Source organism: Acetobacter malorum (assembly GCF_001580615.1).
Classification (GTDB): domain Bacteria; phylum Pseudomonadota; class Alphaproteobacteria; order Acetobacterales; family Acetobacteraceae; genus Acetobacter; species Acetobacter malorum.
Genome location: NZ_LHZC01000033.1, coordinates 1 through 52,473 on the forward strand (window position 1 = coordinate 1; position 52,473 = coordinate 52,473).

The 52,473-nt window shown below is 58.0% G+C and carries 42 protein-coding genes and 1 tRNA gene; 17 read left to right on the forward strand and 26 right to left on the reverse strand.

Features of this window, described 5'->3' with window-relative positions; translation table 11 throughout:
- The first annotated feature begins 193 nt into the window (after window positions 1-193).
- Window positions 194-640: an NUDIX hydrolase gene (locus AD930_RS01980; RefSeq protein WP_061504911.1), complete on the forward strand. Its 447-nt coding sequence runs from the start codon at window positions 194-196 to the stop codon at window positions 638-640.
- 8 nt (window positions 641-648) lie between these two features.
- On the opposite strand, the gene AD930_RS01985 is transcribed toward AD930_RS01980, so the two are convergent.
- Window positions 649-3,168 carry an excinuclease ABC subunit UvrA gene (locus AD930_RS01985; protein WP_061504912.1) on the reverse strand — a complete coding sequence of 840 codons (2,520 nt, stop codon included), beginning with the start codon at window positions 3,166-3,168 and terminating at the stop codon, window positions 649-651.
- A gap of 142 nt (window positions 3,169-3,310) precedes the next feature.
- Here AD930_RS01985 and mobB point away from each other — a divergent pair, with 142 nt between their 5' ends.
- Window positions 3,311-3,847, forward strand: a complete 537-nt coding sequence (gene mobB, locus AD930_RS01990; protein ID WP_061504932.1) for a molybdopterin-guanine dinucleotide biosynthesis protein B — start codon at window positions 3,311-3,313, stop codon at window positions 3,845-3,847.
- Here mobB and AD930_RS01995 read toward each other — a convergent pair.
- From AD930_RS01995 to fdnG, 5 genes are all read right to left on the reverse strand, one after another.
- Window positions 3,829-5,049: a molybdopterin molybdotransferase MoeA gene (locus AD930_RS01995; protein ID WP_061504913.1), complete on the reverse strand. Its 1,221-nt coding sequence runs from the start codon at window positions 5,047-5,049 to the stop codon at window positions 3,829-3,831. The two genes, mobB and AD930_RS01995, sit on opposite strands and share 19 nt — an antisense overlap.
- Before the next feature lie 62 nt (window positions 5,050-5,111).
- Window positions 5,112-6,092, reverse strand: a complete 981-nt coding sequence (fdhE, locus tag AD930_RS02000; protein ID WP_061504914.1) for a formate dehydrogenase accessory protein FdhE — start codon at window positions 6,090-6,092, stop codon at window positions 5,112-5,114.
- The gene (locus tag AD930_RS02005) at window positions 6,089-6,742 is read right to left on the reverse strand and encodes a formate dehydrogenase subunit gamma (RefSeq protein WP_061501187.1); all 654 of its coding nucleotides are present in this window, start codon (window positions 6,740-6,742) and stop codon (window positions 6,089-6,091) included. The genes fdhE and AD930_RS02005 overlap by 4 nt, the downstream gene beginning before the upstream one ends.
- Before the next feature lie 2 nt (window positions 6,743-6,744).
- Window positions 6,745-7,704, reverse strand: coding sequence for a formate dehydrogenase subunit beta (gene fdxH / locus AD930_RS02010; protein WP_061504933.1), 960 nt, complete (start codon window positions 7,702-7,704; stop codon window positions 6,745-6,747).
- Window positions 7,705-7,713: 9 nt separating this feature from the next.
- A complete protein-coding gene (fdnG, locus tag AD930_RS02015) occupies window positions 7,714-10,764 on the reverse strand; it encodes a formate dehydrogenase-N subunit alpha (RefSeq protein WP_082781609.1) in 3,051 nt (1,016 codons plus the stop codon).
- 582 nt (window positions 10,765-11,346) lie between these two features.
- On the opposite strand from fdnG, the gene AD930_RS02020 reads away from it, so the two are divergent.
- Both AD930_RS02020 and hpxZ read left to right on the forward strand, forming a co-directional pair.
- Window positions 11,347-13,755, forward strand: coding sequence for a TonB-dependent receptor (locus tag AD930_RS02020; RefSeq protein ID WP_061504915.1), 2,409 nt, complete (start codon window positions 11,347-11,349; stop codon window positions 13,753-13,755).
- 115 nt (window positions 13,756-13,870) lie between these two features.
- Window positions 13,871-14,272 carry an oxalurate catabolism protein HpxZ gene (gene hpxZ, locus AD930_RS02025; RefSeq protein ID WP_061501182.1) on the forward strand — a complete coding sequence of 134 codons (402 nt, stop codon included), beginning with the start codon at window positions 13,871-13,873 and terminating at the stop codon, window positions 14,270-14,272.
- A 23-nt stretch (window positions 14,273-14,295) separates the two neighbouring features.
- Here the strand turns inward: hpxZ and xdhC are convergent, their stop codons facing one another.
- From xdhC to xdhA, 3 genes are read right to left on the reverse strand one after another with little or no spacing between them, the layout of a single operon-like run.
- Entirely contained in the window at window positions 14,296-15,117 is an 822-nt protein-coding gene (gene xdhC / locus AD930_RS02030; protein ID WP_061504916.1) for a xanthine dehydrogenase accessory protein XdhC, read from the reverse strand.
- Window positions 15,118-15,130: 13 nt separating this feature from the next.
- Window positions 15,131-17,473, reverse strand: coding sequence for a xanthine dehydrogenase molybdopterin binding subunit (gene xdhB / locus AD930_RS02035; RefSeq protein WP_156476802.1), 2,343 nt, complete (start codon window positions 17,471-17,473; stop codon window positions 15,131-15,133).
- Complete coding sequence (xdhA, locus tag AD930_RS02040) at window positions 17,466-18,941, reverse strand: xanthine dehydrogenase small subunit (protein WP_061504917.1); 1,476 nt, start codon at window positions 18,939-18,941, stop codon at window positions 17,466-17,468. The genes xdhB and xdhA overlap by 8 nt, the downstream gene beginning before the upstream one ends.
- Window positions 18,942-19,144: 203 nt before the next feature.
- Between xdhA and AD930_RS02045 the strand changes: the two genes are divergently transcribed.
- On the forward strand, window positions 19,145-20,089 hold the full coding sequence (locus AD930_RS02045) for a LysR family transcriptional regulator (RefSeq protein WP_061504918.1): 945 nt from the start codon (window positions 19,145-19,147) through the stop codon (window positions 20,087-20,089).
- Between the two features lie 14 nt (window positions 20,090-20,103).
- Here the strand turns inward: AD930_RS02045 and AD930_RS02050 are convergent, their stop codons facing one another.
- From AD930_RS02050 to AD930_RS02070, 5 genes are read right to left on the reverse strand one after another with little or no spacing between them, the layout of a single operon-like run.
- On the reverse strand, window positions 20,104-21,543 hold the full coding sequence (locus AD930_RS02050) for a nucleobase:cation symporter-2 family protein (RefSeq protein ID WP_244150460.1): 1,440 nt from the start codon (window positions 21,541-21,543) through the stop codon (window positions 20,104-20,106).
- Window positions 21,544-21,547: 4 nt separating this feature from the next.
- Complete coding sequence (gene uraH, locus AD930_RS02055; RefSeq protein WP_061504920.1) at window positions 21,548-21,880, reverse strand: hydroxyisourate hydrolase; 333 nt, start codon at window positions 21,878-21,880, stop codon at window positions 21,548-21,550.
- The gene (uraD, locus tag AD930_RS02060; protein ID WP_061501170.1) at window positions 21,877-22,383 is read right to left on the reverse strand and encodes a 2-oxo-4-hydroxy-4-carboxy-5-ureidoimidazoline decarboxylase; all 507 of its coding nucleotides are present in this window, start codon (window positions 22,381-22,383) and stop codon (window positions 21,877-21,879) included. Before uraD ends, uraH begins: the two co-directional genes overlap by 4 nt.
- On the reverse strand, window positions 22,380-23,273 hold the full coding sequence (gene puuE, locus AD930_RS02065; protein ID WP_061504921.1) for an allantoinase PuuE: 894 nt from the start codon (window positions 23,271-23,273) through the stop codon (window positions 22,380-22,382). The genes uraD and puuE overlap by 4 nt, the downstream gene beginning before the upstream one ends.
- Before the next feature lie 33 nt (window positions 23,274-23,306).
- Window positions 23,307-24,719 (reverse strand): NAD(P)-binding domain-containing protein, encoded by a 1,413-nt coding sequence (locus AD930_RS02070; RefSeq protein WP_208598545.1) that lies wholly within the window; start codon window positions 24,717-24,719, stop codon window positions 23,307-23,309.
- A gap of 147 nt (window positions 24,720-24,866) precedes the next feature.
- On the opposite strand from AD930_RS02070, the gene AD930_RS02075 reads away from it, so the two are divergent.
- Window positions 24,867-25,769 (forward strand): LysR family transcriptional regulator, encoded by a 903-nt coding sequence (locus AD930_RS02075; protein ID WP_061501164.1) that lies wholly within the window; start codon window positions 24,867-24,869, stop codon window positions 25,767-25,769.
- A 29-nt stretch (window positions 25,770-25,798) separates the two neighbouring features.
- A complete protein-coding gene (gene guaD / locus AD930_RS02080; protein WP_061504923.1) occupies window positions 25,799-27,130 on the forward strand; it encodes a guanine deaminase in 1,332 nt (443 codons plus the stop codon).
- A gap of 123 nt (window positions 27,131-27,253) precedes the next feature.
- Here guaD and AD930_RS02085 read toward each other — a convergent pair whose 3' ends face one another.
- The 6 genes from AD930_RS02085 to AD930_RS02110 form a co-directional block, all read right to left on the reverse strand.
- A complete protein-coding gene (locus AD930_RS02085; RefSeq protein WP_061504924.1) occupies window positions 27,254-28,861 on the reverse strand; it encodes a gamma-glutamyltransferase family protein in 1,608 nt (535 codons plus the stop codon).
- 4 nt (window positions 28,862-28,865) lie between these two features.
- On the reverse strand, window positions 28,866-30,230 hold the full coding sequence (locus AD930_RS02090; protein ID WP_061504925.1) for an AtzE family amidohydrolase: 1,365 nt from the start codon (window positions 30,228-30,230) through the stop codon (window positions 28,866-28,868).
- On the reverse strand, window positions 30,230-30,415 hold the full coding sequence (locus tag AD930_RS02095) for a DUF4089 domain-containing protein (protein ID WP_061504926.1): 186 nt from the start codon (window positions 30,413-30,415) through the stop codon (window positions 30,230-30,232). Before AD930_RS02095 ends, AD930_RS02090 begins: the two co-directional genes overlap by 1 nt.
- 34 nt (window positions 30,416-30,449) lie before the next feature.
- A complete protein-coding gene (locus AD930_RS02100) occupies window positions 30,450-31,679 on the reverse strand; it encodes a pyridoxal-phosphate-dependent aminotransferase family protein (RefSeq protein WP_061504927.1) in 1,230 nt (409 codons plus the stop codon).
- A gap of 24 nt (window positions 31,680-31,703) precedes the next feature.
- Complete coding sequence (locus tag AD930_RS02105) at window positions 31,704-32,990, reverse strand: allantoate amidohydrolase (protein ID WP_082781616.1); 1,287 nt, start codon at window positions 32,988-32,990, stop codon at window positions 31,704-31,706.
- Between the two features lie 124 nt (window positions 32,991-33,114).
- The gene (locus tag AD930_RS02110; RefSeq protein WP_244150461.1) at window positions 33,115-33,828 is read right to left on the reverse strand and encodes a GntR family transcriptional regulator; all 714 of its coding nucleotides are present in this window, start codon (window positions 33,826-33,828) and stop codon (window positions 33,115-33,117) included.
- Between the two features lie 319 nt (window positions 33,829-34,147).
- On the opposite strand from AD930_RS02110, the gene pgm reads away from it, so the two are divergent.
- From pgm to AD930_RS02125, 3 genes are all read left to right on the forward strand, one after another.
- Window positions 34,148-35,794, forward strand: a complete 1,647-nt coding sequence (gene pgm / locus AD930_RS02115) for a phosphoglucomutase (alpha-D-glucose-1,6-bisphosphate-dependent) (RefSeq protein WP_061501152.1) — start codon at window positions 34,148-34,150, stop codon at window positions 35,792-35,794.
- Between the two features lie 256 nt (window positions 35,795-36,050).
- Window positions 36,051-37,403 carry an MFS transporter gene (tcuC, locus tag AD930_RS02120; protein ID WP_082781618.1) on the forward strand — a complete coding sequence of 451 codons (1,353 nt, stop codon included), beginning with the start codon at window positions 36,051-36,053 and terminating at the stop codon, window positions 37,401-37,403.
- Entirely contained in the window at window positions 37,400-39,076 is a 1,677-nt protein-coding gene (locus AD930_RS02125) for an OprO/OprP family phosphate-selective porin (RefSeq protein ID WP_082781620.1), read from the forward strand. The genes tcuC and AD930_RS02125 overlap by 4 nt, the downstream gene beginning before the upstream one ends.
- A 76-nt stretch (window positions 39,077-39,152) precedes the next feature.
- Here AD930_RS02125 and AD930_RS18155 read toward each other — a convergent pair whose 3' ends face one another.
- The 4 genes from AD930_RS18155 to AD930_RS02140 form a co-directional block, all read right to left on the reverse strand.
- The gene (locus AD930_RS18155; RefSeq protein WP_244150462.1) at window positions 39,153-41,351 is read right to left on the reverse strand and encodes an autotransporter family protein; all 2,199 of its coding nucleotides are present in this window, start codon (window positions 41,349-41,351) and stop codon (window positions 39,153-39,155) included.
- Complete coding sequence (locus tag AD930_RS18160) at window positions 41,348-42,475, reverse strand: hypothetical protein (protein WP_208598543.1); 1,128 nt, start codon at window positions 42,473-42,475, stop codon at window positions 41,348-41,350. The genes AD930_RS18155 and AD930_RS18160 overlap by 4 nt, the downstream gene beginning before the upstream one ends.
- A 191-nt stretch (window positions 42,476-42,666) precedes the next feature.
- A complete protein-coding gene (ypfJ, locus tag AD930_RS02135) occupies window positions 42,667-43,536 on the reverse strand; it encodes a KPN_02809 family neutral zinc metallopeptidase (protein ID WP_061491246.1) in 870 nt (289 codons plus the stop codon).
- 103 nt (window positions 43,537-43,639) lie between these two features.
- Window positions 43,640-44,425 carry an ImuA family protein gene (locus tag AD930_RS02140; protein ID WP_061504929.1) on the reverse strand — a complete coding sequence of 262 codons (786 nt, stop codon included), beginning with the start codon at window positions 44,423-44,425 and terminating at the stop codon, window positions 43,640-43,642.
- A gap of 309 nt (window positions 44,426-44,734) precedes the next feature.
- Between AD930_RS02140 and AD930_RS02145 the strand changes: the two genes are divergently transcribed.
- Entirely contained in the window at window positions 44,735-45,190 is a 456-nt protein-coding gene (locus AD930_RS02145; protein ID WP_244150463.1) for a DUF2946 domain-containing protein, read from the forward strand.
- 87 nt (window positions 45,191-45,277) lie between these two features.
- Window positions 45,278-47,461: a TonB-dependent receptor plug domain-containing protein gene (locus tag AD930_RS02150; protein WP_061504930.1), complete on the forward strand. Its 2,184-nt coding sequence runs from the start codon at window positions 45,278-45,280 to the stop codon at window positions 47,459-47,461.
- Window positions 47,462-47,601: 140 nt separating this feature from the next.
- Here the strand turns inward: AD930_RS02150 and AD930_RS02155 are convergent.
- Window positions 47,602-47,675 (reverse strand) — tRNA-Gln (locus AD930_RS02155).
- Between the two features lie 189 nt (window positions 47,676-47,864).
- On the opposite strand from AD930_RS02155, the gene AD930_RS02160 reads away from it, so the two are divergent.
- Both AD930_RS02160 and AD930_RS02165 read left to right on the forward strand, forming a co-directional pair.
- A complete protein-coding gene (locus AD930_RS02160) occupies window positions 47,865-48,995 on the forward strand; it encodes a Ppx/GppA phosphatase family protein (protein ID WP_082781622.1) in 1,131 nt (376 codons plus the stop codon).
- Window positions 48,992-49,792, forward strand: coding sequence for an RlmE family RNA methyltransferase (locus tag AD930_RS02165; RefSeq protein WP_061491249.1), 801 nt, complete (start codon window positions 48,992-48,994; stop codon window positions 49,790-49,792). Before AD930_RS02160 ends, AD930_RS02165 begins: the two co-directional genes overlap by 4 nt.
- A 43-nt stretch (window positions 49,793-49,835) precedes the next feature.
- Here the strand turns inward: AD930_RS02165 and AD930_RS02170 are convergent, their stop codons facing one another.
- Entirely contained in the window at window positions 49,836-50,732 is an 897-nt protein-coding gene (locus tag AD930_RS02170) for an ROK family protein (RefSeq protein WP_061504931.1), read from the reverse strand.
- 112 nt (window positions 50,733-50,844) lie between these two features.
- On the opposite strand from AD930_RS02170, the gene AD930_RS02175 reads away from it, so the two are divergent.
- The 3 genes from AD930_RS02175 to AD930_RS02185 all read left to right on the forward strand — a co-directional run bounded on the left by AD930_RS02175 (window position 50,845) and on the right by AD930_RS02185 (window position 52,366).
- Window positions 50,845-51,087, forward strand: a complete 243-nt coding sequence (locus AD930_RS02175; RefSeq protein WP_043549995.1) for a sulfurtransferase TusA family protein — start codon at window positions 50,845-50,847, stop codon at window positions 51,085-51,087.
- A 78-nt stretch (window positions 51,088-51,165) separates the two neighbouring features.
- Window positions 51,166-51,420: an exodeoxyribonuclease VII small subunit gene (locus tag AD930_RS02180; RefSeq protein WP_373320526.1), complete on the forward strand. Its 255-nt coding sequence runs from the start codon at window positions 51,166-51,168 to the stop codon at window positions 51,418-51,420.
- A 1-nt stretch (window position 51,421) separates the two neighbouring features.
- Window positions 51,422-52,366, forward strand: coding sequence for a polyprenyl synthetase family protein (locus AD930_RS02185; RefSeq protein WP_082781624.1), 945 nt, complete (start codon window positions 51,422-51,424; stop codon window positions 52,364-52,366).
- Window positions 52,367-52,473 lie beyond the last annotated feature (107 nt).

Genomic DNA, 52,473 nt, shown 5'->3' on the forward strand with positions numbered 1-52,473 from the left:
CCAATTTTCAAAGGGATAGCCGTAGGATTATCTTCTCTGCCTTCGCTCAATCCCTCGAAAACGCCCTCGTGAACCTGAGAAAGACAGCAGCAAAGGAAACCCGACAGTTCTCCCCTCCCCTTTCCAACGCTGGTGGAAGGCTTGGGGTTGCTGATATGTCGGACTATTCCTGCTTCTAAGAGTGGACTTCATTATGCCGTCACCCAGCCAGCCGCCCATTATCCATATTGCGACCGCCCTGATCTTTAACGACAAAGCTCAGACGCTTCTGGTCCGAAAGAAAGGCTCTCGCTTCTTCATGCAGGCAGGCGGCAAGATTGATGCGCAGGAAACTGCGGCTCAGGCTCTTGCCAGAGAACTGAAGGAAGAGCTGGGGATTACGGTCTCTCTGAACGAGAACGATTTTCTGGGTTCATTCACTGCGGAAGCCGCGAACGAACCCGGCCACCTTATTCAGGCGGAAGTGTTCCGGATGACCTTGTCCGCGCCTGTCACCGCACAGGCGGAAATTGCGGAAGTCATCTGGGTTGATCCGGCAACAGCCCCACAGGAGCAGTTAGCTCCCCTCACCCGTGACACGCTGATGCCTTTGGCAAGAAATATCCTGCACTCCGCCAACCCGGTCGGCGGAGAGGCTTAACTCTCTTCTTATATATAACGTGCCAGGAAGGGGGCTGTTTTGCTTTGAGGCTGAGCCGCGACATCCTTCGGGGTTCCTGCGGCGACAATATGCCCCCCATCCTCACCTGCACCCGGCCCCAGATCAATCACCCAGTCACTCGCTGCGGCGACCCGCATATCGTGTTCCGCCAGCACGACGCTGTTGTTCTGGTCCACCAGTGTCCGCAACTGGCGCATCAGACGATCCACATCTGAGGGGTGCAGACCGGTTGTGGGTTCATCCAGCACATACAAGACATGGCCTGACCGACGTTTCTGCAGTTCCGTGGCCAGCTTGATACGCTGCGCCTCCCCGCCAGAAAGCTCTGTTGCGGGCTGACCAAGCCTCAGATAACCCAGACCGCCCTGCTGCAACGTGTCAAACCCGTGTGCAATATTGGGTTCCGGCGCAAAAAAATCATGCGCCTCGTCCACACTCATCCCCAGCACGTCAGCAATGGTCTTGCCGCGCAAGGTGACTTCCAGCACTTCCGGCTTGTAGCGTGTGCCATGACATTCCGGGCACGGCGCATACACGCTCGGCAGGAAGAGCAGTTCCACCATCACGGAACCTACGCCCTCACATTTGGGGCAACGGCCCTTGGCGACATTGAACGAGAACCAGCCCGCGTCAAACCGTCTCTTCCGCGCTTCCGGCGTCGCAGCAAAAGCCTGACGGATCAGATCGAACAGCCCGGTATAAGTCGCCAGATTGGAACGGGGTGTGCGGCCAATGGGCTTCTGGTCAATTACCACCAGCCGTTTGATCTTGCTCAGACCGGAAACCACCTTGCCTACAGGCTGACCGGGTTCACTATCGAGAAGAGGCGCATCATCCCCTTCTTCCGTCGTCGTTTCCGTCTCAATCGGCTGGCCCAAAGCTTTCCCGACGACAGAGACCAGCGCCTGCCCCACAAGGCTGGATTTACCAGAACCAGACACACCCGTAACAGAAACCAGCACGCCCAGCGGCAGGGAAAGACTGACGTCGCTCAGGTTGTTCCAGCAGATGCCAGACAGCTCCAGCCAACCCGCCGGCTTACGAGGCGGCGTATCCCGATGCGCTGGCGGGTTAAACAGATAAGGCCGCGTGCGGGACTCTTTAACCGCCTTCAGGCCCTCCGGCGGCCCGCTATACAGAACGCGGCCGCCACGCTCACCGGCATCTGGCCCGACATCCACCAGCCATTGCGCCCGCCGGATAACATCCGGATTATGCTCAACCACCAGCAGGGAGTTGCCCGCTTCAAGCAGACCATCAAGGGCACGCAGCAAAGCCTGAGTATCCGCCGGATGCAGGCCGGAACTGGGTTCATCCAGCACATACACCACCCCGAACAGGTTGGAGCGGATCTGCGTGCCCAGCCGTAACCGCTGATACTCACCGGGGGAGAGCGTCTGAACCGGCCGACTGAGTTGCAGATAGCCCAGACCGAGGTCGAGCAGCACATCAATGCGCTCAATCAGCGCCTCAACAATGCCTTGGGCCGCGAGAGTTGTGGCGTCTTTCTGCGTCAGCCCAGCCAGAGCCGAGCGCAATGCGTTCTGAATATGTTTGAGGGGAAGCTCTGACAGGTCTGCGATATTGCGCCCGTCAAACGTGACCTTCAGCGCATCCGGGTTGAGGCGCTGCCCATGACAAACAGGGCACGGCGCGCTGACCATGAAGGACGCTGCCCGCGCCCGCATCTTGGCGCTCTGGGATTTTGTAAAGGTTTGCAGCACATACTGACGCGCACCGGTGAAGGTTCCGTTATAGCCCGGTGGGTCACCGCGTTTGATGGAAGCCAGCACTTCCTCATGCGTCAGACCGGAATAGACCGGCTCGGTCGGGGTTTCCTCCGTATAGAGGATCCAGTCCCGCGTTTTTTTGGGTAGGTCACGCCAGGGCGTATCAACATCCACGCCGCGCGTAATGAGGATATCCCGCAGGTTCTGCCCCTGCCATGCCGTGGGCCATGCTGCCACAGCCCGCTGGCGAATGGTCAGGCTATCATCCGGCACAAGTGTTTGCTCGGTCACATCATAAATACGGCCCATGCCGTGGCAGCGGGGACAGGCCCCCATCGGCGTATTGGGCGAGAAAGATTCTGCTTCCAGCCGGGATAACCCCGGCGGATACGTTCCTGCGCGGGAATAGAGCATGCGCAGGAGGTTGGAGAGCGTGGTGACACTCCCGACAGATGAGCGCCCGCTACTTCCGCCGCGTTGCTGCTGCAGAGCCACTGCGGGGGGCAGACCATCAATCGCATCCACCGCCGGAACCGGCATCTGGTTAAACAGGCGCCGCGCATAGGGTGAGACAGATTCCAGATAGCGCCGCTGCGCTTCTGCATAAATTGTGCCGAAGGCGAGCGAGGACTTGCCTGACCCGGACACCCCGGTGAACACCACAAGCTGGTCTCGCGGTAAGGCGACATCGACATTTTTGAGGTTATGTTCGCGCGCCCCACGGACGCGGATCATGGTGTGAGGGTCGATCGGGGTGGTTTTTGTCTGCTCGTCCATACCTCGCACTATACAGCTTCTGGCAGGCAGGGAACCGCTGCTCGCTCCCGCAATCTGTCAGACTTGCCATGCGTGACACGCTCCCCCTTCCCCACCCCGACACGTATGATAAAGCGAGGCGGACAAGACCGGAGACATGGCCATGACAAACCCTATCAGACATCAGGCCATTTTTGGCATCACGGGCCGGAGTGGGTCAGGGAAAACGCATCTGCTGGCCCGTCTGCTGCCCGCCCTTCGGGCGCGGGGTTTGCGCGTTTCCACCATCAAACACACGCACCACGCCATTGATATCGACAAGCCCGGCAAGGACTCCTTCGTGCATAGAGAAGCTGGTGCGTCAGAAGTGATGCTGGCCACACCGGACCGCTGGGTTTTGCAGCATACCCAACCTGACGCACCTTTTACGCTGCCGGACCTGCTGGCCCGCATGACGCCGGTGGATCTGATCCTGATTGAAGGGTTCCACACGACAGTGCCTGCCTGCCTTGAGATCTATCGCCCCAGTGTGGGCAAAGACCCTCTCTTTATGACGCAAAGCAATATTGTCGCGGTTGCGACTGATGCGACTGATGCGCCTGAGGCCGTCCCGGCACCGCTTGCTACGCTCGACCTGAACGATACGGAAGCGCTGGCCGCGTTTATTCTGGAGCGGGCTGTTCAGATCCCGGTAGGCTGAAGCGGCAGAACCCAACGAGTTTGCCCCGGTTCCACCGGCGCTTCAGGATCAACCCGCAGCAAGGCCGAAGCCCGGGAAAACACGATAATATCGGACGCTCCCACAGTGGGCAGCATAGACAAACGCCAGCCTTGAGGCTCGGGGTGGCAGGCCACCGGGATAAAATGCGTTGTGCCTGCAACGGGTGTAAACGCAAAATCCGCCACACCCGGGACCATGGGCGCAGACGCTGAGGCTCCCATTACAACCCGCAGGTAAGGCAGAAGAAACACCAGCGCACAGATGGCAGACGCGCCAGGATTGCCCGGCAGGCAAAAAGCCTTACGATTACCCTTTGTCATAACCGTCAGCGGTTTGCCGGGGCGGATTGTTACCCCTCGGAATACCGTCTGCGCGCCAAGGCTGCTGAGTGCATCCAGCACATTATCCGTCTGCCCGACAGAAATACCGCCGGTGGTGACCAGCACATCAGCTTCAGCCCATGCCTGCGCCAGTGTCTCGCTGAGTTTCTGCTCATTATCTGAGGGAACGGAATGCAGCGTCACCTCTGCCCCGGTCTCACGCAGCAAGGCGGCCAGCATGGGAGAATTTGAATCGGCACGGGCGTCTGATGCATCCGCAGCTAGTTCGGCCCCGTTTGAAACCACGGCAACGCGCACAGGGCGGACGACGGCGATATCCGTAATCCCCTGACACGCCAGAAGCGCCGTATGCCGCCAGTCCAGACGGGTGCCTCGTGTAAGAAGGATGTCGCCTTTGGAGAATTCCTCCCCTGCCCGCCGGATATTGGCACCTTGATCGGCAAGCATCTTGGCGGGCGTTACGCAACCGGCTTGGGTCAGGCGCATCCGTTCCTTAGCCATCACGCAATCCGCCCCCTGCGGGATGCGCGCGCCAGTCAGAATGCCGAGCGCCTGCCCCGCTGGGAGAGGCAGCGGCATGTCGCCCGCAGCCGTTTGCCCGGCAACGGGCAGACCGTCCGGAGCGGCCTGCATGGCAGCATGATCAAACGCATAGCCATCCATGGCGGAAATATCGGCTTCAGGCCGGGCTGTGACGGCGCGTACATCTTCAGCGGCAATACGCCCGGCAGCTTCAGCAAGCGGAACGCGCATACTTTGCAGAGGGGCGCTCTTCGCGCACTCGGCAATCAGCCGTAATGCGGTGTCACACGCCACCATGCTCGTAAAACTGTTCCGCATTGTCGGAAAAATCCTGTCCTGAAACATCCGGCTCCGGAAAGCCGCCCTGCTACGGCCAGCCTTTAGGCCGGAAGGGCGAACGGGTTCAGCGCCGCCCGGATGAAGCCCTGATCTTCAAGCGCTGCATCCAGCACGACAGTTGCCAGATCATCCGCGAGCACTTCCAGCGCGGGATCCCGGTCCAGCCGGAAGAGTTTCACGTAACTCTTACAATCCCCGCAGGTTTCCGCCTGTATGGGGGCGTTTGTGTTCTCGAAGGACCAGTAATCAATATGATCCGTCGCATCACACACGCTGCATGTGGCCCGCACTTTATGCCAGCGCGTTTCACACAGGCTGCACTGGAGATACCGCAGCCCTTCCCGATCCCCCGTCAGAACCAGCGCTCCAGAGGGCGGTGCACCACAACAGGGGCACGCGCCACCTTCTGACCGACGCTGTTTCAGCGCCTTGTCCTCATCTGCCAGCAAGGCAATGGCCTGCGCCCAGAAAACAGAGAGTGCCGCCCATAAAAAGACAGCCGCCCCGGCATCAACCTGATCATACTGTCCGGACAGCAGCGCATAGGCCTGCGTGGCCAGAACGTCCGGCTTTTCTGCAGCCAGAACTTTTAGAGCGTCCTGCGTTTCCGCCGGAAGCTGAGCGCCGGCATCCTCCACAAGCGCTGAGAAGGCTTTCTGCCAGTACAGACTTTTCTCCAGCATGTCCTGCGTGGGGATATCGGGAGAGGTATTTTTGCCGCGCAGCAGAACCCGAACGGACTCGGCGTCCGCAAGGCTCAGCGGGCTTCTCGCCAGCAGACGCCCCTGTGCCGCCACAAGGCCAGACAGAAAGCTGAAATACCCGGCGTTTATTTCCTCAGCCTCGGCAGAAGACGGCTCATTCTGAGCCGCCTCTTTCACCAGCTGAAAAGCCAGTTCTTCAAGCCGGGCCGAGCGGCGCGCATAGAGCGCCTCAAGCTTAGGGAAAATAACAGGCTCGATAGCGGGAACGCCGGGAATCCGCTTATCGAGTGAAGGAATATCTGAGTGGTCTGTGATCATGAATGATGCTTTGCCGGAGTATCCTTGGAGGGTGCAACCTCTTCCTCATACCACCGGTCATGATGCTGCTTGGCCCATGCGCGGGAGACGTAGCCCGTCAGCATGCCCGTTACAGACCCACGCACCCAGATACCCATATAGATATGGCCAATCACCAGCAGGATCAGGCCAAGGCCGGCCAGAGAGTGTGCCAGCAACGCCAGACGAATGGCCGGAATTGGGAAATACCCGGCAAAGTAAGGCCGCCATGCCACCACGCCGGTTGCAAACAGAGCGCTGATCAGCGCCATGATGCACCAGAACAGGATTTTCTGCCCGGCGTTATATTTGCCAATTTTCAGCGGCTTGGTGTGCTTGTTCATCAGAACATCCACAATGTTCCGAAACCACGTCACGTCCGTTCTGACCGGCATGTTGTGGTGCACAAAGCGGAAGAACATGCAGATCAACAGCACGAACACCACCGTGCCGAGGAACGGGTGCAGCATTCGCGCCAGCTGAGGCGTGCCCAGCACACCGTTCATCCAGCTCAGGCTGGGAAAAAACCATGACAGGCCAGACATGGCGACCAGAAAGAAGCAGGCCACCATCGTCCAGTGGCACATGCGGTCCACAAATTTGGTCCGCAGGATAAGTTTTTTGGTGTCCATGGTTATTCCCTCCCTGCGGGATGCTCATCCTGAGCCGTATCAGACGCTGCCACAGTCTCTTTTTCTTCCGGCTGCTTTGCGGGCTCAGCCTCAGGGTCCGGGATATCAACCGTGTTGGGGCCAACCCCGACATAGTGGGCAAATGCCCCGGCCAGTGTGGCGATAAAGCCCAGCGCGCCAACCGGTTTCAGCCACTCTTTCCAGCCCCGCACAAACGGGCTGATATGCGGGTCTTTCGGCAGACGGTGATACATTTCCGGCTTGTCGGCATGGGTCAGCACATACATCACATGCGTGCCGCCAACGCCCTGCGGGTCATACAGCCCGGCCCCGTCGTGCCCGCGGCTTTTCAGCTCTTCAATACGGGTGGCGGCAAGATCCTTCATTTCAGCCTTGGAGCCGAAGGAGATCGCACCCGTCGGGCAGGTTTTCACGCAGGCGGGTTCCTGCCCAACGCTCACACGGTCTGCACACAGGGTGCATTTGTAAGCCTTGTTATCTTTCTTGTTGATGCGCGGCACATCGAAGGGGCAGCCGGCAATGCAGTAGCCACACCCAATGCACTGGTCGGACTGGAAATCAACAATACCGTTCGCAAACTGCACAATCGCGCCGGGGCTTGGACAGGCTTTCAGGCAGCCCGGCTCCTCGCAATGCATGCAGCCTTCTTTACGCAGAAGCCATTCCAGAGTGCCGCTTTCATCTTCCACTTCATCAAAGCGAATGACTGTCCAGGTTTCCGCCGTCAGATCCGCCGGGTTGTCATACACCCCGACGTTATGACCAACGTCATCCCGCAGATCATTCCATTCTGAACACGCGACCTGACACCCCTTGCACCCTGTGCAAATGGAGACGTCAATCAGCTTGGCGACTTCCTGCTGATGATCACGCGCCTGCGGAGCAGGTGTGAGACCATTGGTTGCGGACCGCCTGATGATGTCCTGTGATTGCATTCCCATCATTCCACCTCAGGCTTTTTCAACGTTAACAAGGAAGGCCTTGAATTCCGGCGTCTGGGAGTTTGCATCCCCCACGGCCGGGCTCAGCGTATTGGCCAGAAAGCCTTTGCGCGTTGCCCCTTCAAAACCCCAGTGACAGGGGATGCCGATCTGGTCGAGCTCACGCCCCATCACATTCAGGGTACGGATGCGCTTGGTCACCACGGCCTTGGCTTCAATATACCCGCGCTGAGACGAAACTTTCACTTTATCCCCCGCCGCAATATTCAGGCGGCCAGCCAGCTTCTCACCAATCTCAATAAACTGTTCCGGCTGCGCGATGGCGTTCAGACGGGAATGCTTCGTCCAGTGCCGGAAAAGCTCGGTAATGGAATAGGTGGTCGCCACATAAGGAAAATTCTTATGCTCACCCATGCGGGCACGGTCATCCTTGAGCACACGGGCTGTCGGATTGTACGTAACCTTGGGGTGCAGCGGGTTGTTCGCCAGCGGTGTTTCTGTCGGTTCATACTGCTCCGGGAACGGGCCATCGACCATCCCACCGCAGGCAAACAGACGCCCCAGACCATCCGGCTGCATGATGAAGGGGCTGACCCCACTGCCGGGCGGTGACGTGGGCGGATAGTCCGGCACATCAGACCCACCCCAGCGCTTGCCATCCCATTCCAGAATCTGGCGTTTGGGGTCCCACGGACGACCATCCGGGTCCATGGAGGCACGGTTATACAGAATACGCCGGTTGGCAGGCCACGCCCACGCCCAGCCCGGCGTGCAGCCAAGGCCGGTATCCGTGTTGTCCCGCCGGGCCATCTGGTTGCCTGCTTGCGTCCAGGAGCCGGCGAACACCCAGCAGAAGCTGGCGGTTGTGCCATCATCCTTCAGCACAGAGAAATCGGGCAGCAGATGGCCTTTAGGCACCACAACATGGCCCTGCTCATCCGTGATATCGGCCAGTGCATAGCCGTTGCATTCGCGGGCTACTTCTTCCGGCGTCGGGTCTTCAGGGTCTTTATAGTTCCACTGCATGTTCAGCACAGGCTCGGGGCAGACACCGCCCTCTTTCCTGTAAAGCTCACGCATCTTGGTAAAGATCGTGCCGATGACCTTGCCATCCTGCCAGGCTTCTCCGGGCGGTGCGGCACCTGCAAAATGCCACTGCAACCAGCGCCCGGAATTGACGATGGAGCCGTTTTCTTCCGCAAAGCAGGTTGAGGGCAGACGGAAAACTTCTGTCTGGATCTCTTCCGTCTTCACATCATTGAACTGCCCCTCATTCTGCCAGAAAGAGGATGTTTCCGTGGTCAGCGGATCAATAGTGACAAGGAATTTCAGCTTGGACAGCGCCGCAATGGTCTTGTTTTTGTCCGGCATGGCGGCCAGCGGGTTAAAGCCCTGCGCGATGTAGCCGTTCACCTTGCCCTGATACATCATGTCAAAATAGGCCAGCATATCGTAGCTGCGGTCCCATTTTGGCAGCCAGTCATAGCCCCAGTTATTAGCGGCTGTGGCGTGCTCCCCCCACAGTGTCTTCATCATGCTGACAAAGAATTTCGGCGTATTGTGATAGTAGTTCACCTGTCCGGGCACATCCGCCACGGGCGTGGTGGCCTGCAGATAGGTGGCCATATCCTGCTGTTTATCAGACGGCAGGTTCAGATACCCGGGCAGACGCAGGGAAAGCAGGCCCAGATCCGTATAACCCTGAATGTTGGAATGGCCACGCAGGGCGTTCATGCCGCCACCGGCCATACCGATATTGCCCAGCAGCAACTGGACCATGGCAGCCGAGCGGATAACCTGAGAGCCACTGGTATGATGTGTCCAGCCAAGTGCGAACAGGAAGGTGGACGTCAGGTCCGGCACACTGGTGGAGGCCAGTGTTTCACACACATACAGGAAGTCTTTCACCGGCGTGCCGCACAGTTGCGTCACCATCTCCGGCGTGTAGCGCTCCACATGTTTGCGCAGAAGGTTGATGACGCAACGCGGGTTCTGGAGTGTGGGGTCCTGACGGGCAAAGCCCTTCTCGTCCCGCTCATACGTCCAGGAGGATTTATCGTAGGTGCGGTTTGCTGCGTCGTAACCGCTGAAAAGCCCTTCCTCAAACGCGTAGTCTTCCCGCACAATCAGGGCTGCGTTGGTATAGGCCTTAACGTATTCGTGCTGAATTTTGTCGTGGGACAGCAGATAGTTCGCCACCCCGAGCATGAATGCCGCATCGGACCCGGCGCGGATGGGCGTATAGAAATCCGCCACCGCAGCACTACGGTTAAAGCGCGGGTCCACGACCAGCACTTTTGCGCCGTTGCGGATCTTCGCTTCCATCACCCACTTAAAACCAACCGGATGCGCTTCCGCCGGGTTACCGCCCATAATGAGCACGACGTTGGCGTTCTTGATGTCCACCCAGTTGTTGGTCATCGCCCCGCGCCCGAAGGTGGGTGCGAGAGCGGACACGGTGGGGGCGTGGCAGAGACGGGCCTGACAATCGAGCCCCAGCATCCCCAGAGAACGGGCGAACTTGAAATCCAGCACACCGGTTTCATTACTGGCGGCGGAAGAGGCCAGCATGCCCGCACTCAACCAGCGGTTGACCAGCTCCCCTTTTTCATTCCGTTGGATGAAGTTTTTGTCACGATCGTCTTTCAGCAGGCGGGCAATACGGGTCGTCGCCTCGTCCCAACTGATCCGCTTCCACTCTTTGGAACCCGGAGCACGGTATTCCGGATACTGCAGACGGCCAGCACTGTGAATGAAATCAACCAGCCCGGCCCCTTTGGGGCAAAGGGAGCCACGGCTGACGGGGTGATCCGGATCCCCTTCAATATGGAAAATGCTCGGCTTGGCGTTTTTCGCGCCGTCGCCAAGGCTGTACATCAGAATGCCGCAGCCCACGGAACAGTATGTGCAGTTGTTCCGGGTCTCCTTAGCGCGCAGCAATTTATATTGCCGGGAATCCCCCGCGTAAGCCTTTGGCGGCGCAAAACCCAGAGCGAGAGCACTGGCCCCGGCAACGCATGTGCCACCAGCCTTTAGAAATTGCCGTCTTCCCAGAGTCATTGCACTAAGCCTTCAGTTACGCATCTAATAAACTGCATAAGCAATATTTAGATGATTTCATCACAATCTGAATTGATGCAGATCATTTAACCAAGGGCGTAGCAAATCACTTTTCTTTCAAAACAAAGACCTTATGGCAGTTTACTATATTCATTTGAATATAGAATAAGCAACTATTGGTTGAGATTTTTAATTTTCCTATTTGCGTTCCTGATAGAATTAGGTGTGCCTTCACGTCACCGGCGCAAATATAGCCCCGTCTGAACAGAAGCATACAGCCTTCCCTCCCCCCTTGCGGGATCGACCGATCTTTATTAAATGCCGGCCACCCGCCCTCATATTAGCAACGCTGAAGTGCTTTTTTTTATTTTGTGCGAACACTGTTCGTCTTTTATATAACGGTTACGGATCATTCCTTAAGATTATCGGATAGAGAAATGCGGCCTTTTCTCCCATCTCATGCGCCAGCCATGTATCGAGATCAGGTCTCTGCTTTTTCAAAAATCCAAATTTTTCCATAGCCTCATCAAATCATAGTTTCCCTTTCCCCCGCTGCTGTATCGCCTGACAGGAAAATCCCCCATGCCCACCAAATGCTTACATCCCCGCAGTTCCATTGCTTGTCTGGCGGCACGCCCGTCCCGCCTGTTCGTCACGAGCCTGACCGGAGCTGTAAGCCTGTGGGCCATGCTGGCTTATGCGCAGGCAGCAACAGGAACCTCTCACACCACCCGCTCCCATCACGGCGGCAAGGCCGTATCTCCTTCAAAAACGGTGCAGCCCCGCACCGTGGCCCGACGCCCGTCAGGCCCGGTGCTTGCCAGTGGGGAAGAAGAAATCTCCGTCGCCTCCCACCGTCAGGCGCTCAACGGCGGTGGCGGGATGATGCGGCAGGAAACGGCCCCGCATGCCGTGCAGACCGTCACAAAAGCCTACATCAACATGCGCAGCCCGACCTCCACCGCGCTTGATCTGGTGAAAAACCTGCCCAGCCTGAACATCATGACGCCGGATAGCGCCGGTATGCAGGGCGGACAGATCCAGTCTCGCGGTCTGACGGATCTGGATATGGCCCTGATGGTGGATGGGGCACCGGCGGCGTCGGCAAAATACCTGTCAGAAAATATTGATTCCGAAAACCTTGAGGAAGTCAGCGTCACACCCGGCAGCGCCGCGCGTGATCTGCCGGTGATGTCCGCCGCAGGTGGCGTGATGAATTCCCGCACCCATCTGGCCTCCCGCAAAGCAGGCGGCATGGTGGATTTCTCTTACGGCACCAACAACCTCTCCCGCGAGTTCATTCGTCTGGAATCTGGTGAGATTGGCAAAAGCGGCGTGCGCAGCTTCTTCTCCTTCTCCAACGCGCATGCGCGGAGCTGGATGGGCGCAGGCATCAACCAGCGTAAACATATTGATTTCGGGCTGCAGAAAGACTGGCAGAACGGCTCCAATGCCCGCCTGTTCCTTTCATGGAACTCGGCTGATTTTACGATCGACAATTACCCGACGGCTCAGGAATTTTTTGAATACAAACATACCGGTAATGGCTACGGGCGCTCTGCCGACCCGAAGAGCGTCAATTACTGGAAAAACAATAACGATCACTGGAACCAGATTTTCCTGACAGCGCCGATCCATATTGTTCTGCCCAAAAAATTCAACTTTGACCTCCAGCCTTACTTCAGCATGGGTCAGGGCTGGGATGCCGCTCCGGGCGGCGTCGCGACAGAAGGCCAATACACCCACAACAGCGGTGGCGCGGCAGTTCCGGCTGGCACCAACATGACCAGTTTCTTCCTTGAAAACGAGGCCCGGCAGGTCGGCGCTGTGGCCAAGCTGAGCTACGACATTGATAGCCACAACCATCTGACCCTTGGTTACTGGTATGAAAACAACCAGACCATTCAGGGCTACCCCACCAGCACAACCATGGCGAACGGGGCCGCAGCCAGCCCGAACTGGGCAAAATATGCCGTGGGCGGCGCAATGTATGGCCAGAATGCAGGATATGAACTGCATTCCCTGTTCATCCAGAACCAGTCCCGCTACCTGAACAACAAGCTGCTGATTAACGCTGGCTTCAAGTTCGTTATGTCCAACGCATGGAACCGTGGCTTTAGTGGTGCCAACAAAAACTGGATTTCAGGCGATCGCTCCGGCAGCAACACCACAGCTCCCCTACCCCAGCTGTCCATCAGCTATCAGATTGACCCGAACAGCCAGATTTATGTGAATGCGGAAGGCGATTACCGCCAGCCGAGTGCGACGGATATGGGCTGGCTCTCCGCCAGCGCGCCTATGCTGAAGAACCAGTATTCCATCAAGGAAGAACTGGGCTACCGCTACCACAACAAATACCTGCTGCTGGATTTGTCCTTCTTCAACTACAATGTCACAAACCGCATTGTGGACCAGTATGTGGGCATGAACAGCTTCAAGCCCTTTTCCATCGGCAGCCAGACCATGCGCGGGCTTGATTTCATGATTGCCGGCAGAGAGATCCACGGCTTCAGCCCCTATGCCTCCGTGGAGTATCTGCACGCCACTCAGGACAGCAATGTTTTTGACCCCATCCAGAACATCATGCTGCACTCCAAAGGCACGCAGGCCGTCATGGCGCCCCACGTTATCGCAAACTTCGGCCTGACCTATACCTACAAAGGCTTTTTTGCGAACGGGGCAGTTCATTACACCGGCCCGCAGTCCGTCTCCATCGCGAATGACCAGCGCATCCCCGGCTACGTGACGGACTCCCTCTCTCTGGGCTATCACTTCAAGCCTGTCGGGTTCTTGAAATCCCCCACGTTCAAGCTGAACTTTACCAACCTGACGGGCTCTATTGTCCGCTCTGGCGCGATGGGCGCTGTGTATAGCGCGCATGATACCAGCACGGTTTATAGCGGCAGCAAGGGGGCTTACACCGGGTATGGCAATGCCTTCATGCTGGAGCCGCGCTTTACCATGACAGGCACGATCTCCACGTCCTTCTGATCCGCCTCTTTACGGAACGCTGTTGCCGTCCTTCAATACGGTGTCGAATGTCTCATCCTGAGATGTCCGACACCGTTTTTTCGTGTTCTGCCGCATAGCCTGAAAGACCCCGGACATGTTCAATGCACCCGCTCTGGTGGCTGAAATCACAGCTCTTTCCGATGCTTATGAAAAAGCTCTTGGTGAGAATGACCTCGTTGCACTGGATGCCTTCTTTCACGAAGGGCCGGAGACCGTGCGCTACGGCGTAGGTGAAAATCTGTATGGCGCGGAAGAAATTGCAGCCTTCCGGCGCGCGCGCAGCGGAGGCTCTCCCCCGCGCAAGGTTCTGCGGCGGGCTATTACCACTCTGGGTGAGACGTCTGCCGTCGTCAGTCTGGAATTTCAGCGGGAAGGCTCCACCCGCATCGGGCGACAAATGCAGACGTGGGTGCTGACAGATAAAGGCTGGAAGATTATCGCCGCCCACGTCTCGCTTATGGCAGAACGCCCGGAAACCAGCCGCCCAGCTTCATAAATCCTGTCAGAAAGGATGGGGACTTATGCCGCCTGTGGCGGATGCGGCAGAAACCGCTCAATCAGTTCCGCCGCCACAAGGGCTGCAATAATTTCGGGCCGCTTGTCCCGCACGCCCCGGTCACCAATCGGGCAGATCAGCGAGGCAATTTGCTCCTCCGGCAGCCCGATTTCCCGGAAGCTGGCTTCAAACCGACGGCGCTTGGTGCGCGAGCCTATCAGCCCGACGTAAGAAAGATCCCCGCGCTCCAAAGCCGCGGCGACAATCAGGGCATCCAGTGAGTGATTGGGGGTCAACACCAGCACGCCGGAACCAGCCGGGATTTCGGCCAGAACATGCTCCCAGTCCGAAGTAATGCGTGCCTCCACGCCCTCCGGCACACTGCCAAATTCTTCCGCGCGTGGGTCCACCCAGATCAGACGCAGCGGGAGAGGTGCTAAAGCCCGCGCCAAAGCACGCCCGACATGCCCTGCCCCAAACAACACCAGCACCGGCCAGGCCTCTTCCTGCGCGGCAAGCTGCTGTTGCAGTCGGGCTGCCAAGGCGGCATCCATCCGCATGATCTGCACATCCACGCGACCACCGCAGCATTGCCCGGTTTCCGGCCCCAGCACAAAGCGATGAGACCATTCAGCCTCCCCTGTCTGCAACAGGGTTCTGGCCTGATGCGCACAGTCCCACTCTAGACAGCCGCCGCCAATAGTCCCGGCCTGCCAGCGCTCCCCAATCAGCATGAAAGCCCCGCTTTCTCGGGGCGTTGAACCGCGCACGTCCATGATCTGCACACACGCCACCGGCGGTGCATTGGGAGACCAGTCAGAGAGACGCGCGGCAAGTTCCTTCATAGCATTGCCGCGCTCAGTGGGATGCCTGCTGCCGCATCCGCTCAGCCGTGCGCAAAATCTGCTCCGGCGTGGCGGGGGCATCAAGCTGGGGGCAGGTCTGATAATCATTCAGGCTGGCAAGTGCATCGGAAATAGCCTGCAACACTGCCACACCGTGCACAAAGGGAGGTTCACCCACCGCCTTGGAGCGGAAAATGGTCGCTTCCTGATTAGGAGAATGCTCCAGCAAGGCCACGTTGAAAATGCGTGGCCGGTCTGAGCACGCCGGGATTTTATACGTGCTGGGCGCATGGGTGCGCAGGCGACCGGTGTCATCCCACACCAGTTCTTCCATGGTCAGCCACCCCGCACCCTGCACAAAGCCCCCCTCAATCTGTCCGATATCAATGGCCGGGTTCAGAGACTGCCCGGCATCATGCAGAATATCCACGCGCTCAATGCGGTTCTCGCCGGTCAGCAGATCGACAGCCACCTCCGCACAGGCCGCGCCATAGGCAAAATAGTAGAAAGGACGCCCCCGCCCGGTTGCCGCATTCCATGAAATTTTAGGCGTCTTGTAAAAGCCATTGGCTGAGAGCGAGACACGGGCAAAATAGGCCGCCTTGGTCAGTTCCGGGAAAGAGATAACCTGTTCCCCAACTTGCACGCCGTCTGGCAGAAACTGCACGCCCTCTTCCGGCACCTTCCAGTGTTCAGCCGCAAAGCTGACCAGCCGGGCCTTGATTTTATGCACCGCATCCAGCACGGCCATACCGTTCAGGTCTGCGCCGCTGGACGCCGCCGTGGCGGAGGTGTTGGGCACCTTGCCTGTGGTCGTTGCGGTAATGCGCACGCGGTCTTCCGTCAGGCCGAACTCCCTCATGGCAATCTGCACCATTTTGGTGTGCAGGCCCTGCCCCATTTCCGTGCCGCCATGGTTCACCTGCACGGAGCCATCCGTATAGACATGCACCAGCGCACCCGCCTGATTGTAATGGGTGGCGGTGAAGGAAATCCCGAATTTTACCGGCGTGAGGGCAATGCCGCGTTTGATGCACGGGCTGCTTTTATTGGCCTCCCGCAAAGCCTGCCGCCGCTGACGATAGTCACAGCGTTCGGCAAGCTGCGCCATGATCTCGGCCGCAATCGAATCTTCCACCGTCATATGATACGGCGTAATGTTGCGCGTGCCGGTGCCATACACATTGCGCACCCGCACATCCAACGGGTCCAGCCCGGTGGCAAAGGCAATTTCCTCAATCACCCGTTCCGCCGCCACAATACCCTGAGGGCCACCAAACCCACGGTAGGCCGTGTTGGACTGCGTGTTGGTTTTCAGCGGTTCTGATTTAAACCGCACATCCGGGTAGAAGTAGGCGTTGTCCGCATGGAACAACGCGCGGTCTACCACAGGCCCGGACAGATCCGCCGCCCAGCCACAACGGGCCGCCAGCACCATATCGACGGCCAGAATATTGCCCGCATCATCAAACCCAACCTCGTAATCAATCACGAAGTCATGGCGCTTACCGGTCATCATCATATCGTCATCACGGTCCAGCCGCATTTTTGCAGCACGACCGGTGGCATGGGCGGCAATCGCGGCAAGGCAGGCTGGCGTATTGGCCTGAGATTCCTTCCCGCCAAATGCGCCCCCCATACGACGGACTTCAACCGTAACCAGATTGCTGGGCACATGCAGGCAATGCGCCACCATGTGCTGTGTTTCTGTGGGGTGCTGGGTGGAAGACCACACCCGCATCTCGCCTTCTTCTCCGGGCTGCGCCAGTGCCGCCTGCCCTTCCAGATAGAAATGCTCCTGCCCGCCAACCGTCACCTGCCCAGACAACCGCCGGGGGGCAGCCGCCAGACCTGTCTCCACATCGCCCCGGCTCATGACGAGAGGACGCCACACCAGAACGCCCCCGGCCTCCCGCGCCTGCGCGATATTCAGCACAGCAGGGCGTTCTTCATACTCAATTTTCGCCAGTTTGGCCGCGCGACGCGCAACCCCGCGACTTTCCGCCACCACGACAAAAATCGGCTGGCCGTAAAAGCACACCTCGCCATCCGCCAGCAGAGGCTCATCCCCCTTACCAACAGCACTGACCTGATTGTCTCCGGGGATATCCGCAGCTGTCAGCACACAGACAACACCCGGCACAGCCCGCACAGCCTCCAGATCCATAGAGACAATCCGGGCATGCGCTTTGGTGCTTAAGCCCGGCACCACATGCAGCAGGCCCTGCGGTTCCGGCAGATCATCAATATAGGCCGCATTACCAGAAACGTGCATCCGGGCACTTTCATGCCGCAGGCTTTTGGAAGCCCCACCGGGCACAATCTGTGCTGTCTGTTTTGCCAGAGTTTCAGACATGAGCCTGCTCCTTCCACCCGGCCAGCCGGGTTTCTGTTCCCGCATGTTCAGGCGCTGTTTCCACAAACAGGCGCGTCAGCAAATTTACGGCCACGGTCTGACGATACCACGCACTGGACCTCATGTCGGAAATTGGCGCGAAATCTGTCTTCATGGCCTCCTGAGCGGCCTTCAGCGTAGCTTCCGTCCAGAACTGGCCTTGCAAGGCCGCTTCCGTCGCAGGAGCGCGCTTCGGTGTGGCTGCCATGCCGCCGAAAGCAATGCGCGCTGTGGCAATGCGCCCGGCCTCATCAAACACCAATGAGAACGCCCCCAGCACGGCAGAAATATCCTGATCAAACCGCTTGGAAATTTTATAGGCCCGGAAAACGGTGCCCGGCTGAGGCTGCGGGATCACCACAGCTTCAATAAACTCACCCGGCTGTCGGTCCTGTTTGCCATACGCCACAAAATACTCTTCAAGCGGCAGACTACGATGCACATCCCCGCAGCGAAGTTTCAGCTCAGCGCCTGCCGCAATGAGCAGAGGCGGTCCGTCCCCGATGGGCGAGCCATTGCCAATATTACCGCAGACTGTGCCCGCATTGCGCACCTGCGTGGACCCAATACGCCGGATCACCTCACCAGCATCGGGCAGCAGGGCTGCAATCGGCTCCTTGGCCTCCGTGTAGGTTACGGCAGCACCAATCCGCAGACCTTCCGGCGTGTGCTCAATTTTATGCAGATCCGGCACCAGCCCGACGCTGATCAGATGCGGCAAAGTGCGCAGCCCCTTGGTTACCCACAACCCGACATCCGTTGCCCCGGCGACTAAGGTTGCCTGCGGGTCAGCCTGATATGCTGCGGCCAAAGCGTCTGCACTGGCGGGAAGCGTAACACGGCCCTCCGGCCCCTTAATCTCCACGGTCTGCCCGTCAGCCAGAGCCTTCAGGCGGGTTTTGATCGCCTCTGTCTGTGTATCCAGCGCATCTCCCGGTGCCGTTAGCGCCTGCTTCATGGCCCTTACAATCGGGGCATAGCCGGTGCAGCGGCAGAGATTGCCTGCCAGAGCCGTGTTAATGGCGTCCTCTTCCATGGAGGCACCGGGCGTCTTGCAATACGCCACCATCGACATCACAAACCCGGGTGTGCAGAACCCGCACTGAGCACCGTGCAGGTCCACCATGGCCTGCTGCACCGGATGCAACGCGCCCTCCGGGCTGCGGAGGTCTTCCACCGTAAAAAGCTGCGCGCCGTCCAGCATCCACAGGAACTGGATACAGGCATTCACCGCCCGCCAGACCAGCGTCTCGCCTTCCAGCCGGACCACCAGAACCGTGCAGGCCCCGCAGTCGCCCTCATTACAGCCTTCCTTGGTGCCTGTGCGGCGGCGGTCTTCACGCAGCCAGTCCAGCACAGTCCGGGTTGGACTGAAATCAGAGACTTCGTGACGGACATTTCCAAGGTAAAACCGGATAGACTCCCGCATAAAATGCGCTCTCCTGCTGGAACATGCAGCCCGGCTGATGATGGGCAATCGGTGCCGGGTCATGATGGTATTGTTTCAGAATCATCTCATTTTCAGGTTTCGTCCAACATAAAGAATGCGACGCCCTGTTGCGTTTTTGTCGACACACCCCCAACAGTTTGTGACGATGCTTAACACCCTTCCCTTTTGCCTGGAGACGCGCCATGCGGAGCCCTAACCGCGTTTTTACGCTATCCCGGTTTTCCATTTATTTTGAAATGGTTGCACAGACTGGCTCCATCCGGCAGGCCGCAACCGCGCTGAATGTTTCACCCTCCGCAGTAAACCGACAAATTCTGGCCGTGGAAGAGGAAATGGAAACGCCTCTGTTCCATCGGCACAGTTCGGGCCTGACCCTGACGACGGCAGGGGAACTGCTGCTGGCCGCCATTATCTCCGGTAAGCGAGACTTTGAGCTGTTTCAGTCCCGGCTGGACAGGCTTTCAGGCCTGCACGGCGGGGCGGTGGAAATTGCCGCCATTGAAGCTGTGAGTGACAGGCTGATACCAGACATCCTCTCTGACGTGACCAAGCAGCATCCGCGCGTGGAATTCAAACTTCAGACACTGGACTTCAAAGCCATCTGGCAGGCTGTCAGCCGGAATGAAGTTGATTTCGGGATTTCTCTGGCTGGAAAATCTTCCCGGCAGGTGCGCATTGTCAGCACACTTCAGGCCGCCATTGGGTTTGTTGTCCGGCCCGACCATCCGCTGGCCCAGCGGGACCATGCCCGCCTGAACCATGTATTTGGCAGCAAGCTGATTTTACCGGACAGCACATTGGCCGTGGGTGCAGCCATTCAGGAAGGGCTGGCCCAGCATAATGTGAACCTGCATCCCACTTTTACCAGCAACCGCATTGCTAGCATCAAGGCCCTGATCCGCAGCGGTCTGGGTGTTGGGATGCTGACCCAGATGGATGTGATGAATGAGGTGAAAGCCGGAGAACTCTGTTTTGTGCCGCTGACAGAGTCCGGCATCAGGCCGCTCGGCTTTTGCCTGTTCTATAATACGCAACGGCGGCTTTCCGCCGCCGCTCAGACGACGCTTGATCTGATTACGGAGAACTTCCACGCACTGGCAGAGCAGAACGCGGAAGTGGCCTCCTGAACCGCAAGAGGTACTTAGCCTTTGCGCACAGTCTCCTCGTGTGACAGTGCAGCCTCCATGCCCTCTGCCGGGATGGTTTTAGAAGGCTGATCGCCTATCACCACCCCATGTTTATTGGCCGGCATAAAGTGGTTGAACACCAGATGCAGGCTCATCGCCGCCATGGAACCCAGTGTAATACCACTGCCGAAAATGATCTGCGCCCAGCTGGGGAAGTTATCGGCAATATGCGGTTGAGCCGTCGCCAGCATGCCAAGGCCGATACTGGTGCCAACAATGATCATGTTGTTCTGGTTATCAAAATCCACCTGCGCCAGCGTCTGGATACCCACCACGGCCACCGCCGCGAACATAGCCAGAGCAGCACCACCCAGAACAGGCAGAGGCACACTCGCCATAATGGCGGCCAGCTTGGGGATACACCCCAGCACCATCATGATGACCGCAGCAGACGCCACAACCCAACGGCTCTTAACCTGCGTCAGCCGCACCAGCCCGACGTTTTCCGCAAAGCAGGTGTAGGGAAAGGAATTGAAGACCCCACCAATAAACGTCGCTAGCCCATCCGCCCGGATGGCTGCTGCAATATCAGCAGAACCAATCGGCTTTTTGACAATCGCCCCCGTTGCAAACACATCGCCCGTTGTTTCCAGCATGGAAATGATCATGACGATAATCAGCGAGAGAATGGGCACGACATGGAAGGTCGGCATGCCGAAGTAGAACGGCTTGGAAATGGTGAGCAGCGGCGCTGTCCCGACATCGGCAAAATGCGCGTCCCCCAGCACCCAGGCGACCAGCGTCATGCACACCAGACCGATTAGCACCGCGATGGTGCCCAGAAACCCGCGACAGAATTTCTGAATGGCCAGAATAAAGAACAGCGTTCCCAGACCATAGGCCACATTGCGCAGTTCAACCGGATTTTGCATGGCGTTAGTGCCATGCCCGGCCACAATGTCATTCGCCGCAACAGGCAGCAGCGCCAGCCCGATGACGAGAATAACCGAGCCCGTCACCACCGGCGGGAAAAAGCGGATCAGCCGGGAAAAATAAGGCGCGACGATGTATGAAAAAATACCGGCGACAATGACGGAGCCAAAAATCTGACGCAGCCCTTCAACCCCGCCCCCAGCCGACACGCCAATGGCGATCATCGGCATAACGGCCACAAAGGTCACCCCTTGCAGGAGCGGTAACCGCACCCCGATTTTGCCAATCCCTACCGCCTGGATGAAGGAGGCAATGCCGCAGGTAAACAGATCTGCTTCAATCAGGTGTTCCAGCATCTCATGCGAAAGGCCAAGCGCGCTGGCCAGCAGAATGGGAACAATAACCGCAGCTGCATAAAATGTCAGAACATGCTGAAAGCCGTAAATAGCCAGCTCCCACAGGGGGAGGACTTCATCAACGGGGTGAACAGGTTCGGTCGTATTACGTTTGTCGAGGGTCACACACTCAACTCCCTCGGTAAGTCGAATATCCATATGGGGCGGCAAGCAGCGGCACGTGGGCATGCCCCTCCGCACTCAGCCCGAACACGAGGGGAACAACATCCAGAAATGGCGGGTCTGCCAGCTCATGCCCCTGTGCGCGGAAATAGGCTGCAATTTCAAACTCAAGCCGATACTGCCCGCCCTCAAGCGTCAGCTCCCGCAAAGCGGGGCAACGGCCATCGGCATCGGTCTGGCCTTCAAACAGCACGGACGCGCCTGAAAACAGACGCAACCGCACACCCGCAGCAGGGCGGCCGGAAACGGTATCCAGCACATGCGTTGATAAAGAACTCATGCCTTTACTTTATCCTGCAAGCGTAAAGAGGCAATAGCATCAATCTGCTTAAGCGCCTCGGCCAGTTCGGCCTCCGGCGTGCTAGCCAGACGGTGTGCCATAGCCTCCAGAATAACGGCTTTGCCCGCCTTGCGCACACAGATGACAAACGGCATACCAAACTTGTCCCGATACGCCGTATTCAGGCTTTGAAAGTGCTCGTATTCAGCAGGGGTAAGGCGATCGAGCCCGGCACTCCCCTGCTCCTGTGCAGAGGCCTCACTCAAAGCGGGATCAATCCCGGCGCGATGTCCAAGCTCCGGGTGCGCGCGGACCAGAGCAATCTGGCGGTCATGCCCGGCCTTCTGCACCACGTCAGAAAACGCCGTCAGCATGGCCTCCTTGCTGGCGAAGGGTCGCTGCGTTGCGGCCCCTTCGGCCACCCAGGGAGAATGTTCATACAAGCCGCCGAACTCAGCCACAAAGGCCGGAACCGGCAGAGCGTTCACATCATCAAGCGTCATGCCGGGTGCACCGCAAGCCAGTGACGCGCAATGTCCAGTCGGGTTGCAACCCAGACGTTCTCATGCGCCTGCACATGCTCCAGAAAGCGCGCCACAGCCAGCGCACGGGCTGGCTTGCCCGCCAGACGGCAATGCAGGCCCACGGACATCATGCGACCGCCTTCCCGATACAGCATGTCAAAGGTATCGCGCAGGTAGCGGAAGAACTGTTCGCCTTCCGTAAAACCGTTGAGCGCGGCAAATTTCATGTCATTGACGTCCAGCGTGTAAGGCACAATCATCTGAGGCCGCCCGTAACGCCGGTCATAATACGGCAGGTCGTCGGCATAGGAATCTGCGTCGTAAACAAAGCCGCCTTCTTCTACGACCAGACGCGCCGTATTCGGGCTTGTGCGGCCCTGATACCAGCCGAGCGGGCGGGAGCCGGTCACCTGCGTATGCAGCGCAATGGCCTCCCGGATATGCGCACGCTCAACGTCTTCCGGGATATCCTGATAATCAATCCAGCGCAGGCCGTGGGTGGCAATTTCCCAGTCACCCTCTTTCATGGCCGCAACTGCTTCCGGATTACGCGCCATGGCCAGAGCGACGCCAAACACCGTTGGCCGGATACCTGCAGACTGGAACAGCCGCTGCAAACGCCAGAACCCGGCGCGGCTGCCATATTCATACAGGCTTTCCATCTGCATGCAGCGTGCATCGGGGATGGAGCGCGTGCCCACCATTTCTGACAGGAATGCTTCCGAGCCTTTGTCCCCATGCAGGACGCAGTTTTCCGCGCCCTCCTCGTAATTGATGACAAACTGCACGGCAATGCGCGCACCACCCGGCCACTGCGGGTCAGGCGGTGTGGCGCCATATCCGGTCATATCCCGCGGATAATCAGTCATGCTTTCTCCGGCTCTGCTTGGTTCTGTCGTCTCTTACACAGGTGGGGCAAGGCTGACGAGTTCGTCGATGTCGTAATCCAGCAGGCTTTGCAGCTGTTTTTCTCCATCCTGCACAAAGAGTTCACGCCCAATGGACTGGGCCAGCCGCTCTACGCCAAACCGCATCCCGCTGATGGACGCACCAGACAGCCCCATGCTGGGGGTAGCCGCAAAGGTGAAGTTGTGAATAGCCGCCAGCATCGGAGCCATCGGGTCCGCCGCGTTGCGGGGCAGGAACTGGAAGTTGCCGCCCAGATAGGGGTGGCTGGACAGGACTTCGCTCTCTTCCCCTTTGGGAGCCGTAAAGCGATCCCGCCACAACGTGACATTCTCAGCAAAACGATGCATTTCCGGGCGGCGGGTCAGGTCAATCACAAAGCCGGTGCCGATAATCAGGAAATCAAACGTCATTTCGCCATGCGGTGTCGTGACTATCACGCCATCCGCTGTTTCCTTCACGGCCAGCCATGGGGTGCCGGTGTGGAAGGCAAAATTCTCATGCTTGCGGCAGCGCCAGAACGTATCCTGCGGCGGCGGCTGGTTCAGGTCATAAATCCGATGCATGAAGCGCCAGCGGGTCTGATCAGGCAGGTCAGCAAAATAGCCGAGAAAGCCAGCATTCTCCATCCAGCGATACGGGTTCACACTCGGAATTTTAGGCCGACGCAGGCACAGATCAACGCGCCCTGCCCCCAGTTCCAGCGCCGTCGCGGCATTATCAAACGCCGAAGCCCCGGCCCCCAGCACGCCAATGCGTTTGCCTTTCAGCGCTGCAAAATCAATCTGCTGGCTGGTGTGGGCATAACGAGAGGCCGGAAGAGCCTGCGCAATAAAGTCCGGCACATGCCAGGCCCCGCCACCTTCAATCCCGGTCGCCAGCACCATTTTGCGCGCCCAGACATGGGACTGTGCGCCACCAGCCTGCTGGAAGGTCAGACGGAGCAAGCCGTCCCGCCAGTCAATATCGATCAGTTTCCGGTCATTCTGCACGGGCAGAGCCAGCACATCACGCAGCCAGTCCAGATAAGCCTGCCAGTCCTGACGGGAAATTTTATGCAGCGCCTGCCAGGCTTCCACCCCATAACGGGCCTCAAACCAGGATTGCGGGGTCAGGCTGGGGATGCCCAGATCCGGCCCCGTCACATGCTTGGGCGTCCGCAGGGTGATCATGCGGGCAAATGTTACCCACGGGCCTTCTCCGCCCCGGGCTGCCTGATCAAAAATGCACGTATTGCTCAGACCACGCCGACGCAGGGCAAAACATGTGGCCAGACCACCCTGCCCGCCGCCGATAATGGCCACGTCCAGAACACGCTCTCCATCCCGCTCCAGCGGCTCACACCAGTCGCCTGTTGCGTAGCGGATCCTGGCCAGATCATCCCGAACACGACTTTCAAGCTGGTCCAACCCTGAAGAGGAAGAAACTTGTTCCATATGCACTTCAAACCTTATCTTTATCTGAACCTACTGCCATCTGAAACAATTTCACACCCGGACCATTCTTGTATATGACTTAATTCAGTCTAATCCGTTCGCAAAATGAGATCACCTCTTATGCCGGTTTTTTCTCGTTTCCTCCGTTACTTCATCGCCGTGGCGCAACAGGGGTCCATCCGGAAAGCCTCGGATGAACTGAACATTGCCGCTTCGGCCATCGACCGGCAGATCCTGCAAGGGGAAAAGCTGCTGGGAACTCAGCTTTTTGAGCGTCTGCCAACCGGATTACGACTGACCACAGCCGGGGAATTGCTGCTGTCCTCCGGCATCCGCTGGACTAGGGACCTCCGCGCCCTCACCACCCAGATTGATAACCTGAAAGGCCTGCGGCAGGGCTCGGCGGACATTCTGATCCCCGATGCGCTGACCAAAGGCTTTCTGCCCGCCGTACTGGGCCGCCTGCGGGAAACCCACCCCGGGATTGTGGTAAATGTGCATGTGCGTGCCAGCCGGGACATGGGCCAGATTCTGGTGGATGGGCAGGCTGACTTTGCACTGATGTTCAACCCCGGCCACATGCGGGAATTGTTTGTGCGGGCCCACAGGGAGATTCCGCTCGGCTTTATCTCCCAGCCAGACCACCCGGTTGGCGCGCTGGAAACAGCCCCATTCAGCCTGTGTGCGGAATATCCGGTTGTTATCCCTGCCCCGCCTCTGGCGTTATGGAGGCCGCTGGAACTTCTGGAAGCCGAAACCGGCATCAAGATTCAGGCGGTTGCCCGGGCGGATAACATCCAGATGATCAAATCTCTGGTCAGCGAAGGGGTGGGCATTGGCATCCTCAGCTATCTGGATGTGTATGATGAAGTGCAAAAAAATCAGCTTGCCTTCACGCCCATCCTCAATAAAAAGCTGTCTCCGCTCACGCTGGCGCTCTGTGTTGACAGGTCACGCCAGCTTTCCATGGCGGCAAGACTGATTATTTCTGAAATTGAACAGTTTTTTGCCGATCAGCTCTAAAGCCGGCCCACTCATTCTTGCGAGGTTTCATGCCCTCTTCCTCCCGCACTGCCGCTCTGAGAGGGCGTTTTGTGACCTTTACAGGCAATCCGTTCACCATGCCGCCGGAAGACGCGCTGCACGTGGAAGAAGACGGGCTGATCCTGATTGAAAACGGGAAAATCTCGCACTGCGGCGCGTATGATGCTCTGCGTGCGAAGGTGCCGGAGGGCGTAACCGTCACGCATTACCCGGACAGCCTGATCAGTGCGGGGTTTATTGATACGCATGTCCATTATCCGCAGCTTCCCGTCATTGCCTCCTGGGGGGAGCAATTACTGGAATGGCTGCAACAGTATGTGTTCCCGACCGAGGCAAAGTTCTCCAGCCCCGAATTCGCACAAGCCATTGCCCGCGCCTTTTTGCAGGAACTGCTGCGCAACGGCACCACGACCGCCGCGGTTTACTGCACCGTGCACCCTGAATCCGTCACAGCCTTCTTTCAGGAATCAGAAAAGCTCGGCACCCGGATGATTGCGGGTAAGGTTCTAATGGACCGCAATGCCCCGGACAATTTACGTGACACCGCTCAGCAGGGTTTTGATGAGTCTCAGAAGCTGATTGAGACATGGCATAATAAGGGGCGGCAGCTCTACGCCATTACCCCGCGCTTTGCGATTACCAGTACCCCGGAACAGCTGGAATGTGCAGGCGCTCTCTTCCACAGCCGCGATGATCTGTTCATGCAGACGCATCTTGCGGAAAACGAAGATGAGATCGCCTTCGTCAAAACCCTCTTCCCGGAACGTTCCTCCTATCTGGATGTGTATGACAAAGCCGGACTGGTCGGGCCGCGCGCCATTTTCGGCCATGCCATTCACATGCATGAACACGATTTTCAGCAGTGCCATGACACACACTGCACGCTGGCCCACTGCCCAACGTCCAACCTGTTTCTGGGCAGCGGCGCGTTTCGGTTATTTGATGCTGTCGACCCGCGTCGTCCGGTCAATGTGGGTCTGGGCACGGATATTGGGGCGGGCACCAGCTTTTCTCTGCTCAGCACCATGGGAGAAGCCTATAAGGTCTCTCTAATGGCCGGAAAACAGCGGCTGCATGCCATTCAGGCCTTCTGGCTGGCCACGGCGGGAGCCGCACAGGCCCTGCATCTGGATGACAAAATCGGCACCATCGCCCCCGGCATGGAAGCCGATCTGTGCGTGCTGGACCCGGCTGCAACGTCTCTTCTTGCCCTGCGCACCAAAGAGTGCGCCAGCATGGCCGACCTCCTCTTCGTGCTGATGACGCTGGGAGATGACCGCAGCGTTAAAGCCACGTGGGTCGATGGCCGGCCGGTTTATGTTCGGCCCGAAGCCGTCTGAAACGGAACAAAAAAAGCCGGTCTGGTTTCCCTGACAGGCTTTTTTACGTCTAACGGTCCGGGCTGCTTAAAACCACTATCTCAGCCTCAAAAAACGCGGCGCCAGTCACAACATGCCGCCTTTTTACCAGGCGGCAACAACACCATCACTACGGGGGTCGGTCGCCCCTTCCAGTATGCCGTTCTGGTGCCGGACAAGGGCACCGGCATGGCCCATCATTGACGTAAAGGGCGCGACCCGTTCCATCTGATGTCCAGCCGCTGACATCTGCGCGACGACCTCGGGCGCAAAACGGTCTTCATATTTGAGGGTAACACTCTCATCCCCCCATGTGCGCCCCAGCAACCAGCGCGGGGCCGTGACGGCTTGCTGCAAGCCCATGCCATACTGCGCATAACGGGTGAACACGGCGGCTTGCGTCTGGGGCTGCCCCTCCCCGCCCATGGTGCCGTAAACCATCACCCGGCCATCATGGAACCGGGCTGCGGCAGGATTAAGGGTATGGAACGGCTTCCGACCGGGACGCAGGGCGTTCCACCCCTCCTCCGTCAGTCTGAAGCTGGAGCCGCGGTTCTGCCACACAATCCCGCTCTGCGGCAGCACCACACCTGAGCCAAATTCAAAATAGGTGCTCTGGATCATGCTGACAGCCACACCATCCGCATCAATCGCACCCATCCAGACTGTATCACCAGCTTGCGACGGATAGGGCCATGGGGCTGCCTTCTGCGGGTCGATGGCGGCGGCCATCTGGTCCAGCACGGCCGGGTCGCTCAGCGTATGCTGGGCTTCAACCGTCATATAGCCCGGGTCTCCCACGTGCGTGTCCCGATAGCGAAATGCCTGCTTGGTCGCTTCAACCAGTCCATGCCAATAGGCAAAGCTTTCCGGTTCCTGCGCCCGTAGCCGGTCATAAAGCGCCAGAATAAGAAGAGATGCGACACCCTGCGTCGGAGGCGCCATATTATAGAGCGTTGCCCCGGTAATCCCGACAGAAAGAGGCTCACGGATCATGGCAGCATGAGCGGCCAAATCAGCCGCAGAAAGCGGGCTGCCTGCTGCGGCAAGATCTGCTGCAACGCTCTGCGCCAGAGCGCCGGTATAAAAACTATCCGGCCCTTCTGCGGCCAGTGTCCGCAATGTCTGCCCCAATGCAGGGTTTTTCAGAATATCGCCATCCCGTAGAGGGCGGCCTTCCGGCTCGAACACCGCCGCATATCCTGACACAGAGCGCAATTCGGCCCCTTTTTGAACGGCCACCTCCGCGCCCCCTGCAGTCACCGGCACACCGGCTTCCGCGTACCAGATGGCATCACGCAAGAGCCGCTCCAGCGACAACGCCTGTGTCTGCTGCCGGGCGTGGTAGCTTTGAGAAAGTCGGTGCGCCTCACCCCAGCCGGAAATGGTTCCCGCTACGGTGTTGGCTGCCGCTCCGCCGCGCCATGGCACCATGGTGTGGCCTGCGTTGCGGTAGAACGCCAGATCAGCTTTGGCCGCCGCCGCTCCGCAGGCATCAATAGTTTCCGTGCGACCATCCGGCCACATAATCAGCCAGAAGGCATCACCCCCGATCGACGTCATATGCGGATAGACCACCGCCAGTGCGGCTGCTGTTGCAATCACAGCATCCAGCGCAGTGCCGCCATCCTTCAGCACATCCAGCCCGGCCTGACTGGCCAAATGATGCGGTGATGTGACCATCCCTCGGGTTGAGCGGGGCGTATGCAGCATGAGGTCAGGCCTGTTCGGTCAGGAGCGTATCAGCACACGGAAAGCCCAGCAAACCGGCTTTTTCCATCGCCTGCGCAAAAGCCAGAAGTGTTGCTTCCTTCCCCGGTGCGGCGATCAACTGCACACCCAGCGGCAACCCCGCAGCTTTTCCCGGAGCAGGCGCCAGCGGAGCCGCCACAACAGGCATGCCCGCCAGACTTAACGGCTGCGTAAACAGGCCAAGATTGGCCCGCGCTGAAACCTGTTTGCCACCAAGCGTGATAGTCGGCTGGTCCAGCCGGGGTGCCGCACCCGTTGTGGCCGGAGCCACCAGAATATCCACGTCCCGGAAGGCATCATGCAGCACATCCCGGAACCATGAGCGTATTCTCTGCGCATGCACAATCGGCATGGCGGGCAGCAACGCGCCAGCCATCAGCCTGTCACGCGTTGCCGGGTCATACGCCATAGCCTGCGTCCGCAGGCGACCAAGATGCAGCGCTCCGCCTTCCGCCGCCGTGATGACGAAGGACGCGGCCCGCGCCCGCGCCACCTCTGGCAGCGTCACCGTGCGCACATCGGCACACGCAGCCAGAAGCCGATCCATCCCAGCCACCAGTTCCGGGGCCAGATCCTGCGCAAACCAACCTTCCAGACGCCCGATTTTCAAACCGGAGACGTCCTGATCCGTGGCAACGGACTGGCCGCTCAGCGCCTCAAATGCACAGGCGAGATCGGCACTGGTGCTGGTAAACGGCCCGACCACATCCAGACTGGCGGCAAACGGATAGACCCCCTGCAATGGCAGAAGCCCCTGCGTGGGCCGCAGCCCCCAGACCCCACACAAAGAGGCCGGCACACGAATTGAGCCGTTGGTGTCAGACCCTAGTGTGAGCGGCAGCAAGCCCGCTGCGACGGCAGCAGTAGACCCACCGGATGATCCACCCGCCAGACGCGCCGTGTCATGCGGGTTTTTTGTCGTGCCGTAATGGGCGTTTTCGGTCGCAAACCCGTAGGCGAACTCATCCATATTGAGCGTTGCGACAGGAATAGCACCCGCCGCACACAGCCGGCGCACCACTTCTGCATCCTGCGTGGCCGGAGGCTGATTTTTCAGAACAACAGACCCGGCTGTTGTAACCAGCCCTTCCAGATCAAACAGATCCTTCACGCCAAACGGCACCCCGGCCAGCGGGCCGACCTGTTCACCTCGGGTGAGACGCGCATCAACCTCGGCGGCAGCCTTCAGAGCGCGCTCATCCAGCAAGCACGTCACAGCGTTATAGGCGCTATTTCGCTCCCGGATGGTCTGAAGCGTTTGCTGAATAACCTGAGCGGCAGAGACTTCACCCGCCCGGATACGATATGCAATGTCGATTAGGGACGTCATCAGGGGCGATACTCATAAGCAGGCGGACAGGTATCAGGCAGGGTCATGCCGCAAATCAGATCGACATAGCCCTGCAAGAGCTGTGTGTTGGCTACAACGCCCGGCAGGCAGGCTTCCGGAATTGTCAGATCAAGACAGGCAGCCGTCGCCTCCAGTCTGGCGCTTGTGTTGTCATTCTCGCTCATGTCGCCCTCCTGTCAGTCTGTTTCGATAGTGATATCAGTTCTGGCACGTTGCAAGAGCGGCATCCACACCTGCGCCACGTTTAACGGCATAGCCTTCCGCGGCCAGACAGGTTTCCAAAGCGCCCAGTGTCAGCAAGACATTGTGCTTTTTGGCATTGTAGCCCATGGCCCCAATGCGCCAGATCTTGCCCGCCAGCGGGCCAAATGCTGTACCAATTTCAATACCGAAATCATCACGCATGCGCTGGCGCACGCGCTCGCCTTCCACACCCTCCGGGATCCACACCCCGGTTACGTTGGTCATGCGATAGGCATCATTCCCGAACACTTTCAGCCCCATGGCCCGCAGACCGGCCACCATGGCGGCACCCGCAGCCTTATGGCGGGCAAAGCGCGCGTCCAGCCCTTCTTCCAGCATTACACGGGCCGCTTCCCGCGCGCCGTAGAGCATGGTGGTGGCTTCCGTGTGATGGTTCAGCCGTTTTTCCGACCAGTAATCCATCACCAGGGCCAGATCGAAATAGTTGGAGGGAATGCGCGCGCGGCTGCCGTTTGCCATATCCCCGCTCCGAATTCCGGCTTCCACATGCCTGCGCGCCATGATGTGCTCCGCCGCGCGGTCAGAAATGGTGATGGGTGCAGAACCCGGAGGCCCACCCATACATTTCTGCAGACCGCCGGAGACTACGTCCACGCCCCACGCATCGACCGCAACAGGCATACCGCCCAGCGTTGCCGTGGCATCGACGTAGGACAGCACATCATACTTACGGCACAGTGCGCCGACACCCTCAAGCGGCTGCGCCATGGTGGTGGAGGTATCACCGTGGATACACGCAAAGACCTGCGGGCGATGCGCGATTAACGCCTCTTCAATCTGCTCCAGTGTCGCTACTTCGCCCCAGGGCAGATCAATCGTGCAGATTTCCGCACCAATCCGCTCGGCAATTTCCGACAGAAGCAGACCAAAGCGTCCGGCCCGCACAATCAGAATTTTGCTGCCCGGTTCCACCAGAGAGACCAGAGCGGCCTCAATCCCCGCACGCGCCGTGCCGTCCACCAGAAAGGTCCAGCGGTTCTGCGTCATGAAAACCTGACGATACAGCGCCATGGTTTCATTCATGTAGGTGGTCATTTCCGGGTCAAACTGGCCCAGCATGTCCGCCGCCATGGCCCGCAGTACGCGCGGATGCACATTAACCGGTCCCGGTCCCATCAAAAGCCGCTGCGGCGGGTCAATCTGACCAAAAAAATCGTTTGCCATCACACAGGCCTTTCCTTGGTTACGTTACGGACGACGTCCGGCAAAATCTTCAATAAAACGGGTCATGACCTGAAAGGCCTGCTCCACATCCGACGGGTCCACAGCCTCTGCCGGGTTGTGGCTAATCCCGCCTTCACAGCGGATAAACAGCATGCAGACAGGGGCAAGTGCTGCGAGGATCATGGCATCATGCCCTGCCCCGCTGACCATTCTGCGCGGCACAGTGCCCGTTACTGCCTGCGCGGCTTCACTCAGCATATCGGTCAGCGCGGCATCGCACGGCGTTGCAGGCAGATCTTGCTGCAAGCTGATCTCCAGCGTCACCTTGCGCCGGGCTGCCAGAGCCTCCAGCGCTGTGCGGATTTCTACCGTGGCGGCATTGCGCACTGCGGCATCCCCTGCCCGCACATCAATGCTGAAAACCACTTCCCCCGGCACGACATTTGGCACACCCGGCACCACAGTCAGCTGGCCAACCGTGGCGACCAGATCAGACGGGCCAGACTGACCGATTTTTTCAATTGCCAGAACAGCCTCTGCGGCCGCAGTCAGAGCGTCCTGCCGCAAGCTCATCGGCATGGTTCCGGCGTGACCTGCCACACCCTTCATGCGCACGTGGAAGCGATATTGCGCTGCAATGGCCGTCACCACGCCAACAGCCCGGTTTTCTGCCTCCAGAACCGGACCCTGCTCAATATGTGCTTCCAGATAGGCAAGGATTTCGTCCGGCTTGCGGGCCGCCTCCGGCATACGCTCAAGCGCCAGACCGTCTTCGGCCAGAGCATCGTGCAGGGTGATCCCTGCCGGGTCCTGCATGTCGGCAGGTGCCTCTTTCAATAGCCCAGCCACAGCGCGAGACGTCAGCATGGCGGCAGGAAAGCGTGAGCCTTCCTCATCCCCAAACCCGATGACTTCCAGCGCAAACGGAAAGCGCCGCCCCTGCGCGGCATAATGCGCGACAAGTTCCACACCCATCAGCACACCCAGCATGCCGTCATAGCGGCCACCATCCCGCACACTATCAATGTGGGAGCCGATAAGCAGGGCGGGAGCGTCTGGTGTCAGCCCCTCGTATCGCCCGACGAGATTCCCGGCTGCATCAATGCGGGTTTTCATACCCGTAGATTGCATCCAGCCAGCAATACAGTCACATGTCGCCCGATAGGACGCGCTCAGATACGGGCGGAAAAGCTGGTCTTTTTCTTCAGAATAGGGTGCCACCCCCAGCGCATCACACCGCGCGACGGCACGGTGTCCTCCCGGAGGCAGCGCTGAAAAACTGGCAGTATCCGAACAGTCTGAAGGCATCATAAAGAGAGGCTCCTGCCTGCAATGGCACAAATCGTTGCAGTTCGCATACAATCTTGCATACAAGGAAAAGGTCTTGCAACCCCCTTCTGCACGTCAGGCGCCGGAGGCGTATTTTGATCAGCGTTTAATCAGGCCGACCCAGGGCGGATTTCAGGTTCTGCAGCCGGATGCGCACGTGCCGTTCGTTCAGTGCATTTTCCACATGCCGCAAATGCGCATCCATCAGGCGCGCCGCTTCCGGCACGTCGCCTGCTTCCAGCGCATCAATAATCTGCTCATGTTCCCCGCTGGATTCACACGCATCGTGAGAGGACTGATAGAGGGCGGCAATCAGCACGGTGCGTGTTGTCAGATCCTGCAACAAAGCTGCCAGCACCGGGCTGCCCAGCGTTTCCGCCAGACAGACGTGAAAATGCCCAAGCAGATAGCTGCGTGCGGCTCTGTCATCTTTCTCAATAGCGGCCTGTTCAGCCTGAACATGCTCCCGCAAGGCCTGAATGACGCGGGCGTCGCCCTTCCCCAGCGTGACCAGCATCCCCACTTCCAGCGCCCGGCGTGCATCCAGTGTATGGCGAGCTTCTTCCTCGGTAGGTTCAATCACAAACCACCCCCGACGAGAGGACACCTCCACAATGCCGCGGGCCTGCAAGCGCATCATGGCCTCACGCACCAGCGTGCGGGATACCCCGAAAATTTCCGCCAGATCCTTTTCCCCCAGTCGCTCGCCCGGTGCGATCTGGCCAGAGAGCGCGGCATAAACAATGCGGTCCTCAATCCGGCTGGAGGACGAACCCTCATCAGGAATGGCGCTCAGGGTCATGCGGTTGGTGTCCGTCATAGTCGTTAAGAGATCGTTCTGACTTACTAGAATTCTGCCCTTATACACAGCTCTAACGTCTTTAAAGCCTCATTCCGGCCAGACTCTGATGCTTGATAGCCCTTACTCTCGTTTGTCTGCCTTTTCCGGAGCTTCTTTTCAAAAGCGCATATTCGATAAAAAAAAGAAAACAATTACTGTCAGGACATTTTTTATCCGCCCAGACACGCGGAAACACCCTTTCCGCTCTGGACATCCCACCGGACACACGCTTTCCTCCTGACAGAAAGCGTATTGGCAGACCGTTGATACCCAAGGTTCTACAAGGATTTTTGAAGCGATGGCCTCACTCAGCCCGTTTGCTGGCAAGACACTTGATCCGTCCCAGCTTACCGACATCCCGGCTCTGATTGCAGCTTATTATGACCGCAAGCCTGATGTATCTATCCCGACCCAGCGCGTCTCCTTCGGCACCTCCGGGCATCGCGGCTCTTCCTTCCATACCAGCTTTAATGAAGGCCATATCCTGGCCATCTGCGAGGCTATCTGCCGCCATCGCAAGGCTGAGGGCATTGACGGCCCGCTATTTGTGGGCATGGACACGCATGCTTTGTCCGGCCCGGCTCAGCGCTCTGCTATTGAAGTATTTGCGGCACACGGGCTGGATGTACGCGTGGACCAGAATGATGGCTTCACCCCCACGCCCGTCATTTCTCACGCAATTCTGACCTATAACAAAGGCCGCACGACGGGTCTGGCGGATGGCGTCGTCATCACCCCGTCCCACAATCCGCCGTCCGATGGTGGCTTTAAATACAATCCGCCCAACGGTGGGCCGGCCGATACCGCCATTACAAAAGCCATTCAGGACATGGCCAACGGCTTTCTGGCGGAGGGCCTGAAGGATGTGAAGCGCCTGCCCTATGAGGAAGCCCGTAAGGCCGCCTGCATCAAAGGGTATGACTACGTCACCCCATATGTGGCCGATCTGGACTCCGTCATTGATATGAAGGCCATTCGGGATGCCGGCGTGAAAATCGGCATTGATCCGCTCGGTGGCGCTGCCGTGCATTACTGGAAACCGATTATCGAGCGCTACGGCCTGAACGCTACGATCGTCAATGAAACAGTAGACCCGCAGTTTGCCTTCATGACGGCTGACTGGGATGGCCAGATCCGTATGGACTGCTCCTCCCCTTATGCCATGAAGAGCCTGATTGGCATGGCCGACCAGTTTGACGTGGCCTTTGCGAACGACACCGATGCAGACCGCCACGGCATTGTGGCCAAACCGGATGGGCTGCTGAACCCCAACCATTACCTTGCCGTCGCCATTTCCTACCTGTTCCGCAACCGCCCGGACTGGAGCCCGGAACTGGGTGTTGGCAAAACTCTGGTCAGCAGCGGACTGATTGACCGGGTTGCGAAAGATCTGGGCCGCAAACTGGTGGAAGTCCCCGTCGGGCTGAAATGGTTTGTGCCGGGCCTGATAGACGGCTCACTGGGCTTTGGCGGTGAAGAAAGCGCGGGCGCAACCTTCCTGCGGCGCGATGGCACCGTCTGGACCACGGATAAGGACGGTCTCATCCTCGGCCTGCTGGCTGCTGAAATCACCGCAAAAACTGGTAAAAACCCGAGCGAGCAGTATCGCGAACTCAGCGCACGTCTGGGCACGCCGTTTTATGCGCGGATTGATGCCCCGGCCAATGCCGAACAGAAAGCCAAGCTGAGCAAACTTTCCCCGGAACAGTTCCCGCTGGAAACGCTGGCCGGTGACAAAATCATCAGCAAGCTCACGCGCGCTCCGGGCAATGACGCCCCAATCGGCGGCCTGAAAGTGGTGACGGAAAACGGCTGGTTTGCCGCCCGCCCCTCCGGTACGGAAGATGTCTACAAAATCTACGCCGAGAGCTTCAAAAGCGAAGAACACCTGCATGCTATCCAGACGGAAGCGCAGGAGGCTATTTCCAAGGTTTTTGAGGCCTGAGTCAGGCAAACAATTTTTTCTTACTAACCAAGTAAAAACGGCGCAGCGTTCCTTAAAGAACGCTGCGCCGTTCCGTTTCTTTTTAATTATCATTATTCTTATATAAAAATTCTCTGAAACCCTTAGTAACGCAAGCGTTATACAGAATGTGTAAAGAAAATATTTGCACATCTTCGAACGACACTTGTATGGTTTAAAGAAAAAGTAAACGCATCACGCATGCGGGTTCTCAATAAAATAATAAAAGAAATAAAATATGACCTGCACCAGCCAAGACTCTACATCCCCACCCTCTTACCCGACAGAAGGTTTGGCACCTGAAATCCTGGCAAACACAGACCGCACGCCCCAACGAAAGCTTCTTAAAGCTGTCATTCAGGTTGTTTGCGGCAACATGCTTGAAATGTACGATTTCATGGTGTTTGGCTTTTATGCTCTGGCTATAGGACAGACGTTTTTTCCTTCATCTGACCCAACGTCAAAACTCATGCTTGCCCTTGCGACTTTTGGAGCCGGCTTTCTTATGCGGCCGCTTGGTGCACTGCTGCTCGGTTCATACGTTGACCGTATTGGGCGTCGAAAAGGGCTCATCGTCACGCTGGGCCTGATGGCAACAGGGACTCTGATCCTGACAGTAACCCCCGGCTACGCCACGATTGGTCTTATGGCCCCCACTCTGGTTCTGGCTGGCCGCCTTCTGCAAGGTTTCTCAGCAGGCGTCGAACTCGGCTCCACCTCTGTCTATTTATCCGAAATTGCAGGCCCTCATAACAAAGGATTTATTGTTTCTTTCCAGTCAGCCTCACAGCAACTCGCCGTTATGACAGCAGCAGCGGTGGGTGTCATCATGACAACAGCATTGCCTCACGAAGAAATTATGGCATGGGGCTGGCGTATTCCATTCCTGATTGGCTGCCTCATTGTTCCAGCTCTCTTTTTTCTAAGGCGCAATCTGCAGGAAACGGAAGCTTTTACTTCGGCCCCTTCCCATCCTCATTTTTCAGAAATTCTGCAAACTCTACATCGTGAATGGCGCAGCATTGGTGTCGGACTTCTGATGGTCATTATGACGACAACATCTTTCTACGTCATTACCGCCTACACGCCATCGTTCGGTACTGCGGTGCTACATCTTTCTGCACATGACAGTCTTTTGGTGACATTGTGCGTTGGCATTACAAACCTGCTCTGCCTCCCTGTGTTTGGGGCCTTATCTGACCGCGTGGGTCGCAAACAACTTCTCATTGCCGCCACTGTACTGGCAATCCTGACGGCCTATCCGGCTATGTCATGGCTTGTCGCGGCGCCCTCGTTTCTTAAGTTACTGAGCGTCGAACTGTGGCTGGCTGTAATCTATAGTCTTTATAATGGCGCGGCAGTTGTCTATCTGACGGAAATCGTCCCGCCTCGCATTCGCACAACCGGCTTTTCACTCGCTTACAGTCTGGCAACATGTATCGGGGGTTTCACTCCTCTCATCTGCACCACGCTTATTCAAAAAACCGGAAACAGTGCTATGCCCGGAGCCTGGCTGGCGGTTGCGGCACTCTGCGGACTCTTTGCCACGCTCCTTGCACGCCCTTATGAGTCCAAGGCTGGTGCATTATGATCAGCACGCAGCTCATCGCAAAAATACTATCCTATTCCAGCTGTAAACGGTGCCAGACTATTGCAAGCATAGGAATAGTCGGACTTCTGGGCCAGACGCACTCTGCTCTGGCCGCGTCAGACAACCCTGATGTACATGAACTCATGCGGCTGGTCAGACTTCAGTCACAGCAAATTCATGAGCTGCAAACCCGCTTGTCTAAAGTAGAAAAGCAACCCAACATTCACCCCAACAAAACAAGTATGAAAGTGGCCAGCAAGGCGCCGGCACACCCATACCATCATACCCTGCAAGCAGGCCCGGTTGAGCCTGTAAAATTTTCTGGCGATGAGACAACGTCTTTTCAGAAAAACAATGTAACCTATCCGCTCAAACCGGCTCCCCCCGGCACGTACGCAGCGGTTTCCGATATTCCCAACAACGCATCCCCAGTCATGGGCGTTACTTCGCAAATCCCGTCCAATTCCAGCACAACCTCTATAGGAGGACTGGTTTTAAAATGGGGACAGGGTTTACCCACCTTTGCAACACCAGATGACGCCTACTCCTTCAAAGTGCGCGGACGAGTGCTCGCTGACTACGGCGCAACGTTTGGCAGCCGTTACCGTGACCTCAATGTTTCGCGCACAATCATGCGCGCGGCCCGTTTAGGTGTTGAAGGTCATGCCCGTCAGCTTTCCTGGGTTTTTGAAGCTGATTTTGCGGATAACAAACCTGAAGTCATGAGTGCTTTCATGATGTGGAGCCAGAAAGTTCAGAAAAAGACTTTAGATTTTGCACTCGGAAATATTTTTAATGAACGTGGATTTGACGGTAGCACAGGTTCTGCGCAAACGGTCTTTCTGGACCGGGATCTCGTTGCCAATACGATTTTGCCAGCCCGCGGATGGTACGGAGTGGGCGGAATGTTTAAGGCTGTTGGGAAGGACTGGCACGTCGCTGCTCAGATTTCTGGCGATAACGTCAACTCTGCCAATGCCACAACAAACGTGAGAGACAACCTGACCTATATGGCGCGGGCACACTACATTCCGTGGCGCGGCAAAAATTCGCTTATCCATCTGGGCCTCTGGGGTTTTTACGAAGACGTCAAACCCGCAGCTAATTTTTCTCAGAGGCTACGTCTGCTGGCGAGAACGAATGATGCCTTTTCCATGCAGCTTGGTCCGGTCGTTCCGATTTCCAACTCCCTTGCAGGAGGTGTAGAGCTTTTTGGCATATGGAAATCAAGCTGGATATTGTTTGAATACGGGGCAAGGCATCTCCAGTTTCGTGATACACTCCCGGTCACCTCGCAGGAGAACATATCAGACCTGGGAAAATCAGGCACTATTCAGGCTCTGAGCGCACAAGCCGGGCTGTTCCTGACGGGTGAAACACCAAATTATTTTGCTCGCACAGGTATGTGGTCTTCGCCACGGCTCTTACATCCCGTCATCGATGGTGGCTGGGGCGCATGGGAGCTTTCAGGCCGATGGGACTGGGCTAATTCTTCACGTATCCCAAGCGGTGCAGAAGCATGGACAGCAACTCTTGGCTTGAATTGGTACCTGCTGAGTTTTGCCCGTCTGACGCTGAATTACACCCGTGCACAAGTTACCAACAAATCGGGTAACTATATTGGGAACAATAGTGGCAACAGCATCGGACTGAGGTCTGGAATTACATTTTAAAAATACCATTCCATAAAAAAACACCCCCGAAACTCTTCAGGGGTGTTTTTATATTTCATGAATGAATGAGTAAGTTTTAGAAAATCCAGGAAATAGAGCCTTTCAGGCCGCTTTCTGAATAACGGACCCCATACTGCCCTGTGTAAGACACCCCTACGCGGATGCGGTGTGTTACCTGCGCTTGAAGCCCAACTTTTACGAGTGCTGCATCCTGCACCAGCGGCACCCCGCCAACTTCAAAGTCAGAGCTGCCAGAAATCAGCGCTTCACGCGTGGTGGGCGTAATCGCACCAAAGGCGTGACGATAACCAACGGTCATACCGGGGATCAGCACAGCTTTTCCAACCTTCACGCGGGAAGCCAGACGCGTGCCGAAGGTTGCATACGTCACACTCGTATCCTGCCCATGGCCATAGAGGCTGGCAGCCCCACCATGCTCACGGTAGGATTTCGTCTGCTGGTTGATGTAGGCCACATCCCCAAACGGTTCTGCCGTCACACGCCCAAGATCCAGCCGGTAGCCAAGGTCTCCAAACGCCTGCGCGGTGCCGCCATTATAGTCGCTGTTCTGCCGGTCATAAAAACCGGGGAACGCTACAGTGCGACGGGTGGACAGCATGTTCCACGTATAGGTCGCGCCCATCCGCAGGCCCAGACGGTTCCAGTGCGTGCTGGCATACCCGCCCAGTGTGACGTTATCACTCCGCCCGGAAGCCGCACGGCCTGACGTCGAGAAGCTGGAATGGCCATAACCAACCAGACCACCAATATGCCAGCCCTGAATGGCAGATGTATCAGCCCCCAGCACAAACCCGCCGGTGGAATTGCTCATCCCCGCCGCGTTGTCGGTACGGCCGTTCCGGCTCCAGCTCCCATAGGCCTGCATCCACAGCGTTTGCCCCGCATCGGCATGGCACTGCATCCCCTCCTGCACACGGCCATGGACGGCAGTTTTAGCCGTGCCGCTCTGCGCACCCGGCAGGCAGTCCGCTGCCCGCATGCGGTCAATGGCCACGTCGCGGATTTCATAGGCATCCTGAATCAACGCCGTGCGGGCTGAGGCATGAATTTCGCCGGAAAGCGCATTAAACGCCCCCCGCGCCCGGGAAAAATCCAGAGATGTAATCGGGCGACTGACGTCAGAGGTCGGGGCAATACCATCCAGTGCCGTCGCCACACTCTGCTCATTGCGCGTCTGGGCTGCATCCGCAAAGGCCGTGCTACTGCGAGCAATGTCCAGCGCCACCAGATTGGGCTGATAGGAGACACCCGTCGTCAGGAACGGATAGAGAGCGGCATCCCCACTCAGGTTGCTGACAACCTTGCCAAACTGCCCCTGAACACCGTCAGTCGCCGTCAGAATGGTATAATGCTGCCCCAGAGACGGCGCGGGCGTATCAGCAGTCGCCATCGCCATAACCGTCCCGCCCTGCAGAACAGCCTGACCATTGACCGTAATGGTGCTGGCCGTCGCATTCCCGACACGGGCAAGGTAGGTAGACGCTTTACCCAGTGTCAGCGAGCGGTCGACCGTCATGGTGTCCGGCGTCACACTGTTGGCGTGACCGGGTGACACATACCCACTGTTGACGGACAAACCACCGGCAAAATGGCCAGTGCCGGTAACAAGACCCGTGGATTCAACAGCACCAGTCGTTACACCGTTATTTTCAAAATGACCGGCATTTTCAACCTGCGTTTTTTCCAGACGCCCCGTCAGGATGAGTTCGCCCGCCTGACCAATGCCGGTCTTGCCGGTGTATTCACTGGTCCCGGTCAGCGTTTCCTGCCCGGATGCAATAATCAGCCCACCATGGGGCTTACTGACCTGCTCCGGAGGAATATGTGTCGTATACAAAACCAGAAATGGAGACGGCACGGCGTCCGGGAGCTGTGTCCCTTCTGCATAAAAATTCTGAAGAGAACCGCTAAAGGTGCCAGACGCCTGAGACAGCACCAGCGTATTGTCACCCAGCACAACCTGCCCGCTCCCCGTCAGAGAGCGAATGCTCTGCCCGCTGGTGGAGCGCACGATATCCAGTATGCCATCCACCCGCACGTTGGAGGACTGTGCAATACTGCCCGGACCGCCAATCCCCATCCAGCCTTTCTGGCTGATTGTGGTCGCTCCGGTATAGGTATTGGTGCCAGTCAGATAGGCTACGCCATTGGACGCAATATCAAGACCATTTGTGCCGGACAGAACGCCAGCCAGCCCCAGAGGCCCCATATCCTGCGTGACCGTCAGGCCATTCGAGAAGTTTGCCGCAGTCACATAAAAGGGCGTGTAGCCGGTAACAGCGCGTAGCCGTCATACGTGTAAGGGTTGCTCCCCACGGTCAGCTGATTGCTCTGGTCCCCACCATTGCCATCTCCCGTGGAAATGCTGACCGGCTGCCCGCCAAAGACCTGCCCTGTTACAGTAAGCGTCTGGCCGGGGTTAACGTCGGTATCATACCCATCGCTTCCGGTCAGACCCGCCGCACTTGCCTGCTGCTGCAAGCTGGGGCTGCCGAGAATAATGCTCGGTGTGCCAGAATCCAGCAAGGTTGGCATCGGCCCCGTGCTGAGGCTGTGGTTCAGGGTATAATTAAACAGCACATCAAACTGATGCCCGGCATTCGCACCGGACAGAGGGAAGCTGCCAACCACACCGCGCCAGGGCACCTGTGTGAAAAACTGAGCCCGCAACGCCGGTGTAAGATCCATAATCAGGCAGGCTGACCCACAGTCACCGGGCGTGGTTGCTGTGCCATTGGCTTCAACAATATAGCCTGTCTGGGTCAACTGCCCCGGCACACCGCCATTGTCGCCCGGATAAACAAAATCCCCGGCTCCGACAATTCCGTAAAAATGCCCTTCGTCCGGTGCTTTACCCTGATCCAGAGCCTGCTGCCATGACAAATCCTGATAATAGGTCTGGTCAGGCAAGAGGCCGGGCGTATCGCCGGGAATGACCTGACCGGGACTGCCGCTCAGGCTCTCCGGGGTGGCGATAGACGCCTGAATGACAGCAACACCCAGCCCGGCGGATGTATCGTAATTCGCAACGTTCTTCCCCGTTGTGCTGTTGTAAAACTGCACGCTGGAAACCGTCGTATCGGATTGCAGATACCCGTAAGTCCCGTCCCCATACATGTAACCGTAGGGGGAGCTTACTGCTGTGCCAGCCTGTGTGGGGAACCAAGCAGGCCCGTTCTGGTTGCTGTTCATCCCCACAGCAATATTGAAAGAGTCTGAACCGGTATCGAACAGATATTCTTCCGGCTGGGCGTTATTCACCCCGACTTTGATCCCAAGCCGGCCGAAAGAATATCCGCTGTCATTTTCCGTAATAACATCCAGCGGAATTTCTGCTGCGCGGGCCTGTTGTTCGTAACAGGCGAAGACACAACTCATCAAAAACAACCGGCACGATACCGCACGAAATGACGTCATCAGAACTCTCAGAAATAAGGTTTTCTTAAAACATTACCTCCTCGTTATAATGTGTCCGGATTGACAAGAAACTCTTTTCTAAACGTATCGTTATGAAATCGTTATAGTGTGACCAGAAAGCCTCACCTCCGGATATCCCACTCCAATCTGCTTTAGAGAGCTGGTGCGCTGAACGTATCGCACTGCCGGATATCGCCAGTTTGCAGCCCCCGGCTGAACCAGTTGACGCGCTGGGCGGATGTGCCATGCGTAAAGCTATCCGGCACAACATAGCCCTGCCCCTGCCGCTCCAGACGATCATCCCCCACAGCGGACGCCGCATTCAGCCCCTGCTGCACATCGCCCGATTGCAGGATGCTCTTTGCGTCATTCGCCCGCTTGGCCCAGACCCCGGCAAAACAATCCGCCTGCAGCTCCGTCCGAACAGAAGCGCCCGTTGCACCGCGCTCGCTCATGCCACCATTCTGCTTTTCAAGCTGCGCCATAATCCCCAGCTCGTTCTGGACATGGTGCCCAACCTCATGCGCCACCACATAAGCCCGCGCAAAGTCACCCCCAGCGCCAAGCCGGTTTTTTAATTCCTGAAAAAAGGCGAGATCCAGATACACCTTGTGGTCCGCCGGGCAGTAAAATGGTCCTACGGACGTTTGCGCATACCCGCAGGCAGACTGCGTGCCGCCGGAGAACAGAACCAGCCGGGGTTCATGATACGTGCGGCCCATCTGCTGAAAATAGGATGTCCAGACATCTTCAGTTGACCCCAGAATACGCGCAATAAACTGCTTCTGCGTATCCGGCCCCTGCGCAGACTGCTGCGGCGCGACAACAGCACTCTGCGTGCCGGACGACGCGCCCCCTTCCAGAAGACTGAAAACAATCCGGGGGTCGACCCCAAAATACAAAGCGCCGAGCGCCAGCAGAATACCGCCGATACCGATCTTTAGCGGGGCACGGCCACCGCCACCGCCGGAACCGCGCTGGTCATCAATATTCGTGCTTTCCCGCTCATCATCCAGACGCATGCTTTCTATCCTTCTGTGCCTGATAGTCCGATCATGCGCTGCTCTTTAGCATGGATCAGCCCCAAATACGGCAAGAAGAAAAGCACCCTTGCTTGCGAGACACTCAGGCGCGCAAGGCGCTCCGCCACCAAGACCGTCGAGCCCTATCGTCCCGGACGTGTTGCGACCTTTCTTCTGGCAAAACCGAGAAAGGGTGCGTCTCGTAGCAAGCCGGATCAATCACCCACCCGGCAGCCCCACCATGATGATGGCTCAGCATCTCAATCGACCACCGCTCTTCCGCCGCATAGGCACCCCCGACCGGGTTATCTCTAAGGCTAAACGAGGTGCTTGGTCCGATTTTCCAGCGTGTCGCACTCAGGCAGTGTGACGGGGAGCCAGCCAGAAAAGCTGAGCGATAGAGCAGAAAACCTGTCGCCCCGCGCTCATGCGCAGCCCGTTGCAGGCGGCGCGTTGTGCTCAGGTCAGGCGCGGTGCGGCTATCAACCACCACAGCGCCAACGCCCGGCTCCCGCAGCACGTCTTCACATAAATCCACAAAAGAGGCCTGCGTGGCTGTTACACAGATCAACCGCCCCGGATTAAGGCCGGCCTGCTCAACGCCCGCTACACACAGATCAAGCGTCTCCTCGCCAATCCAGATAACAGCACCTGTCGTGCGGGCCAGAACAGCCGCCACAAAGCGCGCCGGCTTGGCGGAAACCTGTCGGTCACTCCCGGCGCCGAAAAATTCGTGAACGGTCCCTTTTTCCAGACCGCCGCCCAGACGGGCATCAATTTCCGCAACGCCCGTGGAAAGCCTTTGCGTGATGGAACTGGCAGCGCCGACGGTCATCCGGACAATCCGGTCCCGCAGCAAATCCAGTGTATCCGAGTGTGATGACGCCATGAGTGCATCCCTCCTGTTCCGCTTTTTATAATGAGAACAAAACAGGAACTCAAGGAATTTCTACCTGCGTCACCCAGCCTCCACCATCCCTCCACCGCGCCTTCAAGCCCTTTGCATCTCTCAAACATGAGGTGAAACAGCATCAGTAAAAATGGAGAATACGCTCTTCCGCACCCTGAAACGCACAGTACTCAGGCTATACCCCTCCGGGGTTCTGGAGATAAAACGCATGATTATTATGCTCTTTACAACAGCCTCAGGGTGCTTTCTTAAGGGGATATTCCCGGAATAGAGGCGAACACTCTTCCCATGCGCCGTTCAGACTCAGCCCCCTTTGCACTGGCGACACTGTGTCGCTGGCTGATGGTGTGCTGCGTTCTGCTGGGGTTTTGTGGGCAGCTTTTTCTACAAAGCAACGCTCTGCCGGATGAAGCACCCCGTGTGACATTTGAGCGGCTGACCGGCCTGCAAATCGGCCCGGATCAGCCCTCTGCTGCACCCCATGTCATGCACATGGCTGGCGACCATATGCTGAAGATGGCACACGCCAAAGCGCCTCAGCATTCCGGCCATCATCATGATGGTGCGTGCCCACTCTGTCCGCTGCTGCACCTGCCTGTTGTTATTTTCAGTGTGGCGTTCCTTGCCGCCCTGATTCTGATCGCCTGGTCTCAGTCAGCCTACGGCACGCTTCTGCCGCGCGCGCCGCCGCTTCTCGCGCTTGCCCTCCGGCCACCGCCTACGGGGCCACCAGCCTTCCTCTGAAAACGATACGCGCTGACACGCAGGCCTTCAGGACACCTGAACGCCTGTGATGTCGGCTGTTTCCGTTTCAAGGAAAGTCTCAGCACAATGTCTTGTTTTTTTGTTCGGCATGCCGCGCGCACCAGCCTGCTTGCTGCCGGTTGCGCACTGGCCTGCACAGTCGCCCGCCCATCCGCTGCGGACGCTCAAAGCCGCCTGCCTGCAACGCCAGTTTCAACAAAAGCCTTAGCCTTACCCGCCACACCAGCCTCAGAAGAGGATGCCGCAAGTCCATCTACCGAGCAGGTCACGGTCAACGGAACCCGGCATCACATGTCGCCCAACCCGGATACGGCCAATCTATTTCGGCACAGTCTGGGATACAGCGCCTATTCGGCTGGCGGTGTGTCCTCTTTGCCTGTTCTGAACGGGATGGCGGATGAGCGTGTGGCGACCTTTGTCGATGGCATGCGCATTCCCTCCGCCTGCCCCAACCATATGAATCCGGCCATGTCCTATATTGACCCGGATGCTGTCTCGTCCGCCGTGGCCATTGCTGGCATCACCTCCGTCAGTCAGGGTGGTGACAGCACCGGCGGCACGCTGGAGGTCAATCGGAAAGACCCGATTTTTTCCAGCACGTCCAAACTGCTTGTGACAGGCCATGTCCGGGGGGATTATCGCAGCAATGGCGGCGGATCCGGTGCGTCTGGATCTCTCACCACCGCCAATGACTGGCTGAGCCTGCGCTATACAGGCTCTTACAGCCATGCCAGCGACTATCACACGGGAGGCAACGGCCGGCGCGTTCTATCCACCAGCTATCTCAGCTTCAATCACGCCGTGACACTGGGGGTAAAAAAAGAGAACCATCTGCTGGCGCTCACCGTCGGTCAGCAGGATATCCCTTACGAGGGCTTCCCCAACCAATACATGGATATGACCAATAACCGCTCCACTTTTGTGAACGGCAAATACAAGGGCGATTTCAACTGGGGCACACTGGAAGCACGCGGTTTCTGGCAGCGGGTCGACCACGCTATGAACATGCTGGCCGACAAAGGGGGCCATACCGCCACAACCGGCATGCCGATGAATACGGATACCCGCACGGCAGGTTATTCCGTCAAAGCGACCATTCCCCTCGGCCGGAAGCATATCCTCGGTCTGGGCAGCTCATTTGACCATAACGGTCTGAACGACTGGTGGCCGCCCCTGAGCGGCAGCATGATGATGGGGCCAGACACGTTCCATAATATCAACCAGGGGTACCGTGACCGCCTCGGCCATTATATAGAATGGAAAGCCCAGTGGCTGCCGCGCTTTTCTACAGAACTCGGACTGCGGAATGATCTGGTGATGATGAATACCGGCCCGGTCGCCCCGTATTCATGGACCGGCATGATGAGCATGGCCGACGCGATGGCTGCCAAACGCTTTAACGCAGCCTCGCGCGGGCGCACGGACACCAATTTTGATGTCACGGCTCTCGCCCGCTGGACGCCGCTGGACAGCCTGACGCTGGAAGGCGGCTATGCCCGCAAAAGCCGCGCCCCCGGCCTGTATGAACGCTATTCATGGGGTGAAGGCGCTATGAGCACCACAATGATCGGCTGGTTTGGAGACGGCAATGGGTATGTCGGCAACCTCAACCTGAAATCGGAAATTGCCAATACGCTCAGCACCACCCTCACCTGGCATGACCCGGTGAATGATGCGTGGGAACTCAAGGTGCAGCCGTATTATACCTACACCCACAACTATATAAATGTAGTGCGCATTGGCGCGCTCTCTAACGGTTTGTCCAAGCTCCAGTTCGTCAACCACAATGCCCGGAGTTACGGCATCAACAGTTCAGGCTTTGTCAGGCTCTGGAAAAGCCCCGCTTTTGGGACAGGAGAACTCAAAGCCAATCTGAACTGGGTGCGGGGGCAGGATCTGATAAACCACTCCGGCCTGTACCATCAGATGCCTGCCAACGGCTCCATCAGTCTGCATGAAACTTATGAAAACTGGACAGGGCACGTCGAAGTCACTCTAGTTAAAGCCAAAAGCAGTGTGGACTGGCTGCGCAATGAACCCCGCACACCGGGTTATGCTCTGATGGGTCTGGGCGGAAGCTATCGCTGGCGGATGCTGACACTGGATGCCAGCATCGAAAACCTTCTGAACCAGAAATACTATCTGCCGCTGGGTGGTCTTTCTCTGGGGGATTATCGCGCCACCGGGGTGCTGAGTCCCCTCGCCGGTTTAGGGCGCTCCTTCAATCTGAGCCTGAGCGCGACATTCTGAATTCTGGCAGCGCCCTGCTTTGCGATTTTCCTGATGGGAGATCGGAAGGCAGGGTGACCTGTCTAAACACAGGTTTACAGCGCAGAGTTGAATAACATCCTCAGCGACACGATATAAAAATTTGATTTTTTGGGAAAGATTGGCTGGGAGACCTGGATTCGAACCAGGGCTGACCGGGTCAGAGCCGGTAGTTCTACCGCTAAACTATCTCCCAGCAAGGAGAACCGGGAGGCTTAAAAGGCCGCCTCCGCTGCGGTGACGACTTCCTAGCACCGTGAATTAGGGCGCGCAAGTGCCTAAACGAAAAGAAATGTCGGTTTGTCACATAATTGTCTTGCTCCTTTGGCCGCCCTCCCCAAAAATAGTCTTAACATGAGTCAACCTCTTACTAAGGACCGGACAGATGGATCGTATTCCCCCCTGGGCCGGCCGCCCGGACAGACCAGCTTATCCTTCACCCTACTCTCGTTCTGCCGAAGATGAGCTGTTTGCCGCGCTCGACCTGGGAACAAACAACTGCCGTTTGATGGTCGCGGCGCAAACCGCTGGCGGCTTCCGCGTTATTGATAGCTACAGCCGCATGGTGCGGCTGGGTGAAGGCCTGCACCATACAGGCCGACTGGGCGAACCCGCCATGGAACGCACGCTGGACGCACTGCGCGCCTGTGCTGAACGTGTCGGCCGCAGGCCCATCAAAAATATCCGTGCCGTTGCAACGGAAGCCTGCCGCCGCGCGGTGAACGGGTCAGACTTTCTAAACCGCGTGCGGACGGAGACCGGGTTTCACATCAATATCATCTCCGCGCGGGAGGAAGCCTCTCTTGCGGTAGAAAGCTGCGCCAACCTTGTGCACAATCCGCGTTTCGGACCTGTGCGCAACCGGGCGCTGCTGTTTGATATTGGTGGCGGCTCGACGGAAATTGCCTGGGTACGGGTCGATGCGCCACGCCAGACGCATGAGCTGATCGGCTATCTGAGCCTGCCGGTTGGGGTCATTACCCTCTCCGAGCAGTTCGGGAGCACGGGGCATGATGACCCGACCGTCTATAAAAAGATGGTGGACCACACCAAAGCGGCTCTGCAGGACTTTGAGAGTGTGCACCGGATTGGCCCGGAAATCCGCCGCAAGCAAACACGCTTTATTGGTACCAGCGGCACCGTCACCACTCTGGCCAGCCTTGTGCTCAACCTCCCTCGCTACGTTCGCGCGGCGGTTGATGGCTCACAGCTACCAGCCACCAGTGCGCGCAAGGCCGTTCGGACATTGCAGGATATGGGGCATGCAGGCATAGAACAGCATCCGTGCATCGGGCCGGATCGTGCCCCCTTTGTTTTGCCGGGCTGCGCCATTTTCGAGGCTATTCACGAGACCTGGCCGGTGGAAGATATTATTGTGGCGGACCGAGGCCTACGGGATGGCATGGTTCTGCGCATGATCCGCAAGAATGGATCTGTATCCAGAAGACTCCACAAAGCGCCCATGCTCAATGGCCCCATCCCTTTTCTGCACCCTATTCAAGCAACAGGTTCATGAGCGACAAAAAATCCGGGCCTCCCCGGAAAGCAACTTCTCTCCGCGTTCCGGGGCGTGCCCGCACCAGCAGCAGCGCCCCCGGTTCCAGTCATTCTCTGGATGACTCATCAGCCCCGCGCACAATGCGCACCAAATCCGTCAGCCTCCGCACGGCGCGCGGACGCACAACCGCGCAGCAGCGCTGGCTAGCCCGCCAGCTGAATGACCCTTATGTGCAGGCCGCCCACAAGCAGGGCTGGCGTTCACGCGCGGCCTTCAAACTGATTGAACTGGATGACCGTTTCCACCTCATCCAGCCGGGCATGCGCGTGGTGGATCTGGGTGCCGCACCTGGTGGCTGGACGCAGGTCGCGGTTAAACGCGGTGCGAATCGCGTGGTCGGGGTTGATCTGCTCCCGGTGGACCCCGTTGCAGGCGCCGAGATTATTGAAGGCGACTTTACAGACCCGGAGATGCCGGACCGGCTGGTGAGCCTGCTGGATGGCAAGGCGGATCTGGTGCTCTCCGACATGGCCCCCAACACGACCGGCCATGGCCCGACGGACCACATGCGCATTATCGGACTTGCGGAAGAAGCCCTGTATTTTGCGTTTGAAATTCTGGCGGAAGGCGGCGGTTTTGTCGCCAAGGTGTTTCAGGGCGGCTCGGAAAAAGCCATCCTGGATGTCATGAAGCAGGCCTTTACTCTCGTGCGGCACGCCAAACCGCCAGCCAGCCGCAAAGATTCAAGCGAACTTTATGTCGTGGCGACAGGCTTCCGGCCTGATCGCCTCAAAGAGGCTCAGGCCAACACCTGAGCCTGCCGGAGCGGAATGAACAGGCAGGCCTCAGGTCAGCCTGTTATTTCCCCCACAGCCACGCAGCGCCCCGCACGCCAGAACTGTCACCATGCTGATTTTTCAGCAGTTCCGTGCGGCATTCCGGGGTGATGGCGTATTTCTTCATCACCTCAGGCACGCGGGCATAGATCGTCTTCAGGTTGGAGACGCCACCGCCCAGCACAATCGCGTCCGGATCTACCATGTTGATGACCAGCGCGCAGGCACGCCCCAGCCGGTCCACATAGGTATCCAGCGCCTTAATGGCAGCGACATCGCCCGCAGCAGCGGCTTCTTCAATACCGTCTGCACAGCGCTGCCCTTCACCCTTCCATGAAGCCGCCAGAGCAGGGCCGCACAGGAAGCGCTCCAGACAGCCCTCATTCCCACAGAAGCACTTCGGCATGGGGAACTCGTCTTCCCGCACCCACGGAAGCGGGATATGGCCCCATTCGCCGGCAATGTGATGCAGGCCTGTCACCGGCTCACCATTGATGACAAAGCCGCCACCCACGCCGGAACCAAGAATCACCCCGAAGACAATCTTGCGGCCAGCCGCAGCGCCATCCACCGCTTCAGACAGCGCAAAACAGTTGGCATCATTCTCTACCTTTACCGGGCAGCCGAGCACCTGCTCCAGATCTTTGCCGAATGTCTGGCCGTTCAGCCATGTAGCATTTGCATTCTTGACCCGCATTGTGCGGGAATCAATGGCACCGGGGATCCCGACGCCCACCGTGGCAGTCCGGGCTGTACGCCCACGTCCTTCTTCCACGAGATCCCGCAATGTCACGAGCAGATCATCGTAATTACCGGGGTTTGCAACACGATGCCGCAGAAGGATTTCCCCTGTGGAATCAAGGGCTGCTATTTCGACCTTGGTTCCACCAACATCGATTCCTAAACGATAATCTGACATACAGCGACCCTACGTCTTCTTCCGGCAAATGATTAATATGCCATGCGGCATGGGATAAATTAGTGAACTATGCAATCACACATCTTCCACTCTCTATACAAGGCTCTGTGTCATGAATGAGGCTGTTCTTGATGCGCGGGGGCTTGGCTGCCCCCTTCCGGTTTTAAAAGCCAACCGGCTTTTGCGCGGCATGCAGGCGGGAGAAAAGCTCCGCGTTCTGGCAACAGACCGGTCCTCTATCGTGGATTTTCAGGTGTTTTGCCGGGAAACCGGGCACGCGCTGGTGGCCTTTTCGGATGAAAATGGTTCCCTTTCCTTCACCATCCGGCGGCGTGCGGATATACCCTCACCGTGAGGGCGGTATGTTTTATTGCGCATTCTACCCCCGCAAGACTTGGCAGATACACGCTTATCGGAGTAATGCCTGCCCCTCATGACGGATAGGAAGACCTGCGCCATGTCGGATAACATCAAGTCTCTGTCGTTTGAGGACGCACTCTCCGAGCTGGAGAAGATTGTGCGCGGCCTTGAAGGCGGCCAGCTTAAACTGGAAGAGGCCATTGCATCCTACGAGCGTGGGGCAGCCTTACGCCAGCATTGCGAAACCAAGCTGAGCGAGGCCGAGGCCCGCGTTCAGGCGATCGTGCAACGGTCTGACGGATCGTTGACCATGAAACCTATGGATTGAGATGTCGATGACTGACCCGACAACCATCGCCCCTTCCCAGACGCACTCCTCAGCCAATGGGCCCCTGCTCAAGCAGGCCATGGCGGCCCGCGCCAAAGTGATTGAAGCGACAATTGACCAGCTTATCCCGCCCACCAGCGGTGGGGATGCGCGTCTGATTGACGCCATGCGCTATGCCACGCTGGGCGGTGGCAAGCGCCTGCGTGGCTATCTGGCCATGGCAACCGCCAGCCTGTTTGATGTGCCGGACTGCCAGTCCGCCCGCGTTGCGGCCTCTGTTGAAATGCTGCACGCCTACTCACTGGTGCATGATGATCTGCCGGCCATGGACGATGATGATCTGCGCCGCGGTCAGCCCTCCACACACCGCAAGTTTGATGAAGCCACGGCCATTCTGGCTGGTGACGCTCTTCAGACCAAAGCGTTCGAAATTCTGGCGGAAGCCGAAACGCACGAAAGCACGACTGTGCGCATCGCCCTGATCACCGCTTTCGCGCAGGCCTCAGGCGCTGCAGGGATGGTGGGTGGTCAGATGATCGACATGGAAGGCGAAGGCCGCGCCCTGCCGCTGGAAGAAGTCCGTCACCTGCATGCCCTGAAAACCGGCTGCCTGATCCGCTACTCGGCCGAAGCCGGAGCCATTCTCGGGCAGGCCAAACCGGAACTTCAGCAGCGTCTGCGCTCCTACGGCGCCAATATTGGTGCGGCCTTCCAGATTGCGGATGACGTGCTGGACGCCACAGCCACGGCTGAAGAGCTGGGCAAGACGGCGGGCAAGGATGAAGCCTCTGGCAAATCCACTTATGTTGCCCTTCTGGGCATTGACGGCGCACGCGCCGAAGCAGAACGCATGGCCAAAAGCGCCATTGAAGATCTTGCTCCGTTTGGAGAGCAGGCCGACCGCCTGCGAGATCTGGCCTATTACGTGATTGAACGCAGGAACTAAGAAGAATGTCGGACAAGCCCCAGATTCCCACCCTTGGCCGTTTTCCTGCTCTGGACCGGGTAGCCTACCCGTCTGACATGCGGAACCTTTCGGTCGAGCAGCTCAAG

Coding starts and splice junctions, on each gene's coding strand:
- tcuC (WP_082781618.1), top strand. CDS start 36,051: ATGACCTGCACCAGCCAAGACTCTACATCCCCACCCTCTTACCCGACA.
- guaD (WP_061504923.1), top strand. CDS start 25,799: ATGCCCTCTTCCTCCCGCACTGCCGCTCTGAGAGGGCGTTTTGTGACC.
- uraH (WP_061504920.1), bottom strand. CDS start 21,880: ATGAGTTCTTTATCAACGCATGTGCTGGATACCGTTTCCGGCCGCCCT.
- AD930_RS02095 (WP_061504926.1), bottom strand. CDS start 30,415: ATGAGCGAGAATGACAACACAAGCGCCAGACTGGAGGCGACGGCTGCC.
- AD930_RS02005 (WP_061501187.1), bottom strand. CDS start 6,742: ATGGACACCAAAAAACTTATCCTGCGGACCAAATTTGTGGACCGCATG.
- AD930_RS02085 (WP_061504924.1), bottom strand. CDS start 28,861: ATGCTGCATACGCCCCGCTCAACCCGAGGGATGGTCACATCACCGCAT.
- AD930_RS02175 (WP_043549995.1), top strand. CDS start 50,845: ATGAATGAGGCTGTTCTTGATGCGCGGGGGCTTGGCTGCCCCCTTCCG.
- AD930_RS02140 (WP_061504929.1), bottom strand. CDS start 44,425: ATGGCGTCATCACACTCGGATACACTGGATTTGCTGCGGGACCGGATT.
- uraD (WP_061501170.1), bottom strand. CDS start 22,383: ATGACGCTTGATGATGTGAACGCTCTGCCGGTTCCGGCCTTTGTGGCT.
- xdhA (WP_061504917.1), bottom strand. CDS start 18,941: ATGCGGGAGTCTATCCGGTTTTACCTTGGAAATGTCCGTCACGAAGTC.
- mobB (WP_061504932.1), top strand. CDS start 3,311: ATGACAAACCCTATCAGACATCAGGCCATTTTTGGCATCACGGGCCGG.
- xdhC (WP_061504916.1), bottom strand. CDS start 15,117: ATGAAGGAACTTGCCGCGCGTCTCTCTGACTGGTCTCCCAATGCACCG.
- fdnG (WP_082781609.1), bottom strand. CDS start 10,764: ATGACTCTGGGAAGACGGCAATTTCTAAAGGCTGGTGGCACATGCGTT.
- AD930_RS01980 (WP_061504911.1), top strand. CDS start 194: ATGCCGTCACCCAGCCAGCCGCCCATTATCCATATTGCGACCGCCCTG.
- AD930_RS02145 (WP_244150463.1), top strand. CDS start 44,735: ATGCGCCGTTCAGACTCAGCCCCCTTTGCACTGGCGACACTGTGTCGC.
- AD930_RS02170 (WP_061504931.1), bottom strand. CDS start 50,732: ATGTCAGATTATCGTTTAGGAATCGATGTTGGTGGAACCAAGGTCGAA.
- fdhE (WP_061504914.1), bottom strand. CDS start 6,092: ATGATCACAGACCACTCAGATATTCCTTCACTCGATAAGCGGATTCCC.
- AD930_RS02125 (WP_082781620.1), top strand. CDS start 37,400: ATGATCAGCACGCAGCTCATCGCAAAAATACTATCCTATTCCAGCTGT.
- AD930_RS02150 (WP_061504930.1), top strand. CDS start 45,278: ATGTCTTGTTTTTTTGTTCGGCATGCCGCGCGCACCAGCCTGCTTGCT.
- fdxH (WP_061504933.1), bottom strand. CDS start 7,704: ATGGGAATGCAATCACAGGACATCATCAGGCGGTCCGCAACCAATGGT.
- hpxZ (WP_061501182.1), top strand. CDS start 13,871: ATGTTCAATGCACCCGCTCTGGTGGCTGAAATCACAGCTCTTTCCGAT.
- AD930_RS02165 (WP_061491249.1), top strand. CDS start 48,992: ATGAGCGACAAAAAATCCGGGCCTCCCCGGAAAGCAACTTCTCTCCGC.
- AD930_RS02020 (WP_061504915.1), top strand. CDS start 11,347: ATGCCCACCAAATGCTTACATCCCCGCAGTTCCATTGCTTGTCTGGCG.
- AD930_RS01995 (WP_061504913.1), bottom strand. CDS start 5,049: ATGCGGAACAGTTTTACGAGCATGGTGGCGTGTGACACCGCATTACGG.
- ypfJ (WP_061491246.1), bottom strand. CDS start 43,536: ATGCGTCTGGATGATGAGCGGGAAAGCACGAATATTGATGACCAGCGC.
- AD930_RS01985 (WP_061504912.1), bottom strand. CDS start 3,168: ATGGACGAGCAGACAAAAACCACCCCGATCGACCCTCACACCATGATC.
- AD930_RS02100 (WP_061504927.1), bottom strand. CDS start 31,679: ATGGCAAACGATTTTTTTGGTCAGATTGACCCGCCGCAGCGGCTTTTG.
- AD930_RS02160 (WP_082781622.1), top strand. CDS start 47,865: ATGGATCGTATTCCCCCCTGGGCCGGCCGCCCGGACAGACCAGCTTAT.
- AD930_RS18160 (WP_208598543.1), bottom strand. CDS start 42,475: ATGAGTTGTGTCTTCGCCTGTTACGAACAACAGGCCCGCGCAGCAGAA.
- AD930_RS02105 (WP_082781616.1), bottom strand. CDS start 32,990: ATGATGCCTTCAGACTGTTCGGATACTGCCAGTTTTTCAGCGCTGCCT.
- AD930_RS02185 (WP_082781624.1), top strand. CDS start 51,422: ATGTCGATGACTGACCCGACAACCATCGCCCCTTCCCAGACGCACTCC.
- xdhB (WP_156476802.1), bottom strand. CDS start 17,473: ATGTCTGAAACTCTGGCAAAACAGACAGCACAGATTGTGCCCGGTGGG.
- AD930_RS02090 (WP_061504925.1), bottom strand. CDS start 30,230: ATGACGTCCCTAATCGACATTGCATATCGTATCCGGGCGGGTGAAGTC.
- AD930_RS02110 (WP_244150461.1), bottom strand. CDS start 33,828: ATGACGGACACCAACCGCATGACCCTGAGCGCCATTCCTGATGAGGGT.
- AD930_RS02075 (WP_061501164.1), top strand. CDS start 24,867: ATGCCGGTTTTTTCTCGTTTCCTCCGTTACTTCATCGCCGTGGCGCAA.
- AD930_RS02180 (WP_373320526.1), top strand. CDS start 51,166: ATGACGGATAGGAAGACCTGCGCCATGTCGGATAACATCAAGTCTCTG.
- puuE (WP_061504921.1), bottom strand. CDS start 23,273: ATGACTGATTATCCGCGGGATATGACCGGATATGGCGCCACACCGCCT.
- AD930_RS02045 (WP_061504918.1), top strand. CDS start 19,145: ATGCGGAGCCCTAACCGCGTTTTTACGCTATCCCGGTTTTCCATTTAT.
- pgm (WP_061501152.1), top strand. CDS start 34,148: ATGGCCTCACTCAGCCCGTTTGCTGGCAAGACACTTGATCCGTCCCAG.